57 protein-coding genes, 6 tRNA genes and 1 pseudogene are annotated in these 57671 nt (G+C 53.7%); 29 read left to right on the plus strand and 35 right to left on the minus strand.

All coding sequences use genetic code 11. The features are described 5' to 3' along the window. Positions 1-120 precede the first annotated feature (120 nt). From PHI12_03555 to PHI12_03565, 3 genes are all read right to left on the minus strand, one after another. Positions 121-205 (minus strand) — tRNA-Leu (locus PHI12_03555). Between the two features lie 172 nt (positions 206-377). Further along, entirely contained in the window at positions 378-806 is a 429-nt protein-coding gene (locus tag PHI12_03560; protein MDD5509877.1) for a hypothetical protein, read from the minus strand. A gap of 82 nt (positions 807-888) precedes the next feature. After that, on the minus strand, positions 889-1236 hold the full coding sequence (locus PHI12_03565; GenBank protein ID MDD5509878.1) for a hypothetical protein: 348 nt from the start codon (positions 1234-1236) through the stop codon (positions 889-891). A gap of 98 nt (positions 1237-1334) precedes the next feature. Between PHI12_03565 and PHI12_03570 the strand changes: the two genes are divergently transcribed. Next, entirely contained in the window at positions 1335-1469 is a 135-nt protein-coding gene (locus PHI12_03570; GenBank protein MDD5509879.1) for a hypothetical protein, read from the plus strand. On the opposite strand, the gene PHI12_03575 is transcribed toward PHI12_03570, so the two are convergent. The 20 genes from PHI12_03575 to PHI12_03670 form a co-directional block, all read right to left on the minus strand. Beyond that, positions 1448-1524, minus strand: a tRNA-Pro gene (locus PHI12_03575). The two genes, PHI12_03570 and PHI12_03575, sit on opposite strands and share 22 nt — an antisense overlap. Before the next feature lie 66 nt (positions 1525-1590). Further along, complete coding sequence (locus PHI12_03580; GenBank protein MDD5509880.1) at positions 1591-2316, minus strand: 2Fe-2S iron-sulfur cluster-binding protein; 726 nt, start codon at positions 2314-2316, stop codon at positions 1591-1593. 14 nt (positions 2317-2330) lie between these two features. Beyond that, positions 2331-4193: an NADH-ubiquinone oxidoreductase-F iron-sulfur binding region domain-containing protein gene (locus PHI12_03585; GenBank protein MDD5509881.1), complete on the minus strand. Its 1863-nt coding sequence runs from the start codon at positions 4191-4193 to the stop codon at positions 2331-2333. 17 nt (positions 4194-4210) lie between these two features. Continuing rightward, complete coding sequence (locus tag PHI12_03590; GenBank protein ID MDD5509882.1) at positions 4211-4681, minus strand: NAD(P)H-dependent oxidoreductase subunit E; 471 nt, start codon at positions 4679-4681, stop codon at positions 4211-4213. Next, a complete protein-coding gene (porB, locus tag PHI12_03595; protein MDD5509883.1) occupies positions 4657-5598 on the minus strand; it encodes a pyruvate synthase subunit PorB in 942 nt (313 codons plus the stop codon). The genes PHI12_03590 and porB overlap by 25 nt, the downstream gene beginning before the upstream one ends. Then, on the minus strand, positions 5598-6773 hold the full coding sequence (locus PHI12_03600; GenBank protein ID MDD5509884.1) for a transketolase C-terminal domain-containing protein: 1176 nt from the start codon (positions 6771-6773) through the stop codon (positions 5598-5600). The genes porB and PHI12_03600 overlap by 1 nt, the downstream gene beginning before the upstream one ends. Continuing rightward, complete coding sequence (locus PHI12_03605; GenBank protein ID MDD5509885.1) at positions 6773-7063, minus strand: 4Fe-4S binding protein; 291 nt, start codon at positions 7061-7063, stop codon at positions 6773-6775. Before PHI12_03605 ends, PHI12_03600 begins: the two co-directional genes overlap by 1 nt. Continuing rightward, positions 7060-7638 carry a 2-oxoacid:acceptor oxidoreductase family protein gene (locus PHI12_03610; GenBank protein MDD5509886.1) on the minus strand — a complete coding sequence of 193 codons (579 nt, stop codon included), beginning with the start codon at positions 7636-7638 and terminating at the stop codon, positions 7060-7062. Before PHI12_03610 ends, PHI12_03605 begins: the two co-directional genes overlap by 4 nt. A 31-nt stretch (positions 7639-7669) precedes the next feature. Beyond that, a tRNA-Arg gene (locus PHI12_03615) sits at positions 7670-7742 on the minus strand. A 128-nt stretch (positions 7743-7870) separates the two neighbouring features. Beyond that, positions 7871-8320 carry a DUF61 family protein gene (locus tag PHI12_03620; GenBank protein ID MDD5509887.1) on the minus strand — a complete coding sequence of 150 codons (450 nt, stop codon included), beginning with the start codon at positions 8318-8320 and terminating at the stop codon, positions 7871-7873. Next, entirely contained in the window at positions 8307-8939 is a 633-nt protein-coding gene (locus PHI12_03625; protein ID MDD5509888.1) for a V-type ATP synthase subunit D, read from the minus strand. Before PHI12_03625 ends, PHI12_03620 begins: the two co-directional genes overlap by 14 nt. A 73-nt stretch (positions 8940-9012) precedes the next feature. Continuing rightward, complete coding sequence (locus tag PHI12_03630; protein MDD5509889.1) at positions 9013-10416, minus strand: V-type ATP synthase subunit B; 1404 nt, start codon at positions 10414-10416, stop codon at positions 9013-9015. Further along, positions 10413-12167: a V-type ATP synthase subunit A gene (locus PHI12_03635; protein ID MDD5509890.1), complete on the minus strand. Its 1755-nt coding sequence runs from the start codon at positions 12165-12167 to the stop codon at positions 10413-10415. Before PHI12_03635 ends, PHI12_03630 begins: the two co-directional genes overlap by 4 nt. 25 nt (positions 12168-12192) lie before the next feature. Continuing rightward, positions 12193-12543 (minus strand): V-type ATP synthase subunit F, encoded by a 351-nt coding sequence (locus PHI12_03640; GenBank protein MDD5509891.1) that lies wholly within the window; start codon positions 12541-12543, stop codon positions 12193-12195. Positions 12544-12545: 2 nt separating this feature from the next. After that, complete coding sequence (locus tag PHI12_03645) at positions 12546-13580, minus strand: V-type ATPase subunit (protein MDD5509892.1); 1035 nt, start codon at positions 13578-13580, stop codon at positions 12546-12548. A 12-nt stretch (positions 13581-13592) separates the two neighbouring features. Further along, a complete protein-coding gene (locus PHI12_03650) occupies positions 13593-14180 on the minus strand; it encodes a V-type ATP synthase subunit E family protein (GenBank protein MDD5509893.1) in 588 nt (195 codons plus the stop codon). An 11-nt stretch (positions 14181-14191) separates the two neighbouring features. Beyond that, complete coding sequence (locus tag PHI12_03655; GenBank protein ID MDD5509894.1) at positions 14192-14662, minus strand: hypothetical protein; 471 nt, start codon at positions 14660-14662, stop codon at positions 14192-14194. Between the two features lie 15 nt (positions 14663-14677). Continuing rightward, positions 14678-16705 carry a V-type ATPase 116kDa subunit family protein gene (locus tag PHI12_03660; protein MDD5509895.1) on the minus strand — a complete coding sequence of 676 codons (2028 nt, stop codon included), beginning with the start codon at positions 16703-16705 and terminating at the stop codon, positions 14678-14680. Further along, positions 16702-17022: a hypothetical protein gene (locus PHI12_03665; protein ID MDD5509896.1), complete on the minus strand. Its 321-nt coding sequence runs from the start codon at positions 17020-17022 to the stop codon at positions 16702-16704. The genes PHI12_03660 and PHI12_03665 overlap by 4 nt, the downstream gene beginning before the upstream one ends. A gap of 253 nt (positions 17023-17275) precedes the next feature. Next, complete coding sequence (locus PHI12_03670; protein MDD5509897.1) at positions 17276-18286, minus strand: hypothetical protein; 1011 nt, start codon at positions 18284-18286, stop codon at positions 17276-17278. A gap of 147 nt (positions 18287-18433) precedes the next feature. Here PHI12_03670 and PHI12_03675 point away from each other — a divergent pair. The 9 genes from PHI12_03675 to PHI12_03715 all read left to right on the plus strand — a co-directional run bounded on the left by PHI12_03675 (position 18434) and on the right by PHI12_03715 (position 26277). After that, positions 18434-18521: transfer RNA gene (locus PHI12_03675), tRNA-Ser, on the plus strand. Between the two features lie 39 nt (positions 18522-18560). Further along, positions 18561-18649 (plus strand) — tRNA-Ser (locus PHI12_03680). A 365-nt stretch (positions 18650-19014) separates the two neighbouring features. Next, positions 19015-20136, plus strand: coding sequence for a DNA-processing protein DprA (gene dprA / locus PHI12_03685; GenBank protein ID MDD5509898.1), 1122 nt, complete (start codon positions 19015-19017; stop codon positions 20134-20136). A 5-nt stretch (positions 20137-20141) separates the two neighbouring features. Beyond that, entirely contained in the window at positions 20142-22250 is a 2109-nt protein-coding gene (gene topA, locus PHI12_03690) for a type I DNA topoisomerase (protein MDD5509899.1), read from the plus strand. Between the two features lie 2 nt (positions 22251-22252). Further along, complete coding sequence (locus tag PHI12_03695; GenBank protein ID MDD5509900.1) at positions 22253-23068, plus strand: hypothetical protein; 816 nt, start codon at positions 22253-22255, stop codon at positions 23066-23068. Positions 23069-23084: 16 nt separating this feature from the next. Continuing rightward, positions 23085-24002, plus strand: coding sequence for a tyrosine recombinase XerC (gene xerC / locus PHI12_03700; GenBank protein MDD5509901.1), 918 nt, complete (start codon positions 23085-23087; stop codon positions 24000-24002). Continuing rightward, positions 23986-25065: an aminopeptidase P family protein gene (locus tag PHI12_03705; protein ID MDD5509902.1), complete on the plus strand. Its 1080-nt coding sequence runs from the start codon at positions 23986-23988 to the stop codon at positions 25063-25065. The genes xerC and PHI12_03705 overlap by 17 nt, the downstream gene beginning before the upstream one ends. Before the next feature lies 1 nt (position 25066). Continuing rightward, complete coding sequence (efp, locus tag PHI12_03710) at positions 25067-25624, plus strand: elongation factor P (GenBank protein ID MDD5509903.1); 558 nt, start codon at positions 25067-25069, stop codon at positions 25622-25624. Positions 25625-25626: 2 nt separating this feature from the next. Beyond that, a complete protein-coding gene (locus PHI12_03715) occupies positions 25627-26277 on the plus strand; it encodes a PHP domain-containing protein (protein MDD5509904.1) in 651 nt (216 codons plus the stop codon). A 65-nt stretch (positions 26278-26342) separates the two neighbouring features. Here the strand turns inward: PHI12_03715 and PHI12_03720 are convergent, their stop codons facing one another. From PHI12_03720 to PHI12_03735, 4 genes are all read right to left on the minus strand, one after another. Further along, positions 26343-26966: an ATP-dependent Clp protease proteolytic subunit gene (locus PHI12_03720; protein MDD5509905.1), complete on the minus strand. Its 624-nt coding sequence runs from the start codon at positions 26964-26966 to the stop codon at positions 26343-26345. Beyond that, complete coding sequence (gene tig / locus PHI12_03725; protein MDD5509906.1) at positions 26963-28300, minus strand: trigger factor; 1338 nt, start codon at positions 28298-28300, stop codon at positions 26963-26965. Before tig ends, PHI12_03720 begins: the two co-directional genes overlap by 4 nt. Further along, positions 28297-30096 carry an aspartate--tRNA ligase gene (gene aspS, locus PHI12_03730; GenBank protein ID MDD5509907.1) on the minus strand — a complete coding sequence of 600 codons (1800 nt, stop codon included), beginning with the start codon at positions 30094-30096 and terminating at the stop codon, positions 28297-28299. The genes tig and aspS overlap by 4 nt, the downstream gene beginning before the upstream one ends. A gap of 180 nt (positions 30097-30276) precedes the next feature. Then, positions 30277-30627: a hypothetical protein gene (locus tag PHI12_03735; protein MDD5509908.1), complete on the minus strand. Its 351-nt coding sequence runs from the start codon at positions 30625-30627 to the stop codon at positions 30277-30279. A 112-nt stretch (positions 30628-30739) separates the two neighbouring features. Here PHI12_03735 and PHI12_03740 point away from each other — a divergent pair. After that, positions 30740-30815, plus strand: a tRNA-Lys gene (locus PHI12_03740). 150 nt (positions 30816-30965) lie between these two features. Here PHI12_03740 and PHI12_03745 read toward each other — a convergent pair. Next, positions 30966-31745, minus strand: coding sequence for a glucose 1-dehydrogenase (locus tag PHI12_03745; GenBank protein ID MDD5509909.1), 780 nt, complete (start codon positions 31743-31745; stop codon positions 30966-30968). Between the two features lie 253 nt (positions 31746-31998). On the opposite strand from PHI12_03745, the gene PHI12_03750 reads away from it, so the two are divergent. The 10 genes from PHI12_03750 to PHI12_03795 all read left to right on the plus strand — a co-directional run bounded on the left by PHI12_03750 (position 31999) and on the right by PHI12_03795 (position 42367). Continuing rightward, positions 31999-32925 (plus strand): carbohydrate kinase family protein, encoded by a 927-nt coding sequence (locus PHI12_03750; GenBank protein ID MDD5509910.1) that lies wholly within the window; start codon positions 31999-32001, stop codon positions 32923-32925. Positions 32926-33133: 208 nt separating this feature from the next. Beyond that, entirely contained in the window at positions 33134-34552 is a 1419-nt protein-coding gene (gene nusA / locus PHI12_03755; protein MDD5509911.1) for a transcription termination factor NusA, read from the plus strand. Beyond that, a complete protein-coding gene (locus tag PHI12_03760) occupies positions 34536-34820 on the plus strand; it encodes a YlxR family protein (protein ID MDD5509912.1) in 285 nt (94 codons plus the stop codon). The genes nusA and PHI12_03760 overlap by 17 nt, the downstream gene beginning before the upstream one ends. Before the next feature lie 3 nt (positions 34821-34823). Beyond that, positions 34824-36659, plus strand: coding sequence for a translation initiation factor IF-2 (infB, locus tag PHI12_03765; protein MDD5509913.1), 1836 nt, complete (start codon positions 34824-34826; stop codon positions 36657-36659). 21 nt (positions 36660-36680) lie between these two features. Next, positions 36681-37049, plus strand: a complete 369-nt coding sequence (gene rbfA, locus PHI12_03770) for a 30S ribosome-binding factor RbfA (GenBank protein MDD5509914.1) — start codon at positions 36681-36683, stop codon at positions 37047-37049. A gap of 2 nt (positions 37050-37051) precedes the next feature. Next, entirely contained in the window at positions 37052-37951 is a 900-nt protein-coding gene (gene truB, locus PHI12_03775; protein MDD5509915.1) for a tRNA pseudouridine(55) synthase TruB, read from the plus strand. A 76-nt stretch (positions 37952-38027) separates the two neighbouring features. After that, on the plus strand, positions 38028-39131 hold the full coding sequence (locus tag PHI12_03780; GenBank protein ID MDD5509916.1) for an inositol-3-phosphate synthase: 1104 nt from the start codon (positions 38028-38030) through the stop codon (positions 39129-39131). Positions 39132-39169: 38 nt separating this feature from the next. Next, on the plus strand, positions 39170-40393 hold the full coding sequence (locus PHI12_03785) for a glycosyltransferase family 4 protein (GenBank protein MDD5509917.1): 1224 nt from the start codon (positions 39170-39172) through the stop codon (positions 40391-40393). Continuing rightward, positions 40368-40991 (plus strand): CDP-alcohol phosphatidyltransferase family protein, encoded by a 624-nt coding sequence (locus PHI12_03790; GenBank protein ID MDD5509918.1) that lies wholly within the window; start codon positions 40368-40370, stop codon positions 40989-40991. Before PHI12_03785 ends, PHI12_03790 begins: the two co-directional genes overlap by 26 nt. An 89-nt stretch (positions 40992-41080) precedes the next feature. After that, on the plus strand, positions 41081-42367 hold the full coding sequence (locus tag PHI12_03795; GenBank protein MDD5509919.1) for an adenylosuccinate synthase: 1287 nt from the start codon (positions 41081-41083) through the stop codon (positions 42365-42367). A gap of 87 nt (positions 42368-42454) precedes the next feature. Here the strand turns inward: PHI12_03795 and dapA are convergent, their stop codons facing one another. The 5 genes and pseudogenes from dapA to rpsO form a co-directional block, all read right to left on the minus strand. Beyond that, positions 42455-43348, minus strand: a complete 894-nt coding sequence (gene dapA / locus PHI12_03800) for a 4-hydroxy-tetrahydrodipicolinate synthase (protein ID MDD5509920.1) — start codon at positions 43346-43348, stop codon at positions 42455-42457. Continuing rightward, the gene (locus PHI12_03805) at positions 43345-44382 is read right to left on the minus strand and encodes an aspartate-semialdehyde dehydrogenase (GenBank protein ID MDD5509921.1); all 1038 of its coding nucleotides are present in this window, start codon (positions 44380-44382) and stop codon (positions 43345-43347) included. The genes dapA and PHI12_03805 overlap by 4 nt, the downstream gene beginning before the upstream one ends. Continuing rightward, entirely contained in the window at positions 44379-45182 is an 804-nt protein-coding gene (gene dapB, locus PHI12_03810) for a 4-hydroxy-tetrahydrodipicolinate reductase (GenBank protein ID MDD5509922.1), read from the minus strand. The genes PHI12_03805 and dapB overlap by 4 nt, the downstream gene beginning before the upstream one ends. A gap of 146 nt (positions 45183-45328) precedes the next feature. Further along, positions 45329-47392 (minus strand): annotated as a pseudogene (locus PHI12_03815) (polyribonucleotide nucleotidyltransferase). A 16-nt stretch (positions 47393-47408) separates the two neighbouring features. Then, positions 47409-47672 carry a 30S ribosomal protein S15 gene (rpsO, locus tag PHI12_03820; GenBank protein ID MDD5509923.1) on the minus strand — a complete coding sequence of 88 codons (264 nt, stop codon included), beginning with the start codon at positions 47670-47672 and terminating at the stop codon, positions 47409-47411. 257 nt (positions 47673-47929) lie between these two features. On the opposite strand from rpsO, the gene PHI12_03825 reads away from it, so the two are divergent. The 3 genes from PHI12_03825 to lgt all read left to right on the plus strand — a co-directional run bounded on the left by PHI12_03825 (position 47930) and on the right by lgt (position 51443). Next, entirely contained in the window at positions 47930-48223 is a 294-nt protein-coding gene (locus PHI12_03825; GenBank protein ID MDD5509924.1) for a DUF503 domain-containing protein, read from the plus strand. A gap of 45 nt (positions 48224-48268) precedes the next feature. Then, on the plus strand, positions 48269-50560 hold the full coding sequence (locus PHI12_03830; protein ID MDD5509925.1) for a DEAD/DEAH box helicase: 2292 nt from the start codon (positions 48269-48271) through the stop codon (positions 50558-50560). 67 nt (positions 50561-50627) lie between these two features. Beyond that, complete coding sequence (gene lgt / locus PHI12_03835; protein ID MDD5509926.1) at positions 50628-51443, plus strand: prolipoprotein diacylglyceryl transferase; 816 nt, start codon at positions 50628-50630, stop codon at positions 51441-51443. Between the two features lie 182 nt (positions 51444-51625). Here the strand turns inward: lgt and rpsU are convergent, their stop codons facing one another. Next, the gene (gene rpsU / locus PHI12_03840; GenBank protein ID MDD5509927.1) at positions 51626-51811 is read right to left on the minus strand and encodes a 30S ribosomal protein S21; all 186 of its coding nucleotides are present in this window, start codon (positions 51809-51811) and stop codon (positions 51626-51628) included. 76 nt (positions 51812-51887) lie between these two features. After that, positions 51888-52193, minus strand: coding sequence for a zinc-ribbon domain containing protein (locus tag PHI12_03845; GenBank protein ID MDD5509928.1), 306 nt, complete (start codon positions 52191-52193; stop codon positions 51888-51890). A gap of 352 nt (positions 52194-52545) precedes the next feature. Here PHI12_03845 and PHI12_03850 point away from each other — a divergent pair, with 352 nt between their 5' ends. The 5 genes from PHI12_03850 to PHI12_03870 are packed head-to-tail and all read left to right on the plus strand — an operon-like array spanning position 52546 to position 57657. Next, on the plus strand, positions 52546-53529 hold the full coding sequence (locus tag PHI12_03850) for a J domain-containing protein (GenBank protein ID MDD5509929.1): 984 nt from the start codon (positions 52546-52548) through the stop codon (positions 53527-53529). Positions 53530-53543: 14 nt separating this feature from the next. After that, positions 53544-53861, plus strand: a complete 318-nt coding sequence (locus PHI12_03855; GenBank protein ID MDD5509930.1) for a MerR family transcriptional regulator — start codon at positions 53544-53546, stop codon at positions 53859-53861. Beyond that, complete coding sequence (locus PHI12_03860) at positions 53858-56326, plus strand: AAA family ATPase (protein MDD5509931.1); 2469 nt, start codon at positions 53858-53860, stop codon at positions 56324-56326. The genes PHI12_03855 and PHI12_03860 overlap by 4 nt, the downstream gene beginning before the upstream one ends. Continuing rightward, positions 56326-56997: a VTT domain-containing protein gene (locus tag PHI12_03865; GenBank protein ID MDD5509932.1), complete on the plus strand. Its 672-nt coding sequence runs from the start codon at positions 56326-56328 to the stop codon at positions 56995-56997. Before PHI12_03860 ends, PHI12_03865 begins: the two co-directional genes overlap by 1 nt. Positions 56998-57021: 24 nt before the next feature. Next, positions 57022-57657 (plus strand): class I SAM-dependent methyltransferase, encoded by a 636-nt coding sequence (locus tag PHI12_03870; protein MDD5509933.1) that lies wholly within the window; start codon positions 57022-57024, stop codon positions 57655-57657. The last annotated feature ends 14 nt before the right edge of the window (positions 57658-57671 follow it).

Below are 57671 nucleotides of genomic sequence, written 5' to 3' on the forward strand. Positions count from 1 at the left end.
GAGGTCGTTTATCGAAAGCATAGAGGTTGACGATGGGCAGATAACCTTAAACTATACCTTACCCATGCCCCCGGGTAATTCGAGACAAGAAACACTATCGGTTCTAGGTATCGTACCCATTGGTGGGGAAGGGGGGACTCGAACCCCCACGCCTTGCGGCACATGATCCTAAGTCATGCTCGTCTGCCAGTTCCGACACTCCCCCGGGCACAGGCTGCCCTGTTATTTTAGCATAGCACATACGGCAATAGCATTATCGGAAGGATGAATTCAAGACAGTACTCCCGGACCTTTAGGAGAACATCGAAAAAACACCCCGGATGGGGCAACATTCCCTTTACCGAACAGTAAATCGGGACGAGCTATCGCTATCTATATTATACCGGGCAGGATGAAAACTCTTTCTTGCCCAGGGAGACGAATATGATAGCCAGTATGCCCAGTATTCCCCCTGATGGGAGAGCCAGGATGGACCCGGCCAGCGCCAGGCCCCACTTCCGCCTCTTTAAAGCGTAGATACCGCCGATCAGGGCGATTATCGCGCAGACAAGCAGCACGATCCCTATCGCCATCAGGATAGCTGATGAGATGCCGGCTGCCTCCGCAATCAGCGATTGCAGGTCAGTCACCTCGGGTACCCACATGCCAGCCCATTCGTTCAGCGCATCACTGATTTCAGCACTGAGGCCACCCAGTTGGCCAACGAATCCTCCCACCACAATCGCGGTAATACCCCCGGCAATGCCCATAGCTCCGGAAATTATGTCCAGAACACCCGCTGTTGTCGGCTTCCACGTCTTTTCCATCGAGTCTACCTCCAAAACGATTTCTCGTCCAGATATACTACCACAGGGTCTTCCTTTTAGCCATTACCTTTTATGGAAACGGTTAGCTGCTCCCGACCCGGGAAGGTGCGGTAAATTCATCATTAGCCAGGGCGACAAAGATGAGAGCCAGCGTCCCCAGAACCGGCATACAGGGAATGGCGAAGATAGCACCGATGACCGCCATTATCCAGAGCCTCCGGCGCAGGGCAAATATACCGCCGATCAGCGCCACCACACCCAGGATAATTGAGGGTACGCCAAGCGGCTCAAAGCCGAGAATACCTCCCGTCTCACTGACGAAATCGCCCATCAGCACGACAAGGCCGCCGCCGCCGATGCCGATCATACCGGCGATGATACTGAAGACGCCCGAGGTTATCGGCTTCCATGACTTCATTATGTTGACCATATCCGCCTCCTGAATTCCCCCAAAAAGCGAGATGCTTATTTTCTACCAACAACATTATCACAGAATCGCCATTTTGAATAGTACCGGAGGCGTTGCTTTTGAAGCCAGCTGGCGATGAAATAAGCCATGGCTATCCGATTCAACAGTCGATTGAGGTCAAGAGCCGTTGGAGAAAGACAAAGCTTAATAGAGAGATTAACGAATATGTGAATGGTCGGGGTGAGAGGACTTGAACCTCCGACCTCAGCGTCCCAAACGCTGCGCGCTAGCCGACTGCGCTACACCCCGCTATCGGGAACAAATATAGCAGACCACCTGCTCAGGGTCAAGCGGGCGTGCCGGCCACACAGGCCTTCAGTCCCGGCAGTCCGGGCAGATATCAAACGCCTCCGGAGCGATCCCGGCTGTCTTAGCGATATACTCCAACTGTCTCTCGGGAGCCCAGTACTTGCCGCACTTGCTACACTTCTTCAGCTTGAACTCCATGGTCACGTGAGGCATAGTGATCACCCGAGTATCGCCGACATCCTCGAAACTGATCGCCCGGGTAGGGCATACGAAAGAGCAAGAACCGCACCCGATGCACACCTCGGAGAAGTCGTAGAACGGGGTAGCCATCTGCCGGTCGACCCCACGGTTGACCAGGGTTATCGCCGATACCCCCACCACCTCCTGACACACCCTGGTGCATAAGGCACAGAGAATGCACTTGTGGTTGTCCTCTTCCAGGCTGAAGATCGGCTTATCGACGCCCAGATCATGGGCCATTTCCTGTACCACCTCTGAGTCGGGGCACCTCGCCAGCAGCAACTCGATCACCGTGCGGCGGATGTTATTAACCTCCGGTGTTTCGGTCCTGACGACAAGACCCTCCGCCACCGGATAAAGACAGGAAGCTACCAGCCTCTTCCGCCCCTTCCGGGTCACTTCAACCATACAGAGACGGCAGGCACCGTAAGGGGATACCTCCTCATGGTAACACAGGGTTGGGATGTGGATGCCGTTCTCACTAGCTACTTCAAGTATTGTCTTTTCCTCTTCCGCCCGACATTCCCGTCCGTCAATAGTCAGTTTTACCATCCTCTATCACACCTTCAACTTACTTTTACGGCGCCAAGCTTACAGACATCATAGCAGGCCCCGCACTTGATGCATTTTTCCTGGTCCAAAATAACCGGCTGCTTCTTACCCCCGGAGGTTATCGCCTCCGCCGGGCAGGACTTGATACAGAGCCCGCATCCCGGGCACTTTTCCTTGATAATCTGATAGGTAATCAGCTCCTTACAGACACCAGCGGGACACCTCTTCTCCTTAATATGCGCTTCATACTCGTCCCGGAAATAACGGATGGTACTCAAGACCGGATTGGGCGCCGTCGAACCCAGGGCACAGAGAGCACCATCGGTCAGTGTCGTGGAGAGACGCTCCAGCAGATCAATGTCGCCTTCCTTGCCCCTGCCTTCGCTGATACCATCCAGTATCTCCCGCATCCTCTTTAAACCCTCGCGACAGGGGACACACTTACCACAGGACTCTCCTTCGAGAAAACCGATGAAGTACTTGGCGATATCCACCATGCAGTTGTCCTCATCCATCACAATCATACCGCCGGAGCCCATCATCGAACCGGACTTGGTCAGCTCGTCGAAATCGACCGGCAAATTGATCAAGCTGTCCGGAATAACCCCGCCGGAAGGACCGCCGGTCTGTACCGCCTTGAACTTTTTACCTCCGGGAATGCCGCCGCCGATATCATAAATGATTTCCTTAAGCGTTATTCCCATCGGGACCTCTACCAGACCGGTATTGTTGACCTTACCCACCAGGGAGAAGATCTTGGTACCCTTGCTGTTAGCGGTACCCGTTTTGGTATACCAGTCGGCACCATGATTGATTATCAGGGGGACGTTCGCCCAGGTCTCAACATTGTTAAGCGTGGTTGGTTTTTCCCATAGACCCTTTTCGACGGTATGGATATACTTGGCACGGGGTTCCCCTACCTTGCCCTCCAGCGAAGCCATCAGTGCCGAAGACTCGCCGCAGATAAAAGCACCGCCGCCCCGGTTTATCCTGATGCTGAAGTCAAAGCCGGAGCCGAGGATATTCTTACCGAGCAATCCGTACTCTTCAGCCTGCTTGATGGCTAACCTGACATTCTTCACCGCCAGCGGGTACTCGTGGCGCACATAGACATAGCCCTCATGGCCGCCTATGGCATAGGCCCCGATTAACATTCCTTCCAGGACACTGTGCGGATTACCCTCCAGCAGACTCCTGTCCATATAGGCACCGGGGTCGCCTTCATCGGCGTTGCAGATGATATAGCGAACGCCGTCCGGCGAGGGGGCATTACGGCAGGACTCCCACTTAATACCAGTAGGAAAGCCGCCGCCGCCGCGTCCCCTTAAACCCGACTTCTTTATTTCCTCAATGACTGCCTCGGGCTTAATCCCGGACAGCACTTTACCCAGAGCAGCATAACCGCCTACCGCCAGATAGTCCTCGATTGAGGAAGGGTCGATATAGCCGTTATTACCGAAGACAAGCCGCTTCTGGCCGGCATAGAACGGTACTTCATGCTCGTGGACTATCTTCTTGCCGGTGTTGGGATCGGCGTAGAGCAGCCTGTCGATGACGTTGTTTTTGAGCACCGTCTCCGAGATTATCTCGGCGGCATCGTCGGCGCTTACCCGCTGATAGAAAATATCCCTGGGACGGATAACCACCAGCGGACCCCTTTCACAGAAGCCGTGACAGCCGGTAGTCCTGACATCCACCTTTTCCTCAAGCCCGAGCCGTTTAATCTCATTCTGGAAAGCTGTGGATACCTTTTCACAGCCAAAGGCATGACAACCGGTCCCGCTGCATACCGTAATACAGGGCTTCTTGGCATCCCGTTTGCTGACTATCGATTTTCTTGCCTTTTCTAGTTCCGCAGGAGAGCTTAACCTTTCCAATAGCTACCCCTTTCTCATCAAGAATATTGCTTAATCATATCTTTGACCTTTTCCGTCTTCATCTGACCGTGGTAGTCCCCATCGACGATTACCACCGGTCCCAGAGCACAGGCCCCGACACAGTTGACCGTCTCCAGAGTGAACTCGAGACCATCGGTGGTGCCGCCGGCCTTAACGCCCAGCTCACGCTCTATGGACTCCAGGACCTTGACCGCTCCGCGGACATGGCAGGCGGTACCCAGACAGACATTAATCAGGTGGCGTCCCCTGGGCGTTAAGCGCAGGGCCTTGAAAAAGGTGGCGATACTGTAGAGCTGACTGAACGGGACATCCAGGGTCTTGCTGACATGCTCGAGAGACTCCCTGGGCAGATAATTATACTCTTCCTGAATATCCTGTAGAATAGATACCAGCATACCCTTATCGTGCTGATATTTATCCAGTATTGCCCCTACCTTCTTTGCTATCTGTCCTGCTTCTGCATGCATTCTATCTTCTCCTTGAGCTTGGCATAGTCCTTACTAACCCTGTCCTGAATCTCCTTCACGGTTTCCTCGGACAGATGGCGGAACCTCCCCTGCAGCTTCAGATAGTCCTGGACCGGCCTCAGTTGAGGTACATCTATGGTTAATTTGTAGCGGCCGTTCTCAACCTCGTAGAGGGGGAATACCCCCGTTTCTACCGCCAGACGGCCTACCTTAATGGCTAACTCCGGAGCACACCTCCAGCCGGTAGGGCACACCGACAGAACATGAATATAAGCCGGGCCGGGGGTAAGCGCTCCCTTTCTCACCTTATCCATTAGATCGAAGGGATAACTGGGACAGGCAGTGGCAACATAGGGGATATTATGGGCAGCAGCAATGCCGGGCATATCCTTTTTCCAGGTAACCTGCCCGATGCTCTTTTTACCGGCCGGAGCAGTAGTCGTCGAGGCACCGTAGGGGGTAGCTGAAGACCTCTGTATACCGGTATTCATATAGGCTTCGTTATCAAAGCAGACATAGAGAAAATCTTGCCATCTTTCCAGAGCACCTGAGATTGCCTGAAGTCCGATGTCACTGGTAGCACCATCACCGCCGATAGCCACTACGCTTATCTTCCTATCCGGGCGTCTGCCCTTTCTCACCAAGGCCTTTAAGCCGGAATCTACGCCCGAAGCCACGGCAGCCGCATTCTCAAAGAGGGTATGAATCCAGGGCAAACACCAGGAGGTATGAGGCAGCGGTGTTGCCACCACCTCCATACAGCCGGTGGCGTTAACTACAATAACATCACGGCCCAGCGCCTTGAAGGTCTGCCTTACCGCCAGTGCTTCAGCACAGCCGACACAGGCACGGTGTCCGGGGGCAAAGTTTTCCTTTTTCTTGATTAACTTGGGAACAAAAACAGCGTATTTCTCCATTATTCCCTCACCCCAAACATTTCAAACTCCTGCTCGGCTCCTTCCCTGGCAATCCTAGTCCCCCGCTCGATTATCTCTCTGAACCCTGCTATCGAGACCACTCTGCCTCCCAGACCACCGACAAAACCAACTACCTTGGGCCTCTTGTCCAGGCTATACAGGGCCGATCTGACCTCGGAGCAGACCGGTCCACCGGGCCCGCCGAAGGAAAGCGCCCTATCGAACACGACAAGAACATCGGCATCCTTAACCGCCTGGCGGATTTCAGCAAAGGGGAATGGCCGCCATAGCCTGAGATTCAGCAACCCCACCGCGTGACCATCATCACGCATAGCATCTACCGCACTCATGGCGGTCTCGCTAAAGCTGCCCATAGTCATCAGCAGCACCTTGGCCCCTTCACAACGGTAGCACTGAATCGGGGAGTAGTAGCGCCCGAAGATATCACCGAATTCCTTCCAGGCTTCCAGAATCACCTCTTTAGACGATGTCAGGACTACATCCTGTGCTTTTTTCACCTCGGTGTAGATATCCGGCGGCCCGAAAGCCCCCATCGTTACCGGTTTGTCCGGATCCAAGGGCAGGGGATACTCAAACCGGGGCAAGAACTTGTCAACATCACTCTGCTCTTCAAGATATATCGGCTCAATGACATGGGTCAGTTGAAACCCGTCCAGGTGTATCATGACCGGAAGCAGTGTCCTGCGGTCTTCACCGATACGGAAGGCACAGAGTATGTTATCAAAGGCCTCCTGCCCGTTGGTGACAAAGATCTGAATCCAGCCGGTATCGCGCACGGACATCACATCGGAGTGGTCACCCCAGATGCTTATCGGCGCCGACAGGGCACGATTGGCCACCGCCATAACGACGGGCAATCGCATGCCCGAGGCAACATAGAGCACTTCGTGCATCAATTCCATCCCCTGGCTGGAGGTAGCGGTAAAGGTTCTCGCTCCGACTGCTACTGAGCCGAGACAGGAACTCATTGCCGAGTGTTCCGATTCAACCGGGATATAAGAAGCATCCAGCTCGCCGCTGGCTACCATCTCGGAAAGGTCTTCCACAATATGGGTCTGCGGGGTAATGGGATAGGCCGCGACAACATCAACGTTGGCCAGCTTGGCAGCGATGGCGACAGCCCGTGAGACCTCTATACCTACCCTTTGTGTCATCACTCCTCCTCTACCATATTAATCGCTTTTGTCCAGCACTCCCGGGCACAGATGCCACACCCCTTACAGTAAAACAGGTCAGCCTCAAAGTATCCCTCTTCGTTCGGCTCAATACATCCCTCGGGGCAATAGATGGAGCAAAGGCCGCATTTGATGCAACGCTCGTGCTCATAGGTCGGCCGCTGCGTCCTCCAGTCGCCGGTCTGATACTGGCGGGCACTTCCCGGCTCGGTGATTATTGCGCCAATCTCTATCTGCTGCCAGGTTGGCTTACCTTCTGATTCCGTCAATTGCTCTTCCCCCTTACCGTAGTTCCCTCATACGCTTTCTGCATCGCATTGATGTTCTTATCCGCCAGCCGACCGAAGCGATGCTTCAGCGGCTCTATCAGGGAGTCCAGTTTGGTAACCTCAGCAGCTTTCAGCAAGGCCCCGACCATAGCAGTATTGACAATAGGCACCCCCAGCGTCTCCCGGGCAATCCGGGTCGCGTCAACCGTCGCCAGTGCCCACTTGTAGTGAAACTCTTTTATAATCTCATCCGCTGTCTTCGGGGTATTAATCACCAGTATACCATCAGCCTTAAGACCGGAGCTGACATTAACGACACGCAAAAGATCCGAGGCCAGTACCACCACAACATCAGGCTCATCAATTTCAGCCCTTACCCGTATCGGATTATCACTGTCTATCCTGACAAAGGCCACCACCGGGGCACCCCTTCTCTCCGCACCAAAAGCGGGGAAGGCCTGGGCATACTTACCCTCATTTATCGCCGCCTGTGCCAATAATTCAGCAGATGTAACCGCTCCCTGACCACCCCGACCATGCCATCTAATCTCAACGAGTCCCGCCGTATTCGTCACCTAAAAGCCTCCTAAAAATTGCCATAAAAAACGCCCCTGGAGCGACTCGAACGCTCGCACCCAGCTCCGGAGGCTGGTGCTCTATCCACCTGAGCTACAGGGGCCTGATTCGATCCCCCACTTAGCTTCTAAATCATATCTTACCAAATATTTGGTATCGGATTCAATAACCAAATCAGCCAGCTTACCTAGCATTTATTCTCTACATCAGTATCAATAGAAGGATACAAGACTAAAGCTGAGCAGAGAAAACATACTGCGTCGTTGTCCTCAGCAATCTCCGCACCAGGGCTAACTGCGGCCGATATAGAGCAATCCTTCCTTCCCTTACATCCAGCGGCATATCAAGTATCTTCTGTATTACCTTCTTCTCCACCTCTCCGGGGCAAAGCACCGCCATTTCACTCCGCCCGGCACTTACTTCGATAAGTATCGGCAGCGACAGCATCTTCTGCTCGTCAGCATCTATTAAACCGGCCAGATACTTCAGCTCTTTCCGCTTGAAGAGGTGGATGCTGCCGTCATTACATAGTACGTGAGGGTACTCCTCATCCCACAAATCGGAAAGCAATTTCTGGCTGCCAGGCAGGTGGGCATTCAACACCCTCAGTTCACCCGTTAAGTACTTCTGAAGTATCCTCTCGTAGGGTAACTCGCTATCCATCCGCCTACTTTCGCTCAAGCAGTACCTTCACCCGCTTTAACCTCGACTTCTCCTCTCTATCCCTCTCTTCAAACTTCATGTTAAGGTATTTTATCGTTGCCTGCAGACCGGGGATTATCAAATGCTCCAAAGCGTTCACTATCCTCTTGGTCCGGTTAATCTCCATACCCAGCTGAGCCATGCCTCTCTGCAGCTCGGCCAGCTCGACGACAGCCTCCAGGCACTTTTCCGACAGCTCGGCAGTCCGGTCCAGCCAGGAAGAGGTGTCAATCATACTGTAGCCCCTGAGCGTCTGCTTATCCTTCTTCAGCTCAAAAGCGGGGATTTTCACCCCGCCGATATTTCTCAAGCCGGCAACAACCTCAAGGCCGCCCTCGCTGGCAGTGAGTTCCTTCTCCAGAGCAATATAACCGTGATAACCGGCAGCCAGCGACAGGGCCTTATACATCGCAGAGAAATCATCAAGCAGACCCTTCTTCACCTCTACTGTCTGTCCGGCTATCTGCAGGAATTCCATAACCAGTATCGATACCCTGTCCTTGATGAGCTTCTGGATTCTGGAAGCAAGGGTAAGCCGCCGCCTTAGCTTAATCAGCTCAATCTTGGTCGGTCTGGTTACTTTAATAAGCTGTGACATTTTCTATCTCTAATACCTCTACCGATCAGCCAGGAATATATTGCCCGGCTGAACCGATGCTGTCCCGATACTGCTAAGCCCCTCCGGCATACTTGGGAAGGTATTTCTTAATCAGATCCTCACCAATCAGCTTCAGGTCCTCTTCAGGCAGGGCCGAGAATATCGACCAGCCTATATCCAGGGTATCCTCAACCTTTCTTTTAGTGCCCTCTCCCTGAGAGATAAACTCCCGCTCGAACCGGTCGGCAACGTTCAGGTATAACCTGTCTCTCTCCCCCAGTGCTTCGGCTCCGATGATGGTCGATATCTCTCTTAAGTTACACCCTTCGGCATAAGCGGCATAGAGCTGCATAAAGACGTTATTATGGTCTTCTCTGGTCTTACCAGCCCCGATACCCTCCTTCATCATCCGTGACAGGGAGAGGAAAACATCAATCGGCGGGTATATCCCCTTTCTTTCCAAATCACGGGAAAGGACGATCTGCCCTTCCGTAATATAGCCGGTCAGATCAGGAATAGGGTGGGTGATATCATCGTCAGGCATAGTCAGGATGGGCATTACGGTCACCGACCCTTCCTTGCCTGTAATCCGGCCCGCTCTCTCATACATCGTAGCCAGGTCGGTATACATATACCCGGGATAGCCTCTCCTCGAAGGTATCTCCTCACGCATCGCGGAGAGCTCGCGCAGTGCTTCGCAGTAGTTGGTGATGTCGGTAATAATAACCAGCACATGCATCCCCTCCTGCCAGGCCAGGTACTCAGCGGCGGTCAGGGCCAAGCGCGGGGTTGATATCCGCTCAATAACCGGGTCAGAAGCGGTGTTGATGAAGGCCACTGTTTTCTCCCGGGCACCGGTCTGCTCCAGATTCTGCATAAAAAAGTCGGCATCATCATAGCTGATGCCGATGGCACCAAAAACAATGGCAAACTGCTCTTCCGTCTTCTTAACCGAAGCCTGCCTGATCAGCTGCGCCACAATCCGGTTGTGGGGCAGTCCGGAGCCACTGAATATCGGCAACTTCTGCCCCCTGACCAGAGCATTGAGGCCATCTATCGCCGAGATACCGGTCTCAATAAATTCGGCGGGAGGCTCACGACCGGCCGGATTGACCAGCCCGCCGTTGACATCGAGATAGTCCCGGGGAATTATCGCTGACCCGCCGTCTATCGGGTTTCCCGAACCGTCGAATATTCTACCCAGAATATCTCTAGCTACCGGCAGCTTCAGGGTCTCTCCTTTACACCTCACCCGGCTGGCCACCAGATCCACTTCACTGACACCGCCGAAGACCTGAATAATGGTCGCTTCTTTACTGATATCTATCGCCTGACCGCGTCTTATCTCACCATTGGCAAGCCTCACATCGACCATCTCATTGAACTGCACACCCGGAATACTCTCCGCAATCAGCAGCGACCCCTTGGTACGGCTGATTGCCTTTGTCTCTTTTACATACAGTGAGTCCAGTGTCATGCCACTCCTCCTCTCTGGGGTACTAAGCTCGTCTCCATCTCCGCCCACAACTCCTTAATCTTCTCTTCAGCCTCATCATTGGGGATATTCTTCATCCGGGATATCCTGGGGATTATCGGTGAGGTGCGGATTTCGGCAGTAGTTACTCCTGATTCCAGCATCTGCTGGGCCAGTTCGTAAAACCTGTTTATCGTCTGCAGCATCAACTGCGCCTTGAGCGGTACGCAGTAGGTATCGACTTCGTTATAGGCACTCTGCATCAGGAAGTCTTCCCGTATCATTCTGGTAACCATCAGTACCAGCTTATCACTCTCCGGCAGCGCTTCGGGACCAACCAGCCGGACAATCTCCTCAAGCTCGGCCTCCTGCTGCAAAAGCTTCAAGGCAATAGCCCGGGTAGTCTCCCACTGCGGGCTGATCTCGGACCACCAGTCTTTCACCCAGTCAACATAGAGGCTGTAGCTGGTCAGCCAGTTTATCGCCGGGAAATGCCTCTTGTTAGCCAGCGCGGTATCCAGGGCAAAGAAGGCATCCACAATTCTAAGCGTGTTCTGGGTTACCGGTTCGCTGAAGTCAGCCCCCGGCGGACTGACCGCCCCGGTTACGGTCACCGAACCGTTCCTATCCGGCCCCCCCAGACACTCCACCAGGCCGGACCGCTCGTAGAATGAAGCAAGTCGCGAGCCCAGATAGGCCGGGAATCCCTCTTCACCGGGTATCTCCTCAAGCCGTCCTCCGATTTCCCTCATCGCCTCCGCCCACCGCGATGTCGAATCGCAGACCAGCAGCACATCATAGCCCATATCCCGGAAGTACTCCGCCATAGTAATGCCGACAAAGATACTCGCCTCACGGGCTACCACCGGCATGTTGGATGTATTGGCGATAAATATCTCCTTCTCCTGCAGTAGCCTGCCCGTCTTCGGGTCCTTAAGTCTTCGGAAGCTGTGCAGCACGTCAGCCATCTCGTTGCCGCGCTCGCCGCAACCGACGTAGATATTGATCTGCGTCTGAGCCCAGCGGGCAAGCTGCTGTAGGGCAACCGTCTTTCCGGTGCCAAAGCCACCGGGTATCGCCGCCTTGCCACCGAGCGCCAGCGGGAACATGTAGTCGAGAATCCTCATACCGGTAATGAGCAGCTTGGAGGCAGCGAACCTCCGCCGGTAGGGGCGAGGCTTCCTCACCGGCCATTTCTGCATCATAATAATCTCTTTCTCGCCGCCGCCATCCTCTTCAAGCAACGCTACCGGCTCGATGACAGTGTAATCGCCTTCAGCTATCTTCTTGATGACACCCTTCATTCCTACCGGGACCATTATCCTGTGCTCGACAAGATGGGTCTCGGGAACGGTACCAATAATATCGCCTTCGCCGACGGCATCACCTACCTTGACCGTAGGGGTAAAGTGCCACTTCTTATCACGCGGCAGGGCAAACGCCTTGGCGCCACGCTCGATAAACGAGTTGTTCTCCAGCAGTACGGTCAGTGACTTCTGCAGTCCGTCATAGATAGACCCCAGAAGTCCGGGCCCCAGTTCGGCGGTCAGAATAGTCCCCGTCCCCTTAACTTCCTCACCAACCTTGAGACCCTGGGTATCCTCATGTACCTGGATTATTGCCTTATCCTCATCCAGTCCGATGACCTCCCCGACCAGCCTATCACTGCCTATTTCAACAATCTCATAAACCTGGGCCCCCTTCATATCCTCACCGATGACCAGAGGCCCGGAGATGCGCCATACTTTACCCATATCTTACCTCCTCCATAAAACACGCCTAGATTTCTATATCGAAGCCGATAAATTTCCTGATATAAGCCTTGTAATACCGGGAGACGTCCTCATAACGCGTACCGTATCTCGAGGGAACCTCGATGACCACCGGCGGCGAAACCCTCTTTTCCTGAATGCGGGCCAGCAGGTCGTCAACATGTCTGGCGTAGTCTTCCAGTATCACTATTATGGCAACACCGGGTTCAGCCAGCTCTGCACCGACGGCCTTCCTGACCTCCTCGGCATTAGTCCCGTCCTCTATCACGTGATACCTGCTTACCCCAGCCAGTCTCAGCCCGTTGACCAGGTCTTCGTCCCCGATTACAACTATGCCCAGGTGCTTTACGTCTACCACTATCAGAACACCAGATACTCTTTTATTTCATCCGTAGATATACCGTCGAAAGCCGCCTTCATTATCAGCCTCAGGTTCCTTATTTCCACCTCTGCGACAGTTAAATACCAGGCAATCACCAGAGGACTCATCACCCGTGGCGACAGCATCTCCTTCAGCAGCTGGAACCTGTGCCTGTCAATAATCTCCTCAACGGCGGTGATGCTTTTGCTCCGGTTATAGCCGGCTACTACTTCGTCCGCAATAACACGGTATGGGGTACCCCCTAAGGCATTGGGAATATCAGCCAGCTTGCCGGATAGCAGTCCCGCAACCGCCTGGCTAGAGAGCAGATACCCTCCGGTGATGATGCAGCCGGAGACCGCCGCCCCTATTTCCTCAATGACAGCGCGGCTGACAATCTTAAGGTTGATCAAATCGACGCTAAGCCCGAAGGTCTTAGCCAGAATGAAACCGTCTTCTACATCTTTGGCCGTATCCAGGAGGTTCTTGTAATACTCCCCATCCAGTCCCGCTTCCATCTGTAGCTTAAGTCCCGTCTCATTCCCTGTGTCGTACTCCCTGATGACAGAGGCATAGGTCCCCAGTCCACATTCGACCAGCAGCCGGATAACGGCGTCAACACTAGCGGCACGGGCAAGCTCATCAAGCAGCCCGCGCATATGAATAACCCCCACCGGTATCAGGTTGGCCTGCTTACCAGTCGGGATGCTCTGCAGGACAGCCTTGATGTTGATAATATCGTACCTTACTTTGTAGGCATTCAGTACCTTACACATATCATCCGGCATAAGCCTGAGAGCTTCCAACCGTTCCAGACACCGGCCAAAATACTGCCATAAGCAGCGGTCGGAGTCATCGAAAGTCTTGACCGATGCCGTCTCAAGGTACCCGCCGACCTCGGTATCCCGGATAGCCTCCATCACATCAGGTACGGCAGCATTCCGGGACAGCCGATTGATGTGATCAGGAGTCACCATCCTGGCCTCAGCTCCTTTCAGGTAAGCCGACATAAAAGCATATTCCGCGTTGGACACAATTAACTCCGATTAATCCGGAAAGAGATCCCTGCCTATTTCCGGCAGCAACCTTGGCAGTAGCATCTCCAGCCTGGTTTCGTAGGTATCGTCTATCCGGATTTTGCCGTCAACATCCTCGACGATGACCCCGCCACTGCAGTCATACTCCTTGACCTCAACTATCCTGGCAGCCAGTTCCTTATCACGGGCAAGGAGCTTTTTTACCCCGCCGATATCTTTAGGGGAAAGATAGACCCTGCCTTTAGCGGTGCCAAGAGGAGCAGCGGCCTCTTTGAGCAGGCCCGCCAGCGAACCTTCGTCCCTCGAGCCTGTGGCAAGCTGCTTTCTTACTCTATCAATTATCTCATCGATTACATCGGACTTGGCCCGGGACAGCTCCTGACGGGCTTTCACGGTAGCCTGAGCCTCGATCCGGGTAGCTTCCTCACCGGCCTGCCGGAGAATCCTGCTCTTCTCCTCCTCCAACCTGACCAGCTGCTGCTTCTTGGCCTGCTCGATCTCCTGACTGGCCTTAGCCTCGGCTTCCGCTACAATACCATCAGCCTCGGTCTTTACTTTATCCAGGATGGCTTCGCCTATTTTATCCATTCCTGTCATCTAAGATACTCCTACATAAGTCCTAACATGCTCATCAGCATGATAGTGAAGACCAAACCGAGAACACCGAGCAGCTCAACAAACACAGCCAGCATCATGGAATTGGTTAATATCTGCCCTCTGGTCTTGGGCAGGAGAGAGATACCCGACGCACACACGGCACCCTGATACGCTGCCGAGAAAAACTCGGCCAGGGCAGCCATAATACCAAGGCCGAGCACGGCAAAGCCGCCTCCGCCGGTCGCGGGCAGCTTATCAACGACATTGGAGGTAATCAGTATCATTATAATGAGTCCGTAGAAGGCCTGTGTCATCGGTAAGGATGCCAGAACGATGACATTCCTGAGTTGTCCTCTATCCTCAGAGAGAACAGCCACACCGGCGGAGGCTGCCTTGGCTATCCCGACCGAGGCACCGGCCAGACCACCGCCCAGGGCCAGGGCACCACCGAGAGTAGCTAGAGATGATGGGTCAATTAACATTTTCGCACTTCCTTTCTAAGATTTTGCTCCCACCAATACGGGTGGCCGCTTAATCAACTTAAATGGACTATATATCCTGCCCCCTCCTTCATAGAACTTAAACAAGAACTCGACAAAACACAGCCGGAGTGAATGGATAAATCCGGTCAGGACACTGAGCAACAGGTTGACAGTGTGTCCTATAACCAGAATTAGAATACTTAGAGCACCACCGGCGATGACACCGACCATACCCGAGAAAGGCAACAGGTCGCCGAATAGGGGCCCCAGCATATTGAATACTGTAGCCAGATAGTAAGTAGCCAGGCCCACACCGGCGATTCTGGCATAGGACATAATATCACCCAGGATGCCGGTGATATCAAAAAGCCAGAGTATCGCCCCGAGGCCACCCTTCTCGATAAAATTGCCGGCGACTATCATGCCTATCCCGGCGATAGCAAAGTACAGGGAGACATCATAGACCTGAGGCGAGAACTGAGGCATCCTGATAATAAGGCCGAGCACGGAGGGAATATCCACATTCATTACGGCGCGTATGATATAGAGTGCGCCGAACTGAAGTGAAAAGAGCCCCACCTTGGCAACTATGGCACCCCGGTTTCTCTCCTTGACCATCTTGATGAGAGCCAGTACATTGCCGATATTGACATGGATGAAACCGATAAAAAGCGCCAGTATGACAAAGATTAGCGGATTTTGCAGTAGCCGCTGGACCCCGGTAACCAGACCGGGATCCCCGAGTCCAAACATGGTGTGGATATTACCCAGATAGCTGCCGCTAAGCAGGCCCAGGGCAAGGCCAACTCCGCCGCAGATATACAGAACTCTCTGCAGCAGCATCACCGCCTCGGACCTGGTTCCGCCGAGGAATTTGACAACCAGAAACCGGCTAATCAGAATCATCCCTGCCGCATAGACCACATCGGCTGTCATCAATCCATAGAAAATAGCAAAGGAGTAGGCGACAATGGGCGTCGGGTCCCATTCCCTGTATTTGGGAATAGCAAACAGGTTGACCACGACCTGGAATGGTCTCAGCGGAGTCGGGTTCTTCATCTTGGTGGGCGGTTCTTCCGAGTCCTCCGGCTCCCTGGTATCAACGAAGATATACTCTATACTATCCTTAAGCTGAAAGACCAGCGTCTCAGCGCTGTTTGCCGGTATCCACCCTTCCACCGAGGTGACATACTTCGCTTCACAGGCCCGGCTTAAGACCGATAGCCGCTGTCTTTCTGCCGCCAGCGCCCCTTTAAAGAGGGCAAGCGTCTTTACGTCCTGCCTGGCCTTATTCTGGAGTTCCTGATAGGTTGCGGACAGGCTTTCCTCGAGCTTTTGCAGCCTGGTCTCAGTATTGTTAAGAAACCCGCCCAGGCTTTGATTGCCGTCCGGTATCAACAGGGCCCTACCTCCGGCACCGCTAATCAGAGATTCGATGGCATCCCGGTTCTCCACCTTAGCAATAAGGTAAAGAACGGCCTCGTCTTCCACAGCGGCAACAGAGCTTTCAAAAAGATAACCCTGAATCTCATCGCGTAAAGCCTGGTATGCTTCGGCAGGCAGCACAAAGACCCGGGAAAAAAGGTAGTCTCCGGAGAATTCCAGGTCCTTCAGCTTAAGATCGTAGAATTGAGTGAGTAGCCCTAGATGTCTTTTCTGCTCGGTCAATTCCCGAATCTCGTTATCGGTCTTGACCGCCTTATCGTACAGTCCGGCGAAGCGGGTGTACAATGACCGTACTTCCCGGCTGAGTTCGGGAAATGGGCGGGTGTATACCACCTCGACGTCTTCTTCAGGCAAGACCTCCTCTTTCCCGGTGAGGTAGCCCAGCATGTTGTTCACAAAGGTCGCCAGTTCAGTGACTTCCTTTCGCTGGCTCTCGATAGCCGCCCTGTCTACCGGCTTTAGCTCTTTAGCCTCCTCAACGTGAAGGACCCCGACTTTATGCAGGGTCTTTAGGGTCTGCTCGGAGTAATCCTTAAGGGTAACGACTCTCACCTTAACCATCGATTCAGGAGAATTGACGATTATCGGTGGAGTCATCTCGAACCGGCTCCGCTGACGATATTCACGATACGGCCGGCAATCTCTGTCATCTTCTTACCGGAACCGGCTCTAATCTCAGAGGCATCTTTCTTTGATTGCTCGATCTCCCGGGCCGCCTTTTCCCTGGCACCATCCAGAGTCTGCTCACACTCCCTCTTCACCTCATCCAGGGATACTTCGGAGGCAAGAATAACCCGGGCTTCCTCCTTAGCTTTGAGAATAATTTCACTGGCACGACGCTGAGCTTCCTTAAGAGTTTTTTCCGCTTCAGCCTCAATCATTTCAACGCTAGTCGTTATTTCCTCAGCAGGCATAGCACACCTCTTTCCAGAGAACTTTCGGGTTGACTGACACAGGGAGAGGACTTACCGTTTACCGGCGTATATCTTGAGTCGTCACTGCCTCCAACCCACGCTGTTCTACATTGATTAATCAAAACACGAAACCAACCTGCGATGTCATAGGAAGAGGAAGAGCCCTGATCCCGGCGGAGGCTCTCCCCGTATGGAAATAATCGCTCAACAACCAGTTTGTGATTATAACATAACTTTTTCCAGTGGTAAACCCCTACCCCACCCCCATGCCGGAGATAAAGATGCGGTAGATACCGAAAATATAGAGCCCAACCAGGGCAACGGAATACCAGCTGACCAGGGAAAATGTTTTGCGCTGTTGCCGAAAGCGGATCCCGATGATAACCAGCAGGCTCATCACAATTACCAGCAACGCTGTGACCAGGTGAGCGCCCAGCACCGAGGAGAGGACCGGACCTCTCCGGTAGGCGAGGTCAACCGGGGTGATAAGGGCAAGGTTAAACATATTGCTGCCCAGCACGTCTGCCACTGCCATATCCACCGCCCCCAAACGCAGGGCAGCCAGAGTAACCACCAGTTCGGGCATCGAGGTGGTAATCGCCAGAAACAGGCTGCCGACAAAGCTGGTATGAAGACTGTAGGTAGTGGAAATCTCTTCGCCGACAAAGGACAACCATATCCCGGCACCGATAATAGCAGCCGCCGACAGGGCAAACCTGAGATAGACCGTCTTTTTGGACAGATCATCATATTGAGCGGGCATTACCTGAGCTGACGCTGCCCGGTTATTACGTTCGGAACGGAATACCCACCATATCCCGACCAGATAAAGGAGAAGAGGCAATATCCCGGTCAGGTTGATCCAACCCAGCGTCACACCCGAGAAAAACCTTCCCGCACCTATTCCTGCGGCAACGACAGCGGCGATCATGATGCCGCTGGCTGCCGATGCAATGTGACTTGGGCTGACCCGGCTCAGGATCGGCATGGGCCGATAGATAGTATCCATTACGGCTATCAACGCCAGATTAAAAATGCAGCTGCCCAGGAGGGTCCCCACCGCTAAATCGGGCAGTTTGACCAGGGCAACCGCACTGACTCCGGTAACCAATTCCGGCATAGAGGTAATCGCCGCCAGAAGCAGCAGGCCTATCCATATCCGTCCTACGCCTGTCTTCTCACTGATGGCGTCTCCGTATCGCGCCAGTCTTGTTCCTGAGAAGAGAATGATAGCAATGCAGGCAGCAAACTTTAACCAGACCACAACCTGTTACTCCCGGAAAATGGCCGTATCCTGGTCAGCATACAATATCAGCGGCAAGTTCGTAAAGCAGCATATCAAGCAGAATAGCGGGCCGGGAGCTGTATCAGCTTGCCCTGAGACGAGGTTTTAGGATAGAATCTGAAGTTGGGAGAGGTGTCCGAGTGGTTTATGGTGCCGCTCTCGAAAAGCGGTCTCCGCGTTCAGTGGAGCGTGGGTTCGAATCCCACCCTCTCCGCCGGATACTGTATAATTAACAAACAGGTCACTATACTGAGGAGAGATGCTGGAGTGGTCTATCAGGCGCGCCTGGAGAGCGCGTGTAGCCTTTGGCTACCGTGGGTTCGAATCCCACTCTCTCCGCCACTGCTTTTGGCGTAAAGCCGGTTAATCTTATAGCGAAGACGGCGCCGGACCTGCCATCTGCACCATCTCCGAAACCATAGTTATTACTTCGTTAACCTGGCTACCCGGCTCTGTCTTTTTTAACCCGCCTTAATTCTTTACCTGGCTGTATCGATCCCTTTTATAGACCCGATGCACCTGGCAGGCACGGGTACTTTCACCCAATCTCTGCTACGCAGCCGATTGCAGAGGGGACGATTTGACAAACCACCAGAATTGTCGGTAGCTTATCTCTATGCTAGAATTGCTTTACACCGCAGCCGAACCGACATACGGCCAGGATTACACTGCTGTAAGGATAGGTCCCCAGAGATTGTTGTAATAAAATGAAGAACAAAGAGCTTAAATACTGGGTCGGCTTCAGCCTGATTCCTGGCATCGGTCGGGTCAGAATAACCCAGATGGAGAATTATTTTGGCAGCCTTGAGAATGCCTGGAAGGCCGGTTCGGGTGACTTAAGGAACTCCGGACTGGATAGCAGCACGGTACGTACCATCACTTCACGACGCCCCGGTCTGTGCCTGGAAGCAGAGATGGAAAAGCTCGAGAGCTATGGCGTGGGTGCGGTCACCTGGCACGACGAGGGCTATCCGGCCCGTCTTAAAGAGATATACGACTGCCCGCCGATACTCTACATCCGGGGCACGCTTCTTCCTGAGGACGAGCGGTGTCTGGCGGTGGTCGGCACACGCCGGGCCACTGTTTATGGAAGGCAGATAGCCGAGGAGATAGCCGCCGATCTGGCCCGAAGCAAAATTACCATCGTCAGCGGTCTGGCCCGGGGCATCGATTCGGTAGCGCACCAGGCTGCTCTGGAGGTTGGTGGCAGAAGTATCGCCGTATTCGGTTGCGGCCTCGATACTATCTATCCCGCAGAGAACGCCAACTTGGCCCGCCGTATCGCTGAGCAGGGGGTACTGATGAGCGAGTACCCCCTGGGAACCAGACCTCGCGCCGACCGGTTCCCCCGGCGTAACCGCATAATGAGCGGCCTTAGCCTGGGCGTCCTGGTTATCGAAGCCGGTAAGACCAGCGGAGCGATGATTACCGCCAACCTGGCGCTGGAACAGAACCGCGAGGTGTTTGCCATCCCCGGCAGCATACTATCACCGGCGAGTACCGGCACCAACCACCTTATCCAGGAGGGTGCCAAGCTGGTCAGCAGCTATGCTGATATACTGGAGGAACTGAACCTGACCGAGGTCGCCCATCAAATAGAACTGAAGGAGGCTATCCCGGCCTCGGAAACAGAAGCCCTGCTCTTAAAACAACTGGGCGCCGAGCCTGTTCACATTGATGAAGTATGCCGTAGCAGCGGTCTGCCGGTATCACAGGTCAGCAGCACGCTGGTGATGATGGAGCTTAAAGGAATGGTGAAGCAGATGGGGGTAATGAGTTTTATACTGGCCCGAGAAGACAGAGCGGAATATCGGGTGAGAGTGGAATAGGTGTTATGAAAAAGAATCTGGTTATCGTGGAATCACCGGCCAAAGCAAAGACACTGGGTAGAATTCTGGGTAAAGAATACAACCTGAAGGCATCCATGGGCCATATCAGAGACCTGCCTAAAGGCGCCATAGGAGTGGACATAGCAAACAGCTTCGCTCCGAAATATGTAGTGCCCCGGATCAAGAGCAAGCTGGTAAAGGAGCTTAAAGAGGCGGCGAAAACGGCAGCCGCGGTATACCTGGCTACTGACCCCGACCGCGAGGGAGAAGCCATCGCCTGGCATCTGTATGAGGTAACCAGGTCAGACCGGAAACCATACCACCGCGTTGTCTTTCATGAAATAACCGAGGAAGCCATCAAGCATGCCTTCAAACAGCCACGATCAATAGACCTGGAACTGGTCAATGCCCAGCAGGCACGACGTATTATGGACCGGCTGGTCGGCTACAAAATAAGTCCGCTCCTCTGGAAAAAGGTAAGGCGTGGACTCTCCGCCGGCAGGGTGCAATCAGTGGCGCTACGGATTATCGTCGAGCGGGAGCGGGAGATTGATAAATTTACCCCGCAGGAATACTGGACTATCGAGGCGGAACTGGCCACGGAAACGCCTGCCGATGCCACCGTGCGGGCCATTCTGGTCGGTCTCGGCGACGGTACCAAGCTGGAAATTCAAAGCAGCAAGGAAGCGGATGGTATCTGTGATGAGCTTAAAGAAGCCAGATACCGGGTGGGAGGGGTAAGGACAAAAAAGGTATCCCGCCGGCCTGCCCCCCCGTTTATCACCAGCACACTACAGCAGGAAGCTTGGCGCAGGTTCCGCTTCAGCGCCAAGCAGACCATGTCTCTCGCACAACAGCTCTATGAAGGCCTGACGGTAGGCGATGAGGGCAGCGTAGGGTTGATTACCTATATGCGTACCGACTCCACCAGGGTCGCCCGCTCCGCAATAGTCGAAGCCAGAGAGTTCATTAACTCCAGGTATGGACCCGAGTTCGTTCCGGCACACGCCCGTTCCTTCACCAAAGCGGTAAAGGGAGCCCAGGAGGCCCACGAAGCCATCCGGCCGACCCGGATCGGGCGGGAGCCCTCCCTTCTTCAGCCATACCTCAATAAGATGCAACTCAAGCTCTACCAGCTTATCTGGCAGAGGATGGTAGCCAGCCAGATGTCGGACGCCATATTCGATAACACCAGCATTGAGATTGAAGCAATAAGACCCTATGACAGCGGTAAATATATCCTTAAGGCTTCAAGCTCGGTTATCAAGTTCCCCGGCTTTATGTCCCTCTATATCGCCGGTAAGGATGAAGACGAAGCAGAAGAAAAGAAAAGCCCCCTGCTTCCCCACCTGGAAAGAGGCAACAAGCTCGAGCTTATCGAGCTTTTCCCGGAGCAACGCTTTACCCAACCCCCACCCCGTTTCACCGAAGCGTCCCTGATCAAGGTGCTGGAGCAGAATGGCATCGGGCGACCCAGCACCTATGCCACCATACTCTCCACCATTATTGAGCGCGAATATGTCAACAAGGACAAGGGTAGTCTTCAGCCGACCGAGCTGGGAATTATAGTCAATGACCAGCTTACTCAGCACTTTGCCAACATCATTAACGTTGAGTTCACTGCCCGTATGGAGGAGGAACTCGACGAGATAGGCAGCAGGAAGCGGGGGTGGGTGGAGGTTCTTAACGACTTCTACACCCCCTTCGATGAGAGCCTGAAGAGTGCCGCTGAGCTTATGGAAAAGGTGAAGATAGCTGATGAGCAGACTGAAGAGAGCTGCCCCCGCTGCGGGAAGCCACTGGTGGTCAAATACGGACGCTACGGCAAGTTCATCTCCTGCAGCGGCTATCCCGAATGTAAATACACCAGGTCGTATGAAATTAAGACCGGCGTCAATTGCCCGGAACCGGGCTGCAACGGCAGCATAGTCGAGAAGATAAATAAGAAGAAGCGTACCTTCTACGGCTGCAACCGCTGGCCCGAATGCGACTTTGCCATTAACACCAGACCTATCCCCCGCCCCTGTCCCAAATGCGGCGGACTGCTGACACTATACCGGCGCAAGCAGACAAAATGCACCAAGTGCGACTATAAAGGCAAGCTGGAGGAGTAACTATGGACTACCCTTCGGAACACCTGCTGGGCAGTATTGAGGAAATCGCCACCATTAAAGACCGGCTCTCGCTGGGAGACCGTTCCCTGACCGCCGCCCGCGGCCTCCACGTGCAAAAGAAGACCCTCTTCAGCGGTGAACTGCAGTACACCGCAGGGGGCAGGCTGATGACAAAGCTTGTCTTTGTCAAAGAAGCAGACGGCACCAGGAATGTCAAGAGATATCAGCCGGGCGGTTGGGAATTCAAGGTCGAGGAGACGCTGGAGCTGTGCCGTATTCTGGAGCGGGCCTCCCAGGCGCTGGAGAGCTGGTCTCCGGAGAAGGTCCGCATATACCAGTCTGAGGAACCCATCGATAGCGATTTGATCAACCGGGTTGCTGAGGCAAACCGGGAACACTACGAGGAAAACAACAAACAGTGGCGGCTGGGAGGCCTGCCGCGCTGGATTGAGCTGCGTGACAAATTCCTTGATGAATTGAAGAAGGAATGGCCTATCGAGTATGTAGAATTTCAAACCAGCCACAGGAATACCAAGTACACCGCAGCGTTACTACAGGAAAACATCGCCAAGGTGTACGTTACCGGCTTTATGTACGGTAAGGGCTGGATATCACCGGAGGAGCTAACCAGTGCTACCCTGCACCTGGGCGATGTGCTTGCCAGTAAGGTCAGGCACGGGCTGAAAGGGGCACGGTCCAAGGGTATCGCCTTTGCCGACGTTCTGGCGCACATCGCTGCCAGCGGTACCGTCGACGGATGCTCAGCAGAAGAAGAAAAGAGCGGAAACTCCGGGGAAGGCGAACCAGTAGACAAATAGAAACGCGGCCGGTTCAATGCAACAGATATTTAACCGATACGTAAACTACCTTGAGGCAGAGCGGAATGCTTCTCCATATACCATACGCAACTATACCACCGATCTGCTGGAATTTTTCAGCTTCCTGAAGTCACGAAAGATCGACTCGCTTCACGAGGTGGACAAACAGATCGTCCGCGACTACCTCTCCCACCTCCTTGATCAGGGATTTGTCAAGGTCAGTATCGCCCGTAAGCTCTCGGCGATACGCTCCTTCTATCGCTACCTGATGCGAGAAGAGATAGTTGCTACCAGCCCGGTCGCCGATACCTCTTCTCCCAAGCTGGACAAGCGGCTGCCCGGCTTCCTGAGCCAGAAAGAGGTGATTGAGCTTCTCAACGCTCCTGACTCATCCACACCGCAGGGACAACGCGACCGGGCCCTGCTGGAACTGCTCTACGCTTCCGGTTTGAGGGTAAGCGAGCTGGTAAACCTGGATATTGATAAGATTAACCTTGACGCCAATGAAATCAGAGTCCGGGGCAAAGGCTCTCGAGAGCGGATGGTGCTGATGGGTAAGCCAGCCGCAGCAGCCATTTTTACCTACATAAGCCAGGGCAGAACCAGTCTGCTGGGCGGAAAAGGTACCCCGGCCCTGTTCGTTAACCGCAGCGGCAGGCGCCTGGTAGAACGGAGGGTGCAGAAGATAGTGGAGAAATACTCCGCTGCTGCCGGCATCAAAAGGCGGGTCCATCCCCACATGCTACGCCATTCCTTCGCCACTCACCTTCTCGACGGCGGGGCTGACTTGAGAGTGGTACAGCAGCTTCTGGGGCATGCCGACCTGTCCACTACCCAGATCTACACCCACGTCACTAAGAGTCAGGCAAGAAAGGTATACCTCTCCGCCCATCCCATGGCAGGAGGAAAGCAGGATAATGAGCTGGAAGGATAGAATTAAGCGGCTGCTACAGGGTTTCGCCAACCAGGAGATTGATGCTATCTTGATCTCCCGGCCGGAGAACAGATATTACCTGTCCGGTTTTAACGGCTCCGACGGCTATCTCTTGATCACACCCCGGAAGCAGGTCCTAGCCACCGACTTTCGCTACCTGGAACAGGCGCATAGGCAATCGCCCGGCTTTACAATCTTTCGGATAAGCGGCCCCGCGGAGAACTGGTTCCCTGAGCTGGTGGATGAGCCGGGCATTAACCGGCTTGGGTTTGAGAGCAGGCACATCACCTTTTATCATTACCGGGAATTATCTGATATAATAAGGAAAAAGAAGCTTCCCTTCAGGCTTATCCCTGTCGACGGGCTTATCGAGTCGCTACGGGTGATCAAAGAACCTGAGGAGATCGAGCTGATAGCCCGGGCAGCGGCAGTCAGCGATGCCGCCTTTTCCTATGCCGCGAGTATCATCGGTAACGGCGTCAGTGAGCAGGAGCTGGCCTGGGCGATAGAAAGGTTTATGCGGGAAAAGGGTAGTGAGCCCATCCCCTTCAATGTTATTATCGGCTCAGGTGATAATTCAGCACTACCCCATATCAGTCCCTCGCCACGTACTATACATCCCGGAGAGCCGATAGTAATGGACTTCGGTGCCAGGATCAGCGGCTACTCCAGCGATCTCAGCCGTACTCTTTGCATCGGCGGCCGGGACGAGACATTTCGTAAGGTATACGATACTGTTCTCGGGGCGCAGTTAACCGCAATCGCAATGATCAAGGGAGGAATGAGTGGAGAGGAGGCGGACAATATGGCGAGGATAGTCATAGAAGAGGCTGGCTACGGTGAAGCTTTCGGTCATGCCCTGGGTCACGGCATAGGACTGTCGCCGCATGAGGCACCACGCCTCGGTCGTGGCAGCACCGAGCCGCTAACCAACGGAATGGTATTTACTATTGAACCCGGAATCTACATCCCGGGCTGGGGAGGCGTCAGGATCGAGGATACGGTAGTGATGGAAGACAACAAAGTCAGGGTAATTTCAAAAGCTGAGAAGATAGGAGTCTAGGATGATAAATTCCAGTGAGCTGAGAAAAGGGGTTACTATCGAGTTAGACGACAAACTGTACCAGGTTATCGAATACCAGCATATTAAGATGAAGCGGACGGCCCTGGCTAAGGTTAAGCTCCGCGATATCCGGGATGGCCACACTATTGAGCGGAGCTTTCAGAACACGGAGAAATTTGTACGCGCCCGGCTTGAGTACCGCCCGATGCAGTACCTCTACAGCGACGGAGACCTGTACTACTTTATGGACGAGGAGAACTTCGAGCAAACATCCCTGGACAGCAACCAGCTGGGTGACGCCATCAACTACCTTAAGGAAGGAATGTCCCTGCAAATATCAAGCTACAAGGGTGAACTGATGGGGGTCGAGATGCCGATTACCGTTGAGCTCGAGGTTACCAAGAGCGAGCCCGGATTCAAGGGAGACACCGCCACCGCCGGCACCAAACCGGCTACACTCGAGACCGGCATCACCATAGAGGTCCCCCTTTTTGTCAACGAGGGGGATATTGTCAAGGTTGACACCCGCAGCGGCAGCTATCTGGAGAGGGTGAACTGAAATTGCTCAAGGCCGACCTGCATATCCACACCGAGTATTCGCCCGACTGCAATACGCCGTTAACCAGGATTATCGGCCGCTGTCTTGAGGTCGGCATCAACTGTATCGCCATATCCGACCACAATACCATCGAAGGCGCCCTGAAGATGCAGGATATTGCCCCCTTTCCCGTAATCGTTGCCGAGGAGATACTGACCCCACACGGCGAGATTATGGGCATGTTTCTCAAGGAAAGTATACCCGGCGGCCTGTCGGTTGCCGAGACGATATCCCGTATCAGGACTCAAGACGGGCTGGTAGCCATCCCGCATCCGTTCGATAGATTTCGTCAGTCCGCGCTGAACATTGATATCACCAGGAGGCTGGCGGAGCAGGGAGAGATAGACGTTATTGAAGTATTTAACTCCAGGACGCCTCTCTACCGCTCATCAGCCAGAGCAGAGAGCTTCGCCAGGAAGTACGGCATTCCAGGAAGCGCCGGCAGCGACGCCCACACTGTCCAGGCGATCGGCAACGCCTATGTCGAGATGCCGGAATTTAACGGTTGTCAAGATTTCCCTGGCGCCCTGGCCAGAGGCACGGTCTTCGGTCACAGAACCAATCCATTCGTCCATATTAACAGCGTCCTGGCCAGGCTGAAGAGTAAGCTCTAAACTGCCGGAAACCCGGCAGGTACCTTCAGAAGGGATTACCATAAGCCGTACCGCCAGAGCGACGGCTACTTTTTATCGCCAGCCTTCTCCTCGACCGGCTTACGAAGAACTTCGTCGACAATGCCGTACTCTACCGCCTGCTCCGGGTTAAGGTAAAAGTCACGATCGGTATCGTGAGTAATCTTCTCCACTGTCTGGCCGGTATGTTTGACCAGAATGCCACGAATTATGTCCTGAATCCGCATAATCTCGCGGGCGGCAATTTCGATGTCGGCGGCCTGCCCCTGAGCACCACCAAAAGCCTGGTGCATATGTATCGTGGCGTTGGGCAGGGCGAAACGCTTGCCCTTTGTACCGGCGCAGAGGAGGACTGTTCCCATACTTGCCGCCAGCCCAACACAGATAGTAGAAACATCGGGGCGGATGAGCTGCATGGTATCATAAACAGCCAAACCGGCACTGATAACGCCACCGGGGCTGTGAATGTAGAGGCTGATGTCCTTATCGGGGTCTTCCCGCTCTAAATAGAGAAGCTGGGCAACGATAACATTAGCCACCTGGTCATTAATCGGCGTACCCAGCATAATAATACGCTCTTTTAACAAAAGGGAGTAGATATCAAAAGCACGCTCTCCCCTGGCCCCACTCTCAATCACCATCGGAATAACATTCTCCGGTCGGGTGTTCATCGCTTTGCCTCCTTCTTTGCCTCTTTTTCAGTATTCACTTTGCTATCCCCCTTCGCCTCCACGGCTATCTCCACCAACCGCCTTACCGTTTTTCGCCCCACCAGTACATCCGAAATCGACCTGCGGGACTGTGGCGTACTGAGAAATGCCCTCAGTTCATCCTGCCTCTCCGGGGCAGCATCCTTGATCATATCCTCAATCTCAGCGGCTACCTCAGAGTCGTCAACCTCAATCTTCTCCTCCTGACTGATCTTACCCAGCACCAGCGACCGGATGACCCGCTTGGTAGCCGGGGTATGTAGGTCTTCCCGCAGCTTTTGCTCGGTCTTATTAATGGCAGCCAGGTAGCTGTCCAGGTCGTGGCCGCTCGCCTGCCAGCGCCTCAGTTGCTGTTCGAGAAGCTGGTCAATCTCCATCTCCACCAGAAAGGGCGGGAACTCCACATCGGACTGGTCGACCGCCGCTTCAATAACCCTTTCCTCAAGATCCGTCCGGGCTTTTGCCTCAGCCGCCTGCCTTAAGCCTTCCGAAATGTGCTCCTTAAGCTTCTCCATGGTATCAAAAATATTATCTACTCCCCTGGCGAATTCATCATTTAGCTCGGGGAGCCTCTCCTGTTTTACCTCGCCGACCCTTACCTTAAACCGGGCCTCTTTGTCAGCCAGCTCGCTTTTAGGAAAGTCTTGGGGAATCTGGAGACTGAATTCCTTTTCCTCATCCCTGACCATTCCTGCTATCTGCCCGGCGAATCCAGGCAGCGGTAAGGGCTGGTCGCTTAAGACCTGGTACTGGACTCCCTTTCGATTTATAAACGGCTTCCCGTCCGCGGTACTCTCAATATCCAGAACGACCATATCGTTCTCTTCCACAGGCCGCTCTACCGGCTCCCAGGTAGCCTGCTCGTGGCGTATTCGCTCAATGACAGCGTTAACGTTGTCCTCACCCATCTCAACCGGTTCAGGGGTCATGCTGATCCGGTGATAATCACCAAGCGTAATCACCGGCGGAAGCGGCACAATCGCCTTAAAAGCCAGGGGGTCTGTCCGGGTAATCTCAACGGCGGGACGGGCAAAGGCCTCGATTTTCTGCTCCTTGATAGCATTCTCACAGGCTTCGGGGATGAGGTCACTTATGGCCTCTTTAAGAAGGCTTTCTCTACCAATGGTGCGCTCCAGCATTACTCTGGGCGCCTTTCCTCTGCGAAAGCCGGGAACGTCAGTCTTCTTCACCAGGCGGCGATAGGCCTCTTCCAGAGACACTTCTACCTCAGACGGTTCCATCTCAACGGCAAGAAACACCTGGCTGTTCTCAGTCTTCTCGTTGGTTACTTTCATTCTTCCTCCTCTCGCAGACGCAGGTGTAATTGAGACAGCTGCTCCTCAGTAACCGGCGAGGGAGCATTGAAGGTTAAATCAAGAGCCTCCTGGGTCTTGGGGAAGGCGATCACCTCACGAATAGTCTTTTCTCCCGCCAGCAACATCACCAGACGGTCAATGCCGAGCGCTATGCCGCCATGAGGCGGAGCGCCATAGTCAAATGCCTCCAGCATATGCCCGAAAAGCTGGTTGATATCATCATCATGATAACCCAGCAGCCGGAACACCTTTCTCTGCAACTCACTCTGGTAGATCCGCAGGCTGCCGCCGCCGATCTCATACCCGTTACAGACAATATCATAGTGCCTGCCCCTCACCTTTTCCGGAGAGCTTCCCAGCAGCGGCATATCCTCATCCCTCGGTGCTGTAAAGGGGTGGTGCTCGGACTCCCACCGCTCCAGCTTTTTGTCCCGGTGCAGCAGGGGAAAATCAATAATACAGGCAAAGGCGAGGAGATTGGGGTCAGCCAGTTCCAGCCGCCGCCCCATCTCCTGGCGCAGCTCGCCCAGGGCAGTACTGACCATGTCACCATCACCGGCGATGATCAGTAAGAGGTCTCCCGGAGCAGCACCCAGACGGGAGGCTATCTGCTTAATCTGGTCCAGAGTAAGGAATTTAGCCGCTACCGACTTTACCGTATCCAGAGTTAAATCTTCCAGTCTGCCGCCGGGGGCACCCAGTGCGATGGTGACCACACCGCCGGCGCCGAGACTACGCACCAGTTTGTTCAGCTCATCAAGCTGACTGCGCGAGTAGCCGGCGCAGCCCGGGGCAGTGATACCTTTTACCTTACCCCCGTTAGCAACTACCGAACGGAAAATGGCAAATTCGGTCTCTGCGGCGATATCAGTAAGGTCGGCTATCTCCAGGCCAAAACGCAGGTCAGGCTTGTCCGTACCGTAGCGTTCCATGACCTCGGCGTATCTAATGCGGGGGAACGGCCTGATCACCCGCATCTCGGGCCGGACTGTCTCCACCATCAAAGCGAAGAGCTCCTCAAACAGGCTGAGGATATCTTCTTCCTCAACAAAGCTCATCTCAAGATCGAGCTGGGTGAACTCGGGCTGACGGTCGGCACGGGTGTCCTCATCACGGAAGCACTTGGCTATCTGAAAGTACTTCTCCAGGCCGGCTACCATCAGCAGCTGTTTCATCTGCTGCGGAGACTGGGGCAACGCATAGAACTTCCCGGCGTGGAGCCGGCTGGGTACCAAATAGTCCCGGGCTCCCTCCGGGGTGCTCTTAATCAGTATCGGTGTTTCTACCTCGATAAAGCCCCTGTCATCAAGAAAGTCACGAATAAACTTCACCACTTTGTGGCGGAGAATCAGGTTCTCTCTCATCCGCGTCCGGCGGATATCAAGGTAACGGTACCTTAAGCGGAGACTCTCCTCCACCTCGATATCCTCATTGATATAGAAGGGCGGCGTCTTCGACGAATTGAGTATCTCGGCGCTATCGGCGACAACCTCAATTTCACCGGTAGCCAGTCTCACATTTTCCGTACCCGGCGGACGGGAAGCAACCCTACCTCTCACCCTGACAACATGTTCGCTTCGCATCCCGTTGGCTACTTTATGGCACTGTCCGGCTATCTCCGGGTTGAAGGCTATCTGGGTAATACCCTCTCTATCACGCAGGTCGATGAATATCAGCCCGCCATGATCCCGGCGCCGGTCAACCCAACCGGCCAGGGTCACCTCGCTGCCAATATGCTTCTTATTCAATTCCCCACAGCTGTGAGTTTTTAACAAAGCGCCTCTCTACCCAAATATTTACCTCGCTGATTATATCTCATAATAGTGACGCTCTTCAAACACGTGTGCCGGCCCGGCAGGTTGATAACGACGATGACATAGCAGCAGGGAATACCGGAAAATTTTGACTCAATGGTCGAGGAGGAACCGGCAGAGAGGGCACTTTCTTTGTCCGGTCTATATCCGACGTATTGACGGCTTGACCCGCCGTGCCTCAAAGAGCACGTTAGCGATAAAGTCCAGAGGAACCTTGCTCAGCTTGGCTATCTGCATCACTGATTCTTGAAGGACATTGTTCAAGTGCCATGACTCTTTACACTTGGCGAGCAGTGTGGTGAAGGCACTCTGGAGCTCTCCGATCGAGGCGTCTTCCTCATGGAGCTCCAGACACTGCTCACAGTCAGCAGCAACATCAATAAAGTCACGCAGGCTATCCTGAAGTACCTGTCCCTCTCGGGCAACAAACTTCTTGGCGAGTTCAAGCTGTTCTTTGTTGACCTTCAGACTGTAGACAACTATTTCGCCCATAATTTCTCCTATATTTTATGGTACAAAAAGACAGCTTTTTTGTCAATCCGTATATTGGACTATATGAAAATTTGCACTAAGACCCAATGTTTGCTAAACTCGCATAGTATATGGGCCGCTAGCTCAACTGGCAGAGCAGCTGACTCTTAATCAGCAGGTTAGAGGTTCGATTCCTCTGCGGCTCACCAAAGGTCTCCTCGGCTTTTTGCATGCCAGCTAATAAAAGGTATCCTCGATGTCCCGACTTCTATAGTGAACGCTCTTATTTAAAAAACATTCCCCGTATCCCTACTATCCAATAGAAATACGGGGAATCTGCTTGTCTTATGCCGCCCGGTTTATCTTGAAATATAACCCCCGTCGGCAACGAACTCCGAGCCGGTAATCCAGTTAGACTCGTCGGAAGCAAGAAACAGGCTGACGTAAGCGATGTCAGCCGGTTTGCCGATATGCCCGATCGGGTGCATCTTGCCCACTTTCTCGAAGTACTGCGCCGGTGTCATTCCCGAGTCCTGGGCCTCTTTTTCGGTAAGCTCGGTATGAATGTAGCCGGGGTGTACCGAATTGACCCGGATATGATATCCGGCCTCAGCACAGGAAAGCGCTATCGCCTTGGTAAACGACCTCACCGCCCCTTTCGAGGCGCAGTAGGCAGGCAACTCCGCCTCACCGACCATGGCATCGATAGACGATATATTCACTATCGAGCACGGTTCCCCGTTCTTCTTCATAACCTCAATGCCGTATTTGCAGCCTAAGAACACCCCGGTCGCATTGATATTCATTATCCAGTTCCATTCATCGAGAGATGTCTCTTCTATCGTTTTCGCAAGTGAAACACCGGCATTGTTCACCAGGACGTTAAGCTTGCCATATTTTTTGACAACCTCATCGAGCACCTTTTTCCAGTCATCCTCGCTGGTGGTATCGAGTCTGAGAAAGATGGCCTCCCCACCCTGCTTTTTGATACTCTCCGCCAACGCCGTTCCCTCATCTACCTTCTTCCTGGTAGTAACTACGACCTTAGCCCCCTCCTTAGCAAACAGCTCGATGTGTCCTCTCCCGATGCCTGCAGCCCCTCCGGTAATCAGGACAACCTTACCATCCAGTCTTCCCATTTCCTTACTCTACCTCCGTGCTATTATTTTTTAACCGAATAGATTCGAGAGCGCATACCTCCCGGCCGACCCCTCCGATACAGACGCCTTAACCTGTCTTCTGATGCGCCTGGTGTCCTCGGAGGGTGTCCGAATATGCCTTACAGTCAGGTTATAGCCCATTTCGATAACGATGTCAATAGTAAAAATGCCCTAATGCAAGCCGGAAAACAGGTGTTGCAAAGGTATGCGGGGAAGGTTAGAATAGAAATCAATGAGTATCATTGTTTCCGGCTCTTTAGCCTACGACAGGATCATGGACTTCCCGGAGTACTTCGCCGACCACATTCTTCCCGATAAACTACACGTTTTGAACGTTTCTTTTACCGTGAACGGTATGGTCGAGAGGCTCGGCGGTACCGCGGGCAACATTGCCTACGCCCTCTCTCTACTGGGAGAAAGGCCGATCATTCTGGCTGCCGTCGGCCGCGATTACCAGAGATACTTCGAATGGCTGGCGGCAAAGAACATCGCCTGCGACGGCATCAGGATTATTGAAGATGAGTTCACCGCCAGTGCCTACATTACCACCGACCGGGCCGATAACCAGATTACCGGCTTTAACCCCGGTGCCATGAAACACCCTTCCTGCTTTGATTTTGACAGGGTCAATCCCGGAGACAGTATCGTCATTATAGCCCCGGGTAATCTCGAGGATATGATGAATTACCCGCGGAGCTGTAAGGCCAGAGGAATCGACTATATTTTCGACCCCGGTCAATCGTTACCGATGTGGAATAGGAAAGAGCTCATTGAGTGTATAGACGGCTCAAGGATACTGATATCCAATGATTACGAACTGGAATTGATTTTTAACAAGACCGGCCTTGATAGAAAAACGCTGCTCAAGAAGGTCGAGACTGTTATTACCACACTGGGTGAAATGGGCTCCCGGGTCTGTAGCGGAGACAGTGAGATTAACATCCCTGCCGCTAGAGCAAAGGAGGTTTTGGATCCGACCGGTGCCGGCGATGCCTACCGGGCCGGCCTGATTAAAGGATTGATTGAAGGCAGGAGCATCGAACAATGCGCTAGAATGGGAGGGGTCTGCGCTTCCTTCGCCGTGGAGTACTACGGCACTCAGGAGTACCATTTCAGCCGGCAGGAATTCGAGGAGAGGCTCGAACAATACCCCGGCTAGCACCACCCCACATTACTACCTGAACATCAGCCCGTCCCGACCGACCGGCAGCAGAGAACCGTATATCATTTGGGAAGAGGGTTGTGTTATTGCACACCAAAAGCTGATTATGCTATAATCCTGTCAGGTGAAGAATGAGTTGCGAAGTGGGTTTGAATCCCACTTTTTTGTTCTATAGGGATAACAAATTGGGGGGCTTTAGCTAAAGATGAAAAGCGACTTTGTGCTCGCCATTACGCAGCTCTCAGCCGAGAAGAACCTTCCTCAGGAGGTAGTCATCAAGGCAGTCGAGACAGCCCTGGTGTCGGCCTACAAGAAGGACAGCTTTGCCGCCAATCAGAATATCTCGGTCAAGATTAATCCCAATACTGGCGCGGTGCAGGTATGGGCTGAGAAGACCGTGGTCGAGCAGCCATCGGATCACCGCCGTGAGATATCACTGGACAAGGCGAAGGAGATCAAGCCGGATATTAAGCTGGGCGACACTATCGAGGTTGAGGATACCCCTCACAATGCCGGGCGTATTGCCGCTCAAACAGCCAAACAGGTTATCCTGCAGCGACTTCATGAAGCGGAGCACAACGCCATATTCGAGGAATACGCTGATAAGGAAGGGGACATTATCACCGGGGTAGTACGGCGTATTGAGCCCAAGCAGGTTTCCATTGATCTGGGCAGGACGGAGGCAGTACTGCCGGCGGTCGAGCAGATGCATAACGAGAGGTACCGGATGGGGCAGAGAATCAGGGTCTATCTCCTGGAAGTAGCCCAGACCCCTAGAGGACCCCTGGTGATAGTATCACGTTCTCACCCGAATCTATTGCGGCGTCTTTTTGAATTGGAGGTCCCCGAAATCAGCAGCGGCGCAGTCGAGTTGGTATCGGTAGCACGCGAAGCCGGCTACCGGAGCAAGGTAGCGGTAGCCGCCCGTCAGGAAGGTATTGACCCGGTCGGCTGCTGTGTCGGACTGCGCGGTATTCGGATACAGAATATCGTTAATGAGCTAAATGGAGAAAAGATAGACGTCGTAATGTGGAGCATGGATGCCCCTGCTTATATCGCCAGTGCTCTCAGCCCCGCCAAGGTACTAAGTGTTGAGGTAAATGGAGATGCGGCCACTGCGATTGTTCCTGATGGCCAGCTCTCATTAGCTATCGGCAGAGAAGGGCAAAACGTCAGGCTGGCTGCCAAACTCACCGGACTGCGTATCGATATCAAGAGCGCTTCGGAGGCAGAGGCAGAAGCACAGGCCAAGCCGCTACCAGCCGAGGCAGAGGAAGCAGCCGCGGTTGGTGAGAAGATCAGCGGCGAAATACCGGCTATTGAGGAGCCAGCCCGGATAGATGTCGAAGAGGCAGGGGAAGAAGAGGTCGGTATACCGCTGGAAGCGATAAGTACCGCCATACCCTCGCCCACTGCCCAGCCCAAGATAGCCGCGGAGAAAGTCCGGATCCGATTTGCCGAAGAGATTGCAATTCCACAGCCGGTTAAACCCGGTGCCAAATTAAAGAAGAAAAAGAAAAAGGGTGTTTCCGGCAAGGAAAGCGCCGAGGATGGCATCAAAATCAAGAAACTGCGCCGGATGCCGGGGTCCATAGAGATTGATGGCGATGACGAAGAGTATTAGTCGGCATATACCGCAACGCACCTGCGTGGCCTGCCGTCAGGTAAAACCGAAGCGTGAGCTGACCCGGTTGGTCTGTGTTTCCGACGGGGTCATCGAGGTTGATACCAGCGGCAGGAAACCGGGGCGTGGTGCTTATTTATGCCGTAATATCGAGTGTTGGAAAGCCGGGTTAATGAGTAATCGGCTGGACTATACTCTACGAACCACTATTACCAGGGAAAATCGGGAACGGCTTATGAATTATAGCAAAGACCTTGCGGGAGAATAGCCTATGGTAAGAGCAAACAATTCGGGCAGCAATCCGGGCCCTGCTGACATCAAGCAGAGTAGTGGCTCACCATCGGCGCCTTCGCACCCGGTTGAAATTCCAGCCAACATAAGCGTACGGCAGTTGGCTGACCTTCTTCAGACCAGTGAAATAGATATTATTAAACAACTAATGCGAAATGGCGTCATGGCCAATATTAACCAGGTAGTCAATTATGAACTGGCAGCGGCTATCGCGACAGGGCTCGGTTACCAGCCATCTCCGCAAGCCCAGACAATTAGAAAGCCAGGCGGTACTGTTAGCGGGTCTAAGAAAGAACAGGAGCTCCGGAGTAAAGAACTCAAGGGCCTAAAGCTGCGTCCTCCCGTAGTCACCATTATGGGACACGTCAATCACGGCAAGACCCGGCTTCTGGACGCTATTCGACAGACCAATGTAATGGAAGCCGAAGCCGGCGGCATTACCCAGCATATCGGTGCCTATCAGGTGGAGGTCAACGGACAAAAGGTTACCTTTCTGGATACGCCGGGGCATGAGGCTTTCACGGCGATGCGGGCCCGGGGTGCTCAGGTAACCGATATCGTTATTCTGGTAGTAGCCGCTGATGATGGGGTAATGCCGCAGACACTGGAGGCTATTGCCCATGCCCGGGCTGCCGGCGTTCCCATAGTAGTAGCCATAAATAAGGTTGATAAGCCCGGGGTCAACATCGAGGTGACCAAGCAGCAACTGGCTGATGCCGGTCTGGTTGCCGAGGGGTGGGGGGGAGATACAATCTGTATTCCTATTTCAGCAAAAGAAAAAACAGGTATTCATGAGCTACTGGAGAACCTGCTGCTCATCGCTGAGATGGAGGAGTTCAAAGCCGATCCTGCTCAACCGGCACTGGGGGTAGTTATTGAAGCCAAGATGGACAAGACCAAAGGGCCTCTGGCTACAGTCTTGATTAATGAGGGAACTCTAAGGCTTGGCGACACCATAGTAGTCGGCACAACCTGGGGCAGGGTCAAGGCTATGTTCAACGATATCGGTAAAAGAGTAAGGAAGGCTGAGCCAGCTACCCCGGTAGAGATCCTGGGCTTAGGTACCGTACCTCAGGTGGGCGACAACCTGAAGGCAGTGTCTAATGAAAGCCAGGCACAGAAACTGATAGAGAAACGGATGGCAGAGAAGAGTCAGGAGCCGAAGGCAGTTAATCTCAGTAATCTCTACGACCAGATCAGTACCGGAAGGGTGAAGGAACTTAATATTATCCTCAAGGTCGATGTTCAGGGCAGTATTGAACCGATCAAGGGCTCCCTGGAAGAACTGGGAACCGAAAAGGTGAAGGTTAGCGTTATTTATAGCGGGACCGGTAATGTTACCGAAAGCAATGTTATGCTGGCCACTGCCTCCAAGGGAATAATCATCGGTTTTGGCATCGGTACCGAATCGCGGGCGCGGCGTCTGGCTGAGATAGAGGGGGTAAGCATCCGTTCTTATGATGTGATCTACGACCTGATCAGCGACGTCAGCAGTGCGCTCAAAGGCATGCTGGAGCCTTCTTATGTTGAGGTCATTGAGGGACGGGCTGAGGTGCGGAATATCTTTACTGCCGGCAAAAAGGAAAAGGTGGCCGGAACTTATGTGACCGAAGGCAAGGTGAGCCGCGGTGCTTCGGTGAGGCTGCGGCGTGGGGAACAGGTGTTATGTGAATCTACCGTCAGCAGTCTCAGGCGCTTTAAGGATGATGTCAAGGAGGTAGCCGCGGGCTACGAATGCGGTCTGGGAATTAAGGACTTTAACAGTTTTCAAGTCGGAGACGTGTTGGAGTTTTTTAAGACAGAAACCAGACGGTAACGGCCCTGAGCAGGAAATATTGTGACGCATCGTATCGAGCAAGTGAATAAACTCATGCGTCGTGAGCTCAGTGAATTACTGCAGCACCAGGTTAAAGACCCTCGTCTTGGCGCCCTTATTACGGTGACCGAAGTCTCTACTTCCCCCGACTTGAAATATGCCAAGGTATTCGTCAGTAATATCGGCAGCGAGGAAGAAAACCGAGAAATACTGGGAGTACTGTCAGCCGCTTCTGGTTATCTGCGTAATGAGATGTCACAGCGTCTAAAGCTGCGGCGTATTCCTGAGCTCAGCTTCAGATGGGATGATTCCATCAAGCACGGGGATCACATCCTAAAGCTAATTGAACAGACTACCGGGGATAATACCGCTGAACAGCATAGAGACTGATTGTGGATGGCATACTGAATATCAACAAGCCCCGGGGTATAACGTCATTCGATGTCGTCGCCCGAGTCAGGCGGCTGACCGGAGAGAAGCGGGTGGGACATGCCGGCACACTTGACCCGGAGGCCACCGGAGTCCTGCCGGTCTGTCTGGGCAAGGGAACCCGGATTGTCGAGTTTCTGGTAGATACCACCAAGGCTTATCGGGCTCAGATCGAACTGGGAGTGGCTACTGATACCGGTGACGCCAGCGGTCAAATTATCCGACGGGAAAACCCCTCTAAAATCAGCCGGGCACGTCTAGAGTCGGAGCTCACCTCTTTTTGCGGTACTATAGAGCAGATTCCGCCGATGTACAGCGCCGTTAAGTATCAGGGCAGACCTCTCTACCAATTGGCACGGGCTGGCATCGAGATTGAAAGGAAAAGCCGACCGGTTATTGTCTACAGCCTTAATCTTACCGGCTGGCAACCGCCGGTAGCCACGGTAGAAGTAGTATGTGGCAAGGGCACCTACATTCGTTCACTGGCCCAGGATTTAGGAAACGCTCTGGGCTGCGGAGCTACTCTGAATAATCTCTCCCGTTTGAGGTGCGGCATCTTTGATATCAAAGACGCGGTTCCTTTAGACCGGCTTGAGGCTGCCTGCCGCCACGGCTACTGGCAGAATTTCTTCTATCCCATTGATACTGTGCTCATAGACTGGGATGCCATTATCGTTGACGACAAGGCCAGTCAGCTCATTCGAAACGGGCGCCCAGTGGCCTTAAGTAGCGATAACAACAATAAGGAAGACCGTTCTTATCGGCGCTATTGCCGGGCCTATACGCTTGACGGCTGCTTCCTGGGCGTGTTACGCTTCAACCTGGAAAGAAGCGAGTGGCAACCGGAAAAGGTCTTTGCTTAAGGCAAGTTTCCGGTGCCTTATTTCAGGAGTTAAAGAGACCTAATTATGGTAAGAAAGAAAGGAGAGGGGTTAAACCGTGGGGAACATAAACGTAGCGATAATAGGGGTAGGTAATTGTGCCTCATCCCTGGTACAGGGTGTCCATTATTACAAGAAAGCTAAAGAAAACGAATTTGTGCCGGGGCTGATGCATGTTAACCTGGGTGGGTACCGCATAAGCGACATAAATTTTGTAGCCGCCTTCGATATCAATAAGCTAAAGGTCGGCAAGGATCTGGCGGAAGCAATCTTCGCTCCACCGAACAATACCTTCAAGTTTACCGATGTGCCTGCGACAGGGGTTAAGGTAAATAGGGGTATGACCCATGACGGTCTGGGCAAGTATCTTGCCGAAATAATCGAAAAGGCACCCGGCCCCACCGCTGATATTATCGGCATCCTCAAAGAAACGAAGACCCATGTGGTACTCAACTATTTACCCGTCGGCAGTGAGGAAGCGACCAAATGGTACGTCGAACAGGTGCTGGCGGCAGGCTGCGGCTTAATCAATTGTATTCCAGTCTTTATCGCCCGTGAGAAATACTGGCAAAAACGTTTCGAGGAGAAGGGACTCCCGGTCATCGGAGATGATATAAAATCTCAGGTCGGAGCGACGATTGTCCACCGTGTTCTCACCCGTCTTTTTATGGACCGTGGCGTCAAGCTGCAGCGGACATATCAGTTGAATTTCGGCGGCAATACCGACTTCCTCAACATGTTGGAACGGGAACGCCTGGAGTCTAAGAAAATATCGAAAACCAATGCGGTTACCTCACAGTTAGACTATAAGCTTAATCCTGACGACATTCACGTCGGCCCCAGCGATTATGTCCCCTGGCTTACCGACCGCAAGTTTTGTCATATCAAAATGGAGGGACAGACCTTCGGCGATGTCCCCCTGAACCTGGAACTAAAACTGGAGGTATGGGATAGCCCTAACTCAGCAGGAGTGGTCATTGACGCCATAAGGTGCTGCAAGCTTGCCCTGGACTGCGGATTGAAGGGCTCGCTGACGGCTCCATCATCCTACTTTATGAAGTCACCGCCCGTTCAATACAGCGATGATGAAGCCCGCCGGATGGTGGAAGAGTATATTACCAATTGCCAGCAGGCCGGGCAGAAGAAAAGTCCTGCTCAGTGACAATAGGAGCAAGGCGAGGAGGGGTTGGCCAATCATAAATGAAGATAGCGTTAGTCTCACCCTATGACTTCTCTCACCCGGGTGGTGTGGTTAATCATATCTGCTCGCTGGGCCACTACCTTACCGAGATGGGACATGAAGTAAGGTTTATTGCTCCGGCTTCTCAGTCCGTCACTAACCTCGGCGACCGTTTTATTCCTATCGGCAAGCCCCGCCCTATACCCGCCAGCGGGTCTATTGCCCGTATTACCATATCACCCATGCTGTCAACGACGATAACCGCCATGCTCGATAAAGAGAAATTCGACATTATCCACCTCCACGAGCCGTTGATGCCCATGATGTGCACCACCGTGCTCCGTATGTCCTGTACCGCCAACGTGGGCACCTTTCACGCCTTCGATGGCAAGGGGTATTATGCTGCCAAGCCCTTCGGCAATTTATTTTTCAAGAGATGGTTCAGCAAGCTGGACGGTAGAATTGCCGTATCCAAGCCGGCGGCTGAATTCGTCAATAGACACTTCCCGGAAGAGTACAATATTATTCCCAACGGCGTCGATACAGAGCATTTTCACCCTGACGTATTACCAATCGACGAGTTATGTGACGGGAAGCTGAATATCCTGTTTGTCGGTCGTCTCGAAAAGCGAAAGGGAGCCGACCACCTGCTCAAAGCCTACCAGCGGGTCAAAGAGGAGATACCCAACTCACGGCTGATTATAGTAGGACCCGGGACCAGTCTACGCGGCAAGTATGATAGACTGGTCAAGAAAAACGGTTTGAAGGATGTCGTTTTTGTCGGTTTCACCAGCTATGGCGAGCTACCCAGGTACTATAAGACGGCCGACATCTTCTGTGCGCCGGCAACCGGCTGTGAGAGCTTCGGCATCGTTCTGCTGGAGGCAATGGCGGTGGGCAAACCGGTCGTCGCCTCGAACATAGCTGGCTATGCCAGCATATTAGCCGACGGCGTCGAGGGGATACTGGTACCGCCCAAAGATGATGAAAAACTGGCCCGGGCCCTGATCTCTCTGCTTAACGACGAGCCGTTAAGGCGCAGGATGGGGGCCAATGGGATACGCAAAGCGGCGGAGTATGACTGGAAGAAGATTGCCCGTAAGGTACTGGACTTCTATATCGAAGTGCTGAAAAACAAGCCCGAACATAGAGAGACCTTCTCATTAAGGAAGATCATCATAGAAAAAATGAGCAGCCTTGTTGCGGAAAGCAGACGGAATGGAAAAACTAACCGGAGTTCGTAAGTCCGCCTACCGCCTTACTGAACCGGCCGTACAACTCCTGATGAGGACAGGTATTACCCCCAATAACTTAAGCTGGTTAGGCTTCTCAATAGCCGTGGGTGCTGCCGTCCTCATCGCTACCGGGCACCTCTTTATTGCCGGCTTTGTGGTAATTGCTGCCGGCTTCTTTGACATGCTGGACGGGTCGCTGGCGCGCCGTACTAACAGGGTCACAGCATCCGGCGCTGTCCTTGACTCCACCCTGGACCGCGTATCTGAGGCAGTGCTGCTGCTGGGCGTCATGATTTTCTACCTCCTCCTGGGCAACCGGCCCGCGCTGGGGATACTGTTTGTCTGCCTTGCCCTAATCGGCTCGCCACTGACAAGCTATATCAGGGCGAAGGCGGAAGCAATAGGAATAGACTGCAAAATGGGTTTGTTCACCAGGCCGGAGCGGGTAATTGTGCTGGCGGTAGGTCTACTGGCCAGCCCTCTTAACAACAACGCCCTAATCATCGCCCTGGCTGTCATAGCTACCTTAAGTTTTGTTACCGCCGGGCAGAGGCTGTCCTATTTACTCAAACAAACCGGAAATCAGTGTGGGGGAAGGTTAGGATAACCGCCACGGTTTAGTCGCCTTTGGCGATCCTTCTACCTGTTCTGGCTAAAACAACTACGATACGCTGATTAAACTTGAAAGGGGATACAATGTCGGTTATTGCTGTTATTGGAGCGCAATGGGGAGACGAAGGAAAGGGTAAGATAGTCGACCTTTTGGCTGAAAAAGCAAGAGTAGTGGTACGTTTTTCGGGTGGTGATAATGCCGGGCATACCGTAATCAACCAATACGGTGAATTCGGGCTGCATATTATCCCGTCCGGTATTTTCTATCCCGGGGTTACCTGCATCGTCGGCAACGGGGTAGTAATCAACCCGGAGATACTCATCGGTGAGATTAGCCAGCTTGAGCAACGGGGTGTGGACACCGGCAGGCTGTTTATCAGCGACCGGGCTCACCTGATTATGCCCTACCACACCCTGCTTGATGGTCTGGAAGAAGAATCAAGGGGAGGCAATGCAATCGGGACAACGCGCAAGGGCATCGGGCCCGCCTTTGCCGACAAGACGGCCAGGCTGGGTATCAGGGTAGGTGACCTTCTGGAGAAAGAAGCACTGCTGAAGCGTCTGCGCTTTATCCTGGAAAGCAAGAACGCCATTCTGACCAGGGTCTACGGGGTGAAGCCCCTGTCAGTGGATGAAATCTACAGCCGGTACTGCCGGTATGGAGAACTACTGGCCCCTCGCATCCGGGAGACAGTGGTAATGCTGTCGGAAGCACTGGATAGGAATGAGCCGATTATGCTGGAGGGAGCCCAAGGAGCACTGCTTGATCCTGACTTCGGCACATACCCCTATACCACCTCATCCTCACCCCTGGCCGGTGGCAGTTGTCTGGGCAGCGGTATCGGCCCGAAGCAGGTTAAAAGCATACTGGGCGTAGTTAAGGCTTATTGCACCAGGGTAGGTGGCGGCCCCATGCCAACTGAGCTAACTGACGAGACCGGAGACTCTATTCGGGAACTGGCCCATGAGTACGGTACTACCACCGGCAGGCCGCGCCGCTGCGGTTGGTTCGACGCCGTAGCGACCCGTTTCAGCGCCCGGGTTAACAGCTTGACCGGTATTGCCATTACCCGCCTTGATGTCCTTGATACCCTGCCCCGATTGAAGATATGTACCGGCTATAAACTGGAGGGAGAGGTAATCAATTACTTCCCGGCAAGTATAACCGCTCTGAGCAAGTGTCAACCCGTCTACGAGGAGCTGCCCGGCTGGCAGTCTGCTACCAGCCACATCCGGGACTACGAGCAGCTACCGGCTGAGGCCAGACAATATGTCGTCAGGCTGGAAAAGCTTACTGCCTGCCCGGCCAACATTATCTCGGTAGGTCCCGAAAGAGATCAGACCATTCATAAAATACCCCTGTCATTCTAGGGAAAAAGACAAAAGACGGACTGGTCTCTAGATTACCTGGACCCAATTCTGATGAATCAGGTAAGACCATATCTTTACCTGGCAGCCCTAGCTTACCGGTAGGTCAATATGGTAGTTTTGCAGAGTATCCCTGATAACAGCGGCCGTCTTTTCATCAGGTGCAGTAAGGGGCAACCGGGGATTACCGACCTGGAAACCGATATGGTTCAGGGCATACTTGGTCGGGATAGGGTTGGCGACAATAAAGAGAGCGTTAATCAGAGGCAGCAAATGGCGGTGGATATCAGCCGCAACTCCGGTATCACCAATCATAAAGCTATCAATCATTTTCTTAATCTGGTTACCCACCAGGTGCGAGGCAACGCTGATAACACCATAGCCGCCCAAGGCCAGTATGGGCAGTGTATCGCCGTCGTTGCCGCTCCAGACCAGGAAACCATCCCGTGCACCGTCGATAACCCGTGCCACCTGTTCCAGGTTGCCGCTGGCCTCTTTCAAGCCAATAATATTATCTATCCGGCTCAACCGGATGGCGGTATCGGCAGAAAGATTTACCACGGTACGTGATGGCACATTGTACAGGATACAGGGCAGGCTGGTACTCTCGGCAATCGTCCTGAAGTGCTGGTATAGGCCCTCCTGGGTAGGCTTATTATAGTAGGGGACCACCAGGAGACAGGCATCAACTCCGACGCTTTCAGCCGCTTTGGTCGCCTCTAGGGCTTCCGCAGTGCTGTTACTCCCCGTTCCGGCCACGACCGACCCGCGCTCACCCACGGCCTTCTTTATCTCGGTAAAAATGCGTATTTCTTCATCCCGGACAAGGGTAGGCGACTCTCCGGTCGTACCCACCACCACCAAGCCTTCGCTTCCCGAGTCAAGCAGCGCCAGGGCCAGTCTCCTAGCTTGCTCATAGTCGACCTCCCCCTTCTGATTGAAGGGGGTTACCATTGCCGTCAGCAACCTACCCGGCTTTCTCATCTTCTACTCTCCATCGGATTCAGCCATTCCCTCTGGACCATTTCCTCAGCAATCTGAACGGCATTCAAGGCTGCTCCCTTGCGCAGATTATCGGCAACAACCCACATCACCAGACCATTGGAGTGAGATGCATCCCGGCGGATACGCCCGACAAATACCTCATCGGTACCAGCAGACGGCCAGGCTTGAGGATAAAGGCTGATGGAAGGATCGTCCAGCACCTTAACCCCTGGGGCCTGGGCAAGAATCCGCTCGGCATCATCGGGGAGCATCAGCTGAGAAAACTCCACACAGACTGCCTCACTATGACCGGTGAATACCGGGACCCGCACACAGGTAGCCGAAATAGCTATCTCATCAGCATGCATTATCTTCCTCGTCTCTTCCACCATCTTCCACTCTTCTTTGGTATAGCCGTTGTCCAGGAAAACGTCTATCTCAGGCAGGACATTAAAGGCTATCTGATGCGGGTAAACGTGGGGAATAACACTCTGCCCGTTCAAGACCTGCTTGACCTGTACTGTTAACTCTTCAATGGCAGCGGAACCGGTACCCGAGACCGACTGGTAGGTATCGACGATAATCCGCTTGATAGGATTAACCTTGTGTAATGGGTACAGGGCTACTACCATCTGAATGGTGGAGCAATTGGGATTAGCGATAATACCGTTATGCAGCTTGATATCCTCGGGATTAACCTCAGGTACCACCAGAGGAACCGTCGGCACCATTCTAAAAGCAGCGCTATTGTCGATCACTACCGCCCCTGATTTGGCCGCTATTGGCGAGAAGTAGCGGCTGATTTCAGCGCCGGCGGAAAATAGAGCAATATCTATTCCCTGGAAGGACTCGGCAGCAGTCTCCTGAACCTCGATTTCCTTACCGGCAAAGTATAATTTCTTACCTGCGGAGCGGTCGGAAGCAAAAAGCCCCATCGAGGCTACCGGGAAATCGCGCTGTTCCAGTACCTTGATGAACTCCTGTCCGACCAGCCCGGTGGCACCAACAATAGCTACCTTGTATTTTTTCTTCAACCCTTATCCTCCAAGCCAAGTAATGTATCCAGGCCATAGATCAACCCTTTGTGTCCGACCACTTTCTTCACAGCCAGTATAACACCAGGCATAAAACACTCTCTACTGATTGTATCATGTCGTATGCTCAATGTCTGCCCCGGTCCGCCCAGGATTACTTCCTGGTGGGCCAGCAGCCCGGGCAGCCGCACGCTGTGAATAGCAACACCATCCACCTGCTCCCCACGGCTGGCGTAAGTCCGCTTCTGTTCCGCGGAGAGAAACGGCTTACCCTTTGCCGCTACCATCGCCCGGGCCGTGGACAGGGCAGTTCCCGAAGGCGCATCCACCTTCAGGTGATGATGCAGTTCGATAATCTCGGCATAGTCTAAATACCTGGCGGCTATCCTGGCCAGGTGCATCATCAGTACCGCTCCCAGAGCGAAGTTAGGTGCTACCACCGCCCCTACCCGGTGGGTCTGTGACAGCCGGCCAATCTCATTAACCTCAGCCTCGGTCAGACCTGTGGTCCCTATTACCAGGTTGACGCCTTTGGCAGCAGCTATACGCACCGCCGGCATAGTGGCCCGAGCAACTGTAAAATCTACCAGTACGTCAGGCTTGCAGCTGTTAATGATATACTCAAGGTCAGAGGAAAGCGGAACGTTACCATCGCCGTCAGGCAAGGGCAGGCTGTCTTCCTTAGTCTGTAGTTCCACAGCACCGACAACCTGCATCCCGTCCTCACGGCAGACGGCGCTGATTACTTCTCGCCCCATTTTACCCAGGGCACCATGGACAGCTACTCTGACCGGTCTCATAACTAACCCCTTCGGCCAGGAGTATGTCTGGCAGGCCCGTCGGGCCTGTCCCGGCGGGCCGTAAACTGCTTCCTGGGTGGCCTTTCCGCAGACCTGGCTTCTCCTGACTCTCTCCCTGATTCCCGCGGTGAGTCTTCAAATACAGCCCGGCGTGACAGATTGATTCTACCCATACGGTCGATCTCGGTCACCTTAACCGTAATCTCATCACCCACCTTGACCACGTCCTCGACATTAGCCACGCGGTAGTCGGCCAATTCACTGATGTGGACCAGTCCCTCTTTACCGGGGAGGACCTCGACAAAGGCGCCGAAGTTCATCAGGCGCATCACCTTGCCGGTATAGATGGCACCAACCTCGACTTCCTTGGTCAAATTCTCGATCATCTCGATAGCCTTCTGGGCCGCTTCCTTATCCGATGATCCGATAAGTACAGTACCATCATCCTCAATGTCAATGGTCACCTTGGTCTCATCAGTAATGGCTCTGATTGTCTTCCCCTTGGGGCCGATGACAGTACCAATCTTTTCCGTATCGACCTTCATTTTGTAGATTCTGGGTGCGTAAGGGCTGACCTCAGACCTGCTGGTGCTAATAGTCTGCTGCATGACACCCAGGATAAAAAGGCGGGCCTCGCGGGCCTGATGCAGCGCCTCCTTAAGAATATCCACGCTTATACCCTTCACCTTGATATCCAGTTGGAGAGCAGTTACACCTTCGACGGTACCGGCAACCTTAAAGTCCATATCGCCGCAAGCATCTTCAATACCTTCGATATCGGTTAGAATGGCATGATTGCCCTGACCGTCGGTAACCACGCCCATGGCTATCCCGGCTACCGCCCTCTTTATCGGTATCCCGGCATCCATCAGGGACAGGCTCGAAGCGCAAACGCTGGCCATAGAAGTACTGCCGTTAGAACTCAAGACCTCTGATACCAGGCGAATGGTATAGGGGAAGTCCTCGCTATCGGGAAGTATCGGCAAAAGGGCCCTTTCTGCCAGAGCACCGTGTCCAATCTCACGCCGTCCGGGCGAACTCAAACGCTTGACTTCACCAACGGAGAAGGGAGTAAAGTTATAGTGGTGCATAAAGCGTTTTGTCTCCTCGATACCGAGCCCGTCAATCCGCTGCTCCTGTCTGGTAGAACCCAGAGTAGTGATGGTCAGCACCTGCGTCTGACCCCGGGTAAATAACGCCGAGCCGTGGGTGCGAGGTAAAATACCCAGTTCACAGCTCAAGGGGCGCACCTCGTTCAGACTGCGACCGCTGATACGCTGTCCTTTATTGAGAATATTGGCCCTGATTTCAGACTTGAGCTTTGCTTCAAAGACAGGGCCAATTTCTTCTTCCGGAAACGATTCCGCAAGACGTTCGATACTCCCCTTCTTCATCTCATCAAGCATCTGGTTACGCTTAACCTTGTCCGGTTCAGTTAAAGCCCGGCCCAGGCTATCGCCGAAAGACTCCGATAGTGCTGACTCCAGTTCCCGGGCCGCCAGGGCAGCAGGAACCTCCAGCTTGGGCTTGCCACAGGCCTGCCTTAACTGCTCCTGAAGCTCGATTATAGGCTGGTTAGACTGATGACCGAACTCAATAGCCTGAAGAATAATATCCTCAGGAACCTCGCTGGCACCCGCTTCTACCATAACCACTGATTCCCGGGTACTGGCGACAACAAGATCAAGCCGGCTGTTATCAAGCTGAGACAGGGTCGGATTTAGTACCATCTCATTATCGATATATCCGACGTGGACGGCACTAACCGGACCGGCAAACGGCACCTCTGACATTGACAGCACCGCCGAACCGCCGATGACCGCCAGTATATCGGGGTCGTTTTCCTGATCGGCGGAAAGTACGGTGACGATTATCTGAATGTCCCTTCGCCAGTCCTTGGGCAGGAGCGGACGCAGGGGGCGGTCAGTCAGCCGACAGGCCAGTATCGCCTCCTGACTGGGGCGCCCTTCCCTCCTGATAAAGCCGCCCGGAATCTTACCGGCGGCATATAGCCTTTCTTCATAATCTATGGTCAGCGGGAGAAAGTCTGTCCCTTCCCGAGGTTCGTCGCTGGTACAGATAGTAACCAGCACCACGGTGTCCCCGTAGCGAACGGTAATGGCACCATCGGCCTGCCGGGCAAGCTTCCCGGTTTCAATACTAAGCGTTCTCCCCGCTACTTCACATTGGAAAATTTGTCCGTTTATCAATTGACTATCCTCTTTATTATTTTCGCAGGCCGAGCTGTTCAATCAGGGTCCGGTAGCGGTCTTTATCCTCCCGGCTGAGATAAGCCAGCAGCCTCCTTCTTTGCCCCACCAGCTTGAGCAAACCGCGCTGTGTGTGATAATCGTGCCGGTTAGCTGCCATATGCCCGGTCAGCTCGTTTATCCTCTGTGTCAGCAGCGCTATCTGCACCTCGGTCGAGCCAGTATCAGCCTCGCTGCGTTTGTAGTTACCGATGATTTCCGCCTTCTTCTCTTTGTACAAGCTATGCCCCCTTTTCCTTAGAGTAAGGGCCCACCCACTCTAAACTATATTATTTTATTAACTAAAAACGATGAAATTATAGCATAGCCGTTCGTTTATGTAAATTTTAGGAAAGATGAGCCGGTTCAAATAGATGGGTGATAACATCCCCCGTTTCAATACTCTTCAGCCGCTAAACCGGCAGAATTAGCTGGATAGAGGCGGCAATATGTGCTAAGCTGAACTTAACCATCCAGATATCAGAGGTCCGCCACGCTATGAACGTCGGTATCTGCAGGATTAGCCTCCGCCTACCGGAAAACAGCTCACTTAAGGGCAAGCGGCAGGTGGTAAAGTCGATTACCGGCCGGGTGAGCAACCGCTTTAATGTCGCTATAGCTGAGGTCGATAGCCACGACTTGTGGCAATCAATCACCCTGGGAATTTGCTGCGTCAGCAACAGTAAACAGCACTCTAACGAGACCCTCTCCCGGGTGGTGAACTTTATTATCGAGAGCCGTTTCGAGGTGGAGATGCTTGATTACGAGATTGAGCTCATCTCCGTCCTCTAGAAGTTCTATCGTTGCTTCGGTTCTTTTGATTTTGGCAAGGGAATAATGATGGATACAGCCACCTTTCTCAACTATCTTACTGCCCAACCCGGCTACAGCGGTCAGATTGCTCACGTCGAGCATATTCCGGCCCGCGAGGCAAGATATGCCGAAACGGACAAGCCACTGCCCGATCGTCTTCATGACTGCCTCGGCAAGCATGGGCTATTGCCGCTATATACTCATCAGGTCGAGACGATAGACCATGCCCGGGAGGGCAGGAATATTATGGTATCAACCTCAAGTGCCAGCGGTAAGACCCTGTGTTATAACATTCCCGTAATGGAGAGAATACTGACCGAACGGGCCAGCCGTGCCCTCTATCTCTTTCCAACCAAGGCGCTGGCTCAGGACCAGCTGCGTAACCTGCGCACAACATACTGCCCCGATTTACTCCGGACGGAGGAACTGGATACCTTTGACGGTGATACACCCCGGGTAGAGCGGGCCGAGATAAGAAAAAGAGCCCGGATAATACTGACCAACCCTGACATGCTCCACCTCGGTATCCTGCCCAACCACAGATACTGGTCGAGCCTACTGCGAAACCTCCGCTATGTTGTGATAGATGAAGCCCACAACTACCGCGGCGTTTTCGGCTCCCAGTTAGCCTGTGTGCTGCGCCGCCTGCGCCGTCTCTGCTGTCTCTATGGCTCGGATCCCCGGTTCATTTGCTGCTCGGCGACGATAGCCAACCCCGTTGAGCACATCGAGAAACTGGTCGGGGTAAACTTCAGCCTTGTCGACAGTGACGGTTCATCACACGGAGAAAAGGACTTCGTCTTCTGGAATCCTCCCTTGATAGATGAGTCAAAGAGTATACGGCGCAGCGCCAACAGCGAAGCAACCGAGCTGTTTACCAGCCTGGTGAGCCAGCATATCCGCAGTCTTACCTTCGCCCGTACCCGCCGGCTTACCGAGCTTATCTACGTCTACTCACAGCGGCGTCTTGCCCAGAGCAACCGCATCCTGAGTGAGAAAATCAAGCCGTATCGCGCCGGCTATCTCCCCGAAGACCGTCGCCGCATAGAGCAGGACCTATTCAACGGTAAACTGCTGGGCGTGGTCGCCACCAATGCGCTCGAACTGGGAATAGACATCGGCGACCTGGAAGCTACCGTACTTACCGGCTACCCGGGCAGCATCGCCAGCACCTGGCAGCAGGCAGGCCGGAGCGGGCGCGGTGAGAGCAAATCGTTAAGCTTTTTGATTGCTCTGGACAATCCCCTCGACCAGTACCTGATGCAACACCCCGGTCAGTTTTTCGGGAAAAACTTTGAGAATGCCATAGTCAACCCGGCCAATCCCTATATTCTAGGGGCCCATCTGCTCTGCGCCGCCTGGGAGCTGCCGCTCAGTAAGAGTGACGAGCAGTTTTTCGGCACCACATTTAGCCGGGAAAAAGAAATGCTGGAGAGAGATGGCCTGCTCCGCGAGCGGAGAGGCAGGTGGTACCTCTCCCCGGCCATAAGCTATCCGGCCCAGGGTGTCAACATCCGCTCTACCAGCGGCGAGAGCTTTGCCATTATCGATACCCAAACGGCTTCCCTGCTGGAGACGGTAGAGTCAAGCGTAGCCTTCTTCCAGATACACCCCGGCGCTATTTACCTTCACCAGGGAGAGTCCTATCTGGTGACCAGGCTCGACCTCTCCGGGCGTACCGCCTATGCCGAGCCGACCACCGCCGCCTATTACACCCAGACCAAAGAAACTACCGATCTACATATTACCAGGACGATCCGCAGCAGAAACTGCGGAAAGGTAAAGGTATTCCTAGGTGAGGTGGAGGTTACCACCACCGTAGTCGGTTTCAAAAAGAAGGCGCAGTTCACCGAGGAGGTAATCGGCGAAGAAATGCTCGAGCTACCGCCCCAGCGCTTTGCCACGATAGCACTGTGGTTTGACCTGCCTCCAGGGGCCATGGCACGGCTGGAGGAGGAAGAACTGGACCCGGCTGGTGGACTGCACGCTGTTGAGCACGCTGCGGTCGGCATTTTACCTCTTTTCGCCCTCTGCGACCGTAACGACATCGGCGGTGTTTCCACCCTGCTTCACCCTGATACCGGCAGAGCCCAGATATTCATCTACGACGCTCACCCCGGCGGCATCGGCATTGCCGAGAAGGGTTTTGACTTAACCGGAGAACTGTGGCAAACTACACTGAGGTTAATCAAAGAGTGCCCCTGCCAGGAGGGTTGCCCCAGTTGTATTCAATCACCCAAGTGCGGCAACAATAACAAGCCGCTGGACAAGCGTGCCGCAATGGTACTGCTGGACGGACTGATAGCAGAGCGCTAGCAATCGGGATTTACGGTAAAGGGACTAATCAGATAGGATTACACATTAAAGGAATAATCTCAGCAGAATGATAAACATCAGCATCGACCCGGTAGCTTTTACCATAGGCACACACGAAGTCAGGTGGTACGGTATCATCGTCGCCCTGGCGGTAGTTGTGATGATCCTCTGGGCATACAGCCGGATATCTAAGATAAAGGAGACCCTGACTGTACCCCCCGATATTATGCTAGCCCCGATCGGCATTGCTTCGGGAATGGCCGGCGCCAAGCTGGTCCATATTATGGAGAGCTGGCAATACTATGTAGAGCACCCGGCGGAGGCATTCAGCGGTGGCGGCCTGGCGATATACGGCGGCGTCATCGGTGCTACCCTGGGCATCTGGCTTTATCTTCGCTTCAGCAGCCTCGGCAAGGAAAGAATAAGGGATTTTTTCGCCGTCGCCGACCTGATAGCGCCGGGGATAATACTGACCCAGGCTATCGGCAGGGTGGGGTGCCTGGTAAACGGCTGTTGCTGGGGTAAGCCGGCGGCAGAATGGGTGCCCTGGAGCGTGGTCTATACCCACCCTAACAGCTATGCCCCGCTCAACATACCCCTCCATCCTACTCAGGCTTACGAAACCATTTTTGCCCTCGTCTGCTTCGTAATACTGCTCAAGCTCACGGGGCGGCTCAAGCCGGATGGTTCTGTTTTCATGGTCTATTTCATCATGTATTCGGCATGGCGCATCGCTATCGGATTCCTGCGCGACGCGCATGCTTACTTTGCCTTCAGCTTAAGCCAGGCACAGATAATCTCGATAGTGGTACTTGCGGTAAGCGTATTCATACTCATCTACCGCAGGCACCGCTTCAGAAAAACAGAAAAAACCTCCGCCTGAAGTATTATGGTCAAAAAAAGGGGATACCTTATTTGGTATCCCCTTTTTTCTCTTTGACTGACAGCGATTCTGGTATCTTATCTGTTCACCGCTGTCATCGGCACATCGGGTAACAACCCAGCGGAATGCAACGGTTACCCCCCACCGCTTAAAGCAACTTCCGGGCCAGGCCCGGCATTGCTTTACCTGCCAATTCTCTTACGCTTGGCATTTTTTTTCGCCTTCAGGCGGGCGGCATCTCTCTTGGAGAGAAAATAACGGTGGGCCTTCGCCTCACGAAGGATACCACCCATCTGCACCATCCGTTGAAAGCGCCTCAACAATGAGTCCTGGGTCTCGCCTTCACGTACCGATACTTCTAACGGCATAACACTCCAACACCTTCCCGGAACACAAACTGGCCGGATCTCTCCAACCTGCTTATGCCCTCAGGTTACGATAACTTTACTCCCGTACTTTAGTTTTGCTGTAGCACTCACTGCAGTAGACCGGTCTACCTTCGCGAGGCTCGAACGGGACTTCGGTATCCTTGCCACACTCGGCGCATACCGCAGGGAACATCTGGCGCCGAGGCCGGTAACCGTAGTCACTATTCCCATAACGCTCCGCCTTTCTTGCCTGACGACAAGAAGGGCAGCGCTTGGGATCGTTGGTATAGCCTTTTGAAGCGAAGAATTCTTGTTCCTCGGCGCTGAAGGTAAAGGTGGCACCACAGTCGGAACACTGGATTGACTTGTCCTCAAAGCTCATTGGCTGACCTCCTCTCTTAGTTAGTTGGCTAGTTCTATGGTCACCCAGAGCTTGAGGCAATACCGAGTAAACACAGCATAGTTCAACAAAATAGGTGATAACCTAGACTAAAACCACCGGATGCATTGTACAATAAAAAAAAGTATTTTGCAAGAAAATCATTCCACTCCCTTATCTTAGCCCCTCCCTGCCAAATCCTTAGAACAATCGCTCACTTTAGAAGAACAGGCAAAGCTTGATGACTTCACGATAGATATTCACAGTATTTTATTAACTTTATTAATTCAGCATTGACATATCATCTGAGACAACCTATAATACTACTATCATCCAAACTGTATTCGGGAGAGATATGGCAGGTAAAGACTACTATCAGACTTTAGGAGTCAAGCGGGATGCCACTGAGAAGGATATCAAACAGGCCTACCGCAAACTGGCACGCAAGCACCATCCCGATGTTAACCCCGGTGATAAAACGGCGGAGACCAAGTTCAAGGAGATAAATGAAGCCTTCGAGGTCCTCTCCGACAAGGAGAAAAGAAAGAAATACGACCGGTTCGGCGACCAGTGGCAGTATGCCGATCAGTTTGCCCAGTCAGGATACCGGACAACGTCCGAAGGTTTCCAGCAGGGTGGTGCCGGTTTTCACTTTGAAGAAGCTGATCTGGGCAGCATCTTCAATGAACTGTTCCGGGGCAACCGCAGCCAGACCTACCGCCGCCAGGCCCGGTCGAGGCCAGGCCAGGATATCGACCACCCGGTAGAGGTAACTCTGGAAGAAGCCTATCACGGCTCGACCCGCATCCTGGGTATCGAGGCCAACGAACCCTGTTCAGGCTGCCAGGGCAGCGGACTGATACAGGGCGTACCCTGCTCGGCATGCCGCGGCTCGGGGGTGGTACCCCACTTGAAGCGTCTCGAGGTCAAGATTCCGCCCGGGGTCAGGGACGGGTCACGGGTACGTGTTACCGGTAAAGGAGGACAGGGTTACGGCGGCGCGGCTAATGGCGACCTTTATCTGGTGATATCGGTAAAACCACATTCACAGTTTCAGCGCAGCGGCGATAACCTGCATGTAGAGGTCGGCGTTCCGCTAACCGTGGTTGTACTGGGGGGAGAGATCCAGGTGCCTACCTTAAAGGGCAAGCTGGCACTGAAAATCCCGCCGGAGACTCAGAACGGCAGTACTTTTCGCCTGTCCGGACAGGGTATGCCCCATCTGGGCAGATTATCCCACGGCGATCTGATGGCCAAGGTAAACGTGATACTACCAACCAAACTATCGAACCGGGAGAAAGAGCTGTTTAATCAGCTAAGGGAAATCAGGCCGGATTAAACGGTGAGGTTATTATGAATTCAGAGGATAACGAACCGCGATACGGAATCAGTATCGCCGCTAAAATGATTGGCGTTCGAACCCACACGTTGCGTTATTATGAGAGAATTGGCATAATAGAGCCGCACCGGTCCCGTGGCAATATACGCCTCTATTCCAGCAGCGATATCGCGATAGTGCGTCGGGCGAAGACTCTGATGGACGACCTGGGAGTTAACCTGGCCGGAATAGAGGTTATCCTGAGGATGTTGGAGCAGATGTCCGAGTTGCAGTCCCGCCTGGAGGATGCAGAGGCAGAACTGAGGAGTTTCCGGGAGGTAGATGGCACATGAGGCAGGAAAAATTTACCGAACAGGCACAGGAGGCACTGGCCTTATCACAGGAGATAGTCCGTCAGTACCACCATAGCCAGTGGGACGTTGAGCATATCCTGCTGGCCCTGCTCCGGCAGGAGGCGGGTTTGGTCGGTGAGATACTTACGGACCTGGGGGTGGACCTTGAGGCAGCCAGACAGCAGGTAGAAGCGGCACTGGAGCAGTCTCCCCGGGTTGCTTATGAAACGGGACAAATATATGCCACACCGCGGGTTGCCCAACTGATAAACAAGGCCGGTGAGGAAGCGGCCAGGCTCAAGGACGAATTTATCGGAACCGAACACCTTTTTATTGCCATGACTGCGGAGGAGAAGGGCGAAGCGTCGGCAATCCTGCATCGGCTGGGTATCGACCAGGAGAGGGTCTATGCTGCTCTCCAGAAGCTCCGTGGCAGTCATCGGGTTACCGATAGCCGGGCCGAGAGTAAATACCGTTCCCTGGAAAAGTACGGTCGCGATTTGACCGAGCTTGCCCGACAGGGTAAGCTTGACCCGGTCATCGGCCGCGAAGAGGAAATCAAGCGAATAATGCAGATACTTACCCGCCGCACCAAGAATAACCCGGTGGTTATCGGCGATGCCGGAGTGGGCAAGACAGCCCTCGCCGAGGGACTGGCGGAAAAGATCGCCGCCGACGATGTTCCTGACTCTCTCAAAGGACGTAAGGTGGTAGCCCTTGACATGGGAGCGCTGGTAGCCGGCAGCAAGTTCCGTGGTGAATTCGAGGAGCGGCTAAAGGCAGTAATGGACGAGGTCCGTCAGTCACGGGGTGAGGTAATACTGTTCATCGATGAAATCCATACCGTGGTTGGGGCAGGAGCAGCCGAGGGAGCTATTGACGCCAGCAACATGCTCAAACCGGCTCTGGCGCGCGGGGAGCTTCAGTGTATCGGCGCAACCACCCTCGATGAATACCGCAAGTTCATCGAGAAGGACAAGGCCCTGGAACGGCGCCTGCAGCCGGTATTCGTCAGCGAGCCGAGCATCGAGGCAACCGTTGAAATGCTGCGCGGACTCCGTCCCCGCTATGAGGCACACCACAAGATCAAGATCAGCGACGGAGCCCTGGAGGCAGCCGCCCGGTTGAGTCAGCGCTACATCTCCGACCGTTTTCTGCCGGACAAGGCAATCGACCTTATCGATGAGGCCTCAAGCAAGATACGTATCGACGCCGAGAGCGCCCCCACGGAGGTAAAGTCGCTGGAGCAGCATGTAAAACAGCTACTCAACGAAGAAGAGGCCGCCTCACAACGGCAGGACTATGAGCAGGCTGCCCGACTTAAGGCGGAGAGGCTGCGACAGGAGGACCAGTACAACCGTGCCAAGAATAGCTGGCTGCAAAAGGAAAGGATCGACGAGGTAGTTGACGAAGAGGATATCGCCCAGCTCATCTCGAAATGGACCGGAATCCCGGTCTCCCAGATGCTGGAGGGTGAAACGGAGAAGCTGCTCCACATGGAGGAGCGGATTCACGACAGACTGGTCAACCAGGAAGAGGCGGTAAATGCTGTCTCCGAGGCCATCCGCAGGAGCCGCGCCGGACTGAAAGACCCCAAACGGCCCATTGGCAGCTTTATGTTTCTCGGTCCCACCGGCGTCGGTAAGACCGAACTGGCCCGTACCCTGGCCTGGTTCCTGTTTGATGACGAAGGCGCCATGGTGCGCCTGGATATGTCCGAATACCAGGAGAAGCACACCGTATCCCGTCTCATCGGAGCACCGCCGGGTTACATCGGGTACGAAGAAGGCGGACAGCTCACCGAAGCTGTCCGGCGGCGTCCCTACCGGGTAATTCTGCTCGACGAAATAGAAAAGGCGCACCCGGAGGTATTCAACATACTGCTCCAGGTCCTTGACGACGGACGGCTGACCGACGGTCATGGACGGACCGTCGATTTTAAAAACAGCGTCATTATTATGACCAGCAACACCGGCGTCGAGTCAATTAGACAGTATACGGATCTCGGCTTCGGTACGCAAAAGGGCGATGGAGAAAACGGGCTGCAGAGTTATCAGCGTATGAAGGCAAAGGTGATGGAAGCGGTGAAGAAGACCTTCCGCCCCGAATTCATCAACCGGATCGATGAGATTATCGTCTTCCACGAGCTAACCGAGGAGCAGCTCAAGGATATCGTTGAGCTGCTGATCAAAGACCTGCAGCAACGGCTCACTGAGCGCAGACTGACGATAGATCTGACCAAAGCCGCCAAATCATGGCTGGTCAATAAGGGCTACGACCCGACCTACGGGGCAAGACCGCTCAGGCGGGCTATAGAACGTTATGTAGAGAACCCGCTGTCGAGTAAGCTACTCGAGGGAGAGTTTAGCGAGGGCGATAAGATTGTCGTTGGCTTAAGCGACGATAAACTGACCTTCTCCGCCGGCAAGGCGGCGAAAGCAGGGGCACGAACAGGAAATGCTTAATGACGGTAGCGACTAGCGCAGGGGTGAAGAAGGGCTCGAACCGCAAGAAATACATTGCCGGTATCTGTTTTGTCGCCGGAATTGTGATTGCCTGTGTTCTTCTTGTCTATCACTGGGAGTACGTGCTCCGCTTTCAGAAGTATGGCTATCTAGGCCTTTTTCTTATGTCACTGGTCAGCGGCTTCAGTATCCCGCTGCCGGTCCCTTATATGGTATTCACCTTTACTCTCGGCGGCGTATTGCATCCAGCGCTGGTGGGAATAGCCACCGGGGCGGGACTCGGTGCCGGTGGTACCCTCCTCTATCTGACCGGCCGCGGCGGGCGTCGCTTCCTCCCCCACTTTGAGATCTCGGACCCGGCCGATGAAGCATACTCCTCACGCTGGTCACGATTCTTGAGGCGAATAAAAATGCACAGGATTATGCACTTCGCCCACCGGAGGGGCACCCTGGCCGTGTTTGTACTATCCGTGCTGCCCAACCCCTTTTTCACACCGATGGCAATCAGTATGGGGACAATGCGCTTCAGATTGGCAAAGTTTTCCTTTGCCTGCTGGGCCGGACAGACGGTCAAAGCTATTGGTATTGCCTACTGCGGCTATCTGGGCCTGGGCTCTTTTCTGCGCTGGATGGGCCTGTTTAACATGCCCAGTATACCCGGCGTATCTTAAAAACAGGTTTACAAGGAGTTATTCATGGAAAGAGTTGCCACCGACTGGGACAGGTATCACAAGCGCGTCCGTGTCAGCCAGAGGTTCTTATGGACAGTATGGAGGGCTTACGCCAGTCTGCTCAGCGGATTCAGCTTCAGCAAACCGATTAAGATAATCGAGCTGGGCTGCGGCACCGGCTATCATACGCTGCAGATGACCAGGCTGTACCAGGTGGACAAGGTAACCCTGGTCGATGCCAACGCCAGCGTTATCAGCGATACGGAAAGAAGAATGTCCTCGCTGAAATGCGAGAAGGAGTTTCTGCTCAGGGACCTGTTCAGTCTCGATCTGGAGGAGAGGTATGATATCGTTCATTCTCAGGGGCTTCTCGAACACTACACTCCCGAGGAGCAACGGCAGTTGATTCGCCTGCACCGCGACCTGCTGGCCCCGGGCGGGATTGCGTTAATTCTGGTACCAACCACCAGTCTAACCTACCGATTCTGGAGAGGTCTTCTGGAGAGGCTGAACCAGTGGATATATAGTGACGAGGTCGCCCTCTCCAGAGCAGAGTTCGTCCGGCAACTGGAAGACAGCGGCCTGGAAATACTGAAGATCCAGGGGTGTCACCTGACAGAAGTGGGCGCCGTCTGCCGCAGACGTGACGGAGTAAAGTAATTCGCACGCACCAA

This window comes from Dehalococcoidales bacterium (assembly GCA_028716225.1).
In the GTDB taxonomy this organism is placed as follows: domain Bacteria; phylum Chloroflexota; class Dehalococcoidia; order Dehalococcoidales; family UBA5760; genus UBA5760.

Coding starts and splice junctions, on each gene's coding strand:
- PHI12_03560 (MDD5509877.1), bottom strand. CDS start 806: ATGGAAAAGACGTGGAAGCCGACAACAGCGGGTGTTCTGGACATAATT.
- PHI12_03565 (MDD5509878.1), bottom strand. CDS start 1,236: ATGGTCAACATAATGAAGTCATGGAAGCCGATAACCTCGGGCGTCTTC.
- PHI12_03580 (MDD5509880.1), bottom strand. CDS start 2,316: ATGGTAAAACTGACTATTGACGGACGGGAATGTCGGGCGGAAGAGGAA.
- PHI12_03590 (MDD5509882.1), bottom strand. CDS start 4,681: ATGCATGCAGAAGCAGGACAGATAGCAAAGAAGGTAGGGGCAATACTG.
- porB (MDD5509883.1), bottom strand. CDS start 5,598: ATGGAGAAATACGCTGTTTTTGTTCCCAAGTTAATCAAGAAAAAGGAA.
- PHI12_03600 (MDD5509884.1), bottom strand. CDS start 6,773: ATGACACAAAGGGTAGGTATAGAGGTCTCACGGGCTGTCGCCATCGCT.
- PHI12_03625 (MDD5509888.1), bottom strand. CDS start 8,939: ATGTCACAGCTTATTAAAGTAACCAGACCGACCAAGATTGAGCTGATT.
- PHI12_03630 (MDD5509889.1), bottom strand. CDS start 10,416: ATGACACTGGACTCACTGTATGTAAAAGAGACAAAGGCAATCAGCCGT.
- PHI12_03635 (MDD5509890.1), bottom strand. CDS start 12,167: ATGGGTAAAGTATGGCGCATCTCCGGGCCTCTGGTCATCGGTGAGGAT.
- PHI12_03650 (MDD5509893.1), bottom strand. CDS start 14,180: ATGACAGGAATGGATAAAATAGGCGAAGCCATCCTGGATAAAGTAAAG.
- PHI12_03655 (MDD5509894.1), bottom strand. CDS start 14,662: ATGTTAATTGACCCATCATCTCTAGCTACTCTCGGTGGTGCCCTGGCC.
- PHI12_03660 (MDD5509895.1), bottom strand. CDS start 16,705: ATGACTCCACCGATAATCGTCAATTCTCCTGAATCGATGGTTAAGGTG.
- PHI12_03665 (MDD5509896.1), bottom strand. CDS start 17,022: ATGCCTGCTGAGGAAATAACGACTAGCGTTGAAATGATTGAGGCTGAA.
- dprA (MDD5509898.1), top strand. CDS start 19,015: ATGAAGAACAAAGAGCTTAAATACTGGGTCGGCTTCAGCCTGATTCCT.
- topA (MDD5509899.1), top strand. CDS start 20,142: ATGAAAAAGAATCTGGTTATCGTGGAATCACCGGCCAAAGCAAAGACA.
- PHI12_03695 (MDD5509900.1), top strand. CDS start 22,253: ATGGACTACCCTTCGGAACACCTGCTGGGCAGTATTGAGGAAATCGCC.
- xerC (MDD5509901.1), top strand. CDS start 23,085: ATGCAACAGATATTTAACCGATACGTAAACTACCTTGAGGCAGAGCGG.
- PHI12_03705 (MDD5509902.1), top strand. CDS start 23,986: ATGAGCTGGAAGGATAGAATTAAGCGGCTGCTACAGGGTTTCGCCAAC.
- efp (MDD5509903.1), top strand. CDS start 25,067: ATGATAAATTCCAGTGAGCTGAGAAAAGGGGTTACTATCGAGTTAGAC.
- PHI12_03720 (MDD5509905.1), bottom strand. CDS start 26,966: ATGAACACCCGACCGGAGAATGTTATTCCGATGGTGATTGAGAGTGGG.
- tig (MDD5509906.1), bottom strand. CDS start 28,300: ATGAAAGTAACCAACGAGAAGACTGAGAACAGCCAGGTGTTTCTTGCC.
- PHI12_03735 (MDD5509908.1), bottom strand. CDS start 30,627: ATGGGCGAAATAGTTGTCTACAGTCTGAAGGTCAACAAAGAACAGCTT.
- PHI12_03745 (MDD5509909.1), bottom strand. CDS start 31,745: ATGGGAAGACTGGATGGTAAGGTTGTCCTGATTACCGGAGGGGCTGCA.
- PHI12_03750 (MDD5509910.1), top strand. CDS start 31,999: ATGAGTATCATTGTTTCCGGCTCTTTAGCCTACGACAGGATCATGGAC.
- nusA (MDD5509911.1), top strand. CDS start 33,134: ATGAAAAGCGACTTTGTGCTCGCCATTACGCAGCTCTCAGCCGAGAAG.
- PHI12_03760 (MDD5509912.1), top strand. CDS start 34,536: ATGACGAAGAGTATTAGTCGGCATATACCGCAACGCACCTGCGTGGCC.
- infB (MDD5509913.1), top strand. CDS start 34,824: ATGGTAAGAGCAAACAATTCGGGCAGCAATCCGGGCCCTGCTGACATC.
- PHI12_03785 (MDD5509917.1), top strand. CDS start 39,170: ATGAAGATAGCGTTAGTCTCACCCTATGACTTCTCTCACCCGGGTGGT.
- PHI12_03790 (MDD5509918.1), top strand. CDS start 40,368: ATGGAAAAACTAACCGGAGTTCGTAAGTCCGCCTACCGCCTTACTGAA.
- PHI12_03795 (MDD5509919.1), top strand. CDS start 41,081: ATGTCGGTTATTGCTGTTATTGGAGCGCAATGGGGAGACGAAGGAAAG.
- dapA (MDD5509920.1), bottom strand. CDS start 43,348: ATGAGAAAGCCGGGTAGGTTGCTGACGGCAATGGTAACCCCCTTCAAT.
- dapB (MDD5509922.1), bottom strand. CDS start 45,182: ATGAGACCGGTCAGAGTAGCTGTCCATGGTGCCCTGGGTAAAATGGGG.
- PHI12_03825 (MDD5509924.1), top strand. CDS start 47,930: ATGAACGTCGGTATCTGCAGGATTAGCCTCCGCCTACCGGAAAACAGC.
- PHI12_03830 (MDD5509925.1), top strand. CDS start 48,269: ATGATGGATACAGCCACCTTTCTCAACTATCTTACTGCCCAACCCGGC.
- lgt (MDD5509926.1), top strand. CDS start 50,628: ATGATAAACATCAGCATCGACCCGGTAGCTTTTACCATAGGCACACAC.
- rpsU (MDD5509927.1), bottom strand. CDS start 51,811: ATGCCGTTAGAAGTATCGGTACGTGAAGGCGAGACCCAGGACTCATTG.
- PHI12_03845 (MDD5509928.1), bottom strand. CDS start 52,193: ATGAGCTTTGAGGACAAGTCAATCCAGTGTTCCGACTGTGGTGCCACC.
- PHI12_03850 (MDD5509929.1), top strand. CDS start 52,546: ATGGCAGGTAAAGACTACTATCAGACTTTAGGAGTCAAGCGGGATGCC.
- PHI12_03855 (MDD5509930.1), top strand. CDS start 53,544: ATGAATTCAGAGGATAACGAACCGCGATACGGAATCAGTATCGCCGCT.
- PHI12_03860 (MDD5509931.1), top strand. CDS start 53,858: ATGAGGCAGGAAAAATTTACCGAACAGGCACAGGAGGCACTGGCCTTA.
- PHI12_03865 (MDD5509932.1), top strand. CDS start 56,326: ATGACGGTAGCGACTAGCGCAGGGGTGAAGAAGGGCTCGAACCGCAAG.
- PHI12_03870 (MDD5509933.1), top strand. CDS start 57,022: ATGGAAAGAGTTGCCACCGACTGGGACAGGTATCACAAGCGCGTCCGT.